At 30.7% G+C, this 57,671-nt stretch carries 57 protein-coding genes, 1 tRNA gene and 1 pseudogene (1 of these 59 running past the window's edge); 25 read left to right on the top strand and 34 right to left on the bottom strand.

Annotation, left to right across the window (positions count from 1 at the left end; all coding sequences use genetic code 11):
* From cobT to BM072_RS01810, 4 genes are all read left to right on the top strand, one after another.
* Positions 1–535: the 3' portion of a nicotinate-nucleotide--dimethylbenzimidazole phosphoribosyltransferase gene (gene cobT, locus BM072_RS01825; RefSeq protein ID WP_092905999.1), read on the top strand. The gene continues 482 nt to the left of window position 1, outside the view; only the last 535 of its 1,017 coding nucleotides appear in the window; the start codon falls outside the window, past its left edge; it ends in the stop codon at positions 533–535.
* A complete protein-coding gene (locus tag BM072_RS01820; RefSeq protein WP_092905997.1) occupies positions 529–1,305 on the top strand; it encodes an adenosylcobinamide-GDP ribazoletransferase in 777 nt (258 codons plus the stop codon). Before cobT ends, BM072_RS01820 begins: the two co-directional genes overlap by 7 nt.
* The gene (gene cobC, locus BM072_RS01815) at positions 1,290–1,850 is read left to right on the top strand and encodes an alpha-ribazole phosphatase (RefSeq protein WP_092905995.1); all 561 of its coding nucleotides are present in this window, start codon (positions 1,290–1,292) and stop codon (positions 1,848–1,850) included. Before BM072_RS01820 ends, cobC begins: the two co-directional genes overlap by 16 nt.
* Positions 1,851–2,017: 167 nt before the next feature.
* Positions 2,018–2,090: transfer RNA gene (locus tag BM072_RS01810), tRNA-Gly, on the top strand.
* A gap of 68 nt (positions 2,091–2,158) precedes the next feature.
* Here BM072_RS01810 and BM072_RS01805 read toward each other — a convergent pair.
* On the bottom strand, positions 2,159–2,470 hold the full coding sequence (locus tag BM072_RS01805) for a DUF3817 domain-containing protein (RefSeq protein WP_092905993.1): 312 nt from the start codon (positions 2,468–2,470) through the stop codon (positions 2,159–2,161).
* Positions 2,471–2,578: 108 nt separating this feature from the next.
* On the opposite strand from BM072_RS01805, the gene BM072_RS01800 reads away from it, so the two are divergent.
* Together BM072_RS01800 and BM072_RS01795 are read left to right on the top strand one after the other, a co-directional pair.
* Complete coding sequence (locus BM072_RS01800; RefSeq protein ID WP_092905991.1) at positions 2,579–4,207, top strand: BamA/TamA family outer membrane protein; 1,629 nt, start codon at positions 2,579–2,581, stop codon at positions 4,205–4,207.
* Positions 4,208–4,448: 241 nt separating this feature from the next.
* Positions 4,449–5,642, top strand: coding sequence for a C1 family peptidase (locus tag BM072_RS01795; protein WP_092905989.1), 1,194 nt, complete (start codon positions 4,449–4,451; stop codon positions 5,640–5,642).
* A 57-nt stretch (positions 5,643–5,699) separates the two neighbouring features.
* Here BM072_RS01795 and BM072_RS01790 read toward each other — a convergent pair whose 3' ends face one another.
* From BM072_RS01790 to BM072_RS01770, 5 genes are all read right to left on the bottom strand, one after another.
* The gene (locus BM072_RS01790) at positions 5,700–7,088 is read right to left on the bottom strand and encodes an AAA family ATPase (RefSeq protein ID WP_092905987.1); all 1,389 of its coding nucleotides are present in this window, start codon (positions 7,086–7,088) and stop codon (positions 5,700–5,702) included.
* 123 nt (positions 7,089–7,211) lie between these two features.
* The gene (locus tag BM072_RS01785) at positions 7,212–8,510 is read right to left on the bottom strand and encodes a cation:proton antiporter (protein WP_092905985.1); all 1,299 of its coding nucleotides are present in this window, start codon (positions 8,508–8,510) and stop codon (positions 7,212–7,214) included.
* Positions 8,511–8,597: 87 nt separating this feature from the next.
* The gene (locus tag BM072_RS01780) at positions 8,598–9,440 is read right to left on the bottom strand and encodes an OmpA/MotB family protein (protein WP_092905983.1); all 843 of its coding nucleotides are present in this window, start codon (positions 9,438–9,440) and stop codon (positions 8,598–8,600) included.
* A 146-nt stretch (positions 9,441–9,586) separates the two neighbouring features.
* Positions 9,587–10,042 carry a peptidoglycan-binding protein LysM gene (gene lysM / locus BM072_RS01775; RefSeq protein ID WP_092905981.1) on the bottom strand — a complete coding sequence of 152 codons (456 nt, stop codon included), beginning with the start codon at positions 10,040–10,042 and terminating at the stop codon, positions 9,587–9,589.
* 63 nt (positions 10,043–10,105) lie between these two features.
* Entirely contained in the window at positions 10,106–10,939 is an 834-nt protein-coding gene (locus BM072_RS01770) for a valine--tRNA ligase (RefSeq protein ID WP_092905979.1), read from the bottom strand.
* A 125-nt stretch (positions 10,940–11,064) separates the two neighbouring features.
* Between BM072_RS01770 and BM072_RS01765 the strand changes: the two genes are divergently transcribed.
* The gene (locus BM072_RS01765; protein WP_092905977.1) at positions 11,065–12,105 is read left to right on the top strand and encodes an asparaginase; all 1,041 of its coding nucleotides are present in this window, start codon (positions 11,065–11,067) and stop codon (positions 12,103–12,105) included.
* Positions 12,106–12,121: 16 nt separating this feature from the next.
* Here the strand turns inward: BM072_RS01765 and BM072_RS01760 are convergent, their stop codons facing one another.
* The 4 genes from BM072_RS01760 to BM072_RS01745 all read right to left on the bottom strand — a co-directional run bounded on the left by BM072_RS01760 (position 12,122) and on the right by BM072_RS01745 (position 17,005).
* A complete protein-coding gene (locus BM072_RS01760) occupies positions 12,122–13,174 on the bottom strand; it encodes a bifunctional transcriptional activator/DNA repair enzyme AdaA (protein ID WP_092905975.1) in 1,053 nt (350 codons plus the stop codon).
* Positions 13,171–13,947 carry an isocitrate lyase/PEP mutase family protein gene (locus BM072_RS01755; RefSeq protein ID WP_092905974.1) on the bottom strand — a complete coding sequence of 259 codons (777 nt, stop codon included), beginning with the start codon at positions 13,945–13,947 and terminating at the stop codon, positions 13,171–13,173. The genes BM072_RS01760 and BM072_RS01755 overlap by 4 nt, the downstream gene beginning before the upstream one ends.
* A 61-nt stretch (positions 13,948–14,008) precedes the next feature.
* On the bottom strand, positions 14,009–15,415 hold the full coding sequence (gene mdtD, locus BM072_RS01750; protein WP_092905972.1) for a multidrug transporter subunit MdtD: 1,407 nt from the start codon (positions 15,413–15,415) through the stop codon (positions 14,009–14,011).
* A gap of 138 nt (positions 15,416–15,553) precedes the next feature.
* Positions 15,554–17,005, bottom strand: coding sequence for a T9SS type A sorting domain-containing protein (locus BM072_RS01745; protein WP_092905970.1), 1,452 nt, complete (start codon positions 17,003–17,005; stop codon positions 15,554–15,556).
* 201 nt (positions 17,006–17,206) lie between these two features.
* Between BM072_RS01745 and BM072_RS01740 the strand changes: the two genes are divergently transcribed.
* From BM072_RS01740 to BM072_RS01730, 3 genes are read left to right on the top strand one after another with little or no spacing between them, the layout of a single operon-like run.
* Positions 17,207–17,863 carry a TatD family hydrolase gene (locus tag BM072_RS01740; protein ID WP_092905968.1) on the top strand — a complete coding sequence of 219 codons (657 nt, stop codon included), beginning with the start codon at positions 17,207–17,209 and terminating at the stop codon, positions 17,861–17,863.
* 11 nt (positions 17,864–17,874) lie between these two features.
* Positions 17,875–18,600, top strand: a complete 726-nt coding sequence (locus BM072_RS01735) for a tRNA threonylcarbamoyladenosine dehydratase (protein ID WP_092905966.1) — start codon at positions 17,875–17,877, stop codon at positions 18,598–18,600.
* 55 nt (positions 18,601–18,655) lie between these two features.
* Positions 18,656–19,366: a hypothetical protein gene (locus BM072_RS01730; protein ID WP_092905964.1), complete on the top strand. Its 711-nt coding sequence runs from the start codon at positions 18,656–18,658 to the stop codon at positions 19,364–19,366.
* A gap of 78 nt (positions 19,367–19,444) precedes the next feature.
* On the opposite strand, the gene BM072_RS01725 is transcribed toward BM072_RS01730, so the two are convergent.
* Positions 19,445–20,908, bottom strand: a complete 1,464-nt coding sequence (locus BM072_RS01725) for a T9SS type A sorting domain-containing protein (protein WP_092905962.1) — start codon at positions 20,906–20,908, stop codon at positions 19,445–19,447.
* 335 nt (positions 20,909–21,243) lie between these two features.
* Complete coding sequence (locus BM072_RS01720) at positions 21,244–22,179, bottom strand: T9SS type A sorting domain-containing protein (protein ID WP_092905960.1); 936 nt, start codon at positions 22,177–22,179, stop codon at positions 21,244–21,246.
* 89 nt (positions 22,180–22,268) lie between these two features.
* Here BM072_RS01720 and BM072_RS01715 point away from each other — a divergent pair, with 89 nt between their 5' ends.
* Together BM072_RS01715 and BM072_RS01710 are read left to right on the top strand one after the other, a co-directional pair.
* Complete coding sequence (locus BM072_RS01715; RefSeq protein WP_092905958.1) at positions 22,269–22,448, top strand: hypothetical protein; 180 nt, start codon at positions 22,269–22,271, stop codon at positions 22,446–22,448.
* Positions 22,449–22,522: 74 nt separating this feature from the next.
* Positions 22,523–22,792, top strand: a complete 270-nt coding sequence (locus tag BM072_RS01710) for a hypothetical protein (protein ID WP_092905956.1) — start codon at positions 22,523–22,525, stop codon at positions 22,790–22,792.
* A gap of 208 nt (positions 22,793–23,000) precedes the next feature.
* On the opposite strand, the gene carB is transcribed toward BM072_RS01710, so the two are convergent.
* The 7 genes from carB to BM072_RS01675 form a co-directional block, all read right to left on the bottom strand.
* The gene (carB, locus tag BM072_RS01705; RefSeq protein WP_092905953.1) at positions 23,001–26,228 is read right to left on the bottom strand and encodes a carbamoyl-phosphate synthase (glutamine-hydrolyzing) large subunit; all 3,228 of its coding nucleotides are present in this window, start codon (positions 26,226–26,228) and stop codon (positions 23,001–23,003) included.
* An 11-nt stretch (positions 26,229–26,239) separates the two neighbouring features.
* A complete protein-coding gene (gene carA, locus BM072_RS01700; protein WP_092905951.1) occupies positions 26,240–27,322 on the bottom strand; it encodes a glutamine-hydrolyzing carbamoyl-phosphate synthase small subunit in 1,083 nt (360 codons plus the stop codon).
* Positions 27,315–28,451, bottom strand: a complete 1,137-nt coding sequence (locus BM072_RS01695) for an aspartate aminotransferase family protein (protein WP_092905949.1) — start codon at positions 28,449–28,451, stop codon at positions 27,315–27,317. Before BM072_RS01695 ends, carA begins: the two co-directional genes overlap by 8 nt.
* 17 nt (positions 28,452–28,468) lie before the next feature.
* The gene (gene argC, locus BM072_RS01690; protein ID WP_092905947.1) at positions 28,469–29,479 is read right to left on the bottom strand and encodes an N-acetyl-gamma-glutamyl-phosphate reductase; all 1,011 of its coding nucleotides are present in this window, start codon (positions 29,477–29,479) and stop codon (positions 28,469–28,471) included.
* Between the two features lie 59 nt (positions 29,480–29,538).
* Entirely contained in the window at positions 29,539–30,726 is a 1,188-nt protein-coding gene (gene argG / locus BM072_RS01685) for an argininosuccinate synthase (RefSeq protein ID WP_092905945.1), read from the bottom strand.
* Positions 30,727–30,733: 7 nt separating this feature from the next.
* Positions 30,734–31,186, bottom strand: a complete 453-nt coding sequence (locus BM072_RS01680) for an arginine repressor (RefSeq protein ID WP_092905943.1) — start codon at positions 31,184–31,186, stop codon at positions 30,734–30,736.
* Positions 31,187–31,256: 70 nt separating this feature from the next.
* Positions 31,257–31,835, bottom strand: coding sequence for a GNAT family N-acetyltransferase (locus BM072_RS01675; protein ID WP_092905941.1), 579 nt, complete (start codon positions 31,833–31,835; stop codon positions 31,257–31,259).
* Between the two features lie 250 nt (positions 31,836–32,085).
* Between BM072_RS01675 and argB the strand changes: the two genes are divergently transcribed.
* Both argB and BM072_RS01665 read left to right on the top strand, forming a co-directional pair.
* Entirely contained in the window at positions 32,086–32,853 is a 768-nt protein-coding gene (gene argB, locus BM072_RS01670; RefSeq protein ID WP_092905939.1) for an acetylglutamate kinase, read from the top strand.
* Positions 32,847–33,914, top strand: coding sequence for a M20 family metallo-hydrolase (locus BM072_RS01665; RefSeq protein ID WP_092905937.1), 1,068 nt, complete (start codon positions 32,847–32,849; stop codon positions 33,912–33,914). Before argB ends, BM072_RS01665 begins: the two co-directional genes overlap by 7 nt.
* A gap of 103 nt (positions 33,915–34,017) precedes the next feature.
* Here the strand turns inward: BM072_RS01665 and BM072_RS01660 are convergent, their stop codons facing one another.
* The 4 genes from BM072_RS01660 to BM072_RS01645 form a co-directional block, all read right to left on the bottom strand.
* Complete coding sequence (locus tag BM072_RS01660; RefSeq protein ID WP_092905935.1) at positions 34,018–34,965, bottom strand: hypothetical protein; 948 nt, start codon at positions 34,963–34,965, stop codon at positions 34,018–34,020.
* A gap of 34 nt (positions 34,966–34,999) precedes the next feature.
* Positions 35,000–35,533 carry an ExbD/TolR family protein gene (locus tag BM072_RS01655; protein WP_092905933.1) on the bottom strand — a complete coding sequence of 178 codons (534 nt, stop codon included), beginning with the start codon at positions 35,531–35,533 and terminating at the stop codon, positions 35,000–35,002.
* A gap of 19 nt (positions 35,534–35,552) precedes the next feature.
* A complete protein-coding gene (locus BM072_RS01650) occupies positions 35,553–36,143 on the bottom strand; it encodes a biopolymer transporter ExbD (protein WP_092905930.1) in 591 nt (196 codons plus the stop codon).
* A gap of 89 nt (positions 36,144–36,232) precedes the next feature.
* Positions 36,233–37,045 (bottom strand): MotA/TolQ/ExbB proton channel family protein, encoded by an 813-nt coding sequence (locus BM072_RS01645; protein WP_092905928.1) that lies wholly within the window; start codon positions 37,043–37,045, stop codon positions 36,233–36,235.
* A 325-nt stretch (positions 37,046–37,370) separates the two neighbouring features.
* Between BM072_RS01645 and BM072_RS01640 the strand changes: the two genes are divergently transcribed.
* Positions 37,371–39,509, top strand: coding sequence for a type IA DNA topoisomerase (locus BM072_RS01640; protein ID WP_092905926.1), 2,139 nt, complete (start codon positions 37,371–37,373; stop codon positions 39,507–39,509).
* 81 nt (positions 39,510–39,590) lie between these two features.
* Here BM072_RS01640 and BM072_RS01635 read toward each other — a convergent pair whose 3' ends face one another.
* The 6 genes from BM072_RS01635 to BM072_RS01610 form a co-directional block, all read right to left on the bottom strand.
* Positions 39,591–40,505, bottom strand: coding sequence for a helix-turn-helix transcriptional regulator (locus BM072_RS01635; protein ID WP_092905924.1), 915 nt, complete (start codon positions 40,503–40,505; stop codon positions 39,591–39,593).
* A 124-nt stretch (positions 40,506–40,629) separates the two neighbouring features.
* A complete protein-coding gene (locus BM072_RS01630) occupies positions 40,630–41,382 on the bottom strand; it encodes a hypothetical protein (RefSeq protein ID WP_092905922.1) in 753 nt (250 codons plus the stop codon).
* Between the two features lie 189 nt (positions 41,383–41,571).
* Entirely contained in the window at positions 41,572–42,330 is a 759-nt protein-coding gene (gene tpiA / locus BM072_RS01625) for a triose-phosphate isomerase (RefSeq protein ID WP_092905921.1), read from the bottom strand.
* A gap of 74 nt (positions 42,331–42,404) precedes the next feature.
* Complete coding sequence (locus tag BM072_RS01620) at positions 42,405–43,487, bottom strand: ABC transporter permease (protein ID WP_092905919.1); 1,083 nt, start codon at positions 43,485–43,487, stop codon at positions 42,405–42,407.
* A gap of 1 nt (position 43,488) precedes the next feature.
* Positions 43,489–44,613 (bottom strand): BT_3928 family protein, encoded by a 1,125-nt coding sequence (locus tag BM072_RS01615; RefSeq protein ID WP_092905917.1) that lies wholly within the window; start codon positions 44,611–44,613, stop codon positions 43,489–43,491.
* Entirely contained in the window at positions 44,610–45,158 is a 549-nt protein-coding gene (locus tag BM072_RS01610; protein ID WP_092905916.1) for a DUF1599 domain-containing protein, read from the bottom strand. The genes BM072_RS01615 and BM072_RS01610 overlap by 4 nt, the downstream gene beginning before the upstream one ends.
* Before the next feature lie 53 nt (positions 45,159–45,211).
* Here BM072_RS01610 and folP point away from each other — a divergent pair, with 53 nt between their 5' ends.
* Entirely contained in the window at positions 45,212–46,042 is an 831-nt protein-coding gene (folP, locus tag BM072_RS01605; protein ID WP_092905913.1) for a dihydropteroate synthase, read from the top strand.
* 61 nt (positions 46,043–46,103) lie between these two features.
* Here folP and BM072_RS01600 read toward each other — a convergent pair whose 3' ends face one another.
* The 3 genes from BM072_RS01600 to BM072_RS01590 form a co-directional block, all read right to left on the bottom strand.
* Positions 46,104–46,532, bottom strand: a complete 429-nt coding sequence (locus BM072_RS01600) for a hypothetical protein (protein WP_092905911.1) — start codon at positions 46,530–46,532, stop codon at positions 46,104–46,106.
* Positions 46,533–46,585: 53 nt separating this feature from the next.
* Positions 46,586–47,608: a DUF4407 domain-containing protein gene (locus BM072_RS01595; RefSeq protein WP_092905910.1), complete on the bottom strand. Its 1,023-nt coding sequence runs from the start codon at positions 47,606–47,608 to the stop codon at positions 46,586–46,588.
* 103 nt (positions 47,609–47,711) lie between these two features.
* Positions 47,712–48,779, bottom strand: coding sequence for a branched-chain amino acid aminotransferase (locus BM072_RS01590; protein WP_092905908.1), 1,068 nt, complete (start codon positions 48,777–48,779; stop codon positions 47,712–47,714).
* A gap of 82 nt (positions 48,780–48,861) precedes the next feature.
* Between BM072_RS01590 and mnmC2 the strand changes: the two genes are divergently transcribed.
* The 3 genes and pseudogenes from mnmC2 to BM072_RS01575 all read left to right on the top strand — a co-directional run.
* Positions 48,862–49,572 (top strand): tRNA (5-methylaminomethyl-2-thiouridine)(34)-methyltransferase MnmC2, encoded by a 711-nt coding sequence (gene mnmC2 / locus BM072_RS01585; RefSeq protein WP_092905906.1) that lies wholly within the window; start codon positions 48,862–48,864, stop codon positions 49,570–49,572.
* 105 nt (positions 49,573–49,677) lie between these two features.
* Positions 49,678–50,505 (top strand): 50S ribosomal protein L11 methyltransferase, encoded by an 828-nt coding sequence (gene prmA, locus BM072_RS01580; protein WP_092905904.1) that lies wholly within the window; start codon positions 49,678–49,680, stop codon positions 50,503–50,505.
* Positions 50,506–50,563: 58 nt separating this feature from the next.
* Positions 50,564–50,809, top strand: a pseudogene (locus BM072_RS01575) (ATP-dependent Clp protease adaptor ClpS); the annotation flags it as partial.
* Here the strand turns inward: BM072_RS01575 and BM072_RS01570 are convergent.
* Both BM072_RS01570 and BM072_RS01565 read right to left on the bottom strand, forming a co-directional pair.
* Complete coding sequence (locus BM072_RS01570; protein ID WP_092905902.1) at positions 50,806–51,216, bottom strand: hypothetical protein; 411 nt, start codon at positions 51,214–51,216, stop codon at positions 50,806–50,808. The pseudogene BM072_RS01575 and the gene BM072_RS01570 overlap by 4 nt on opposite strands.
* 33 nt (positions 51,217–51,249) lie before the next feature.
* Positions 51,250–51,786 (bottom strand): RNA polymerase sigma factor, encoded by a 537-nt coding sequence (locus tag BM072_RS01565; RefSeq protein WP_092905900.1) that lies wholly within the window; start codon positions 51,784–51,786, stop codon positions 51,250–51,252.
* Between the two features lie 378 nt (positions 51,787–52,164).
* On the opposite strand from BM072_RS01565, the gene BM072_RS15450 reads away from it, so the two are divergent.
* The 6 genes from BM072_RS15450 to BM072_RS01540 all read left to right on the top strand — a co-directional run bounded on the left by BM072_RS15450 (position 52,165) and on the right by BM072_RS01540 (position 57,233).
* Positions 52,165–52,311 (top strand): hypothetical protein, encoded by a 147-nt coding sequence (locus tag BM072_RS15450; RefSeq protein ID WP_177190241.1) that lies wholly within the window; start codon positions 52,165–52,167, stop codon positions 52,309–52,311.
* An 80-nt stretch (positions 52,312–52,391) separates the two neighbouring features.
* Entirely contained in the window at positions 52,392–53,330 is a 939-nt protein-coding gene (locus BM072_RS01560; protein WP_092905898.1) for a hypothetical protein, read from the top strand.
* A 4-nt stretch (positions 53,331–53,334) separates the two neighbouring features.
* Entirely contained in the window at positions 53,335–54,279 is a 945-nt protein-coding gene (locus BM072_RS01555) for a hypothetical protein (RefSeq protein WP_092905897.1), read from the top strand.
* Positions 54,280–54,282: 3 nt separating this feature from the next.
* Positions 54,283–55,275 carry a hypothetical protein gene (locus BM072_RS01550; protein WP_092905895.1) on the top strand — a complete coding sequence of 331 codons (993 nt, stop codon included), beginning with the start codon at positions 54,283–54,285 and terminating at the stop codon, positions 55,273–55,275.
* 1 nt (position 55,276) lies between these two features.
* Positions 55,277–56,077, top strand: a complete 801-nt coding sequence (locus BM072_RS01545) for a hypothetical protein (RefSeq protein WP_092905893.1) — start codon at positions 55,277–55,279, stop codon at positions 56,075–56,077.
* Positions 56,070–57,233: a hypothetical protein gene (locus BM072_RS01540; RefSeq protein WP_092905891.1), complete on the top strand. Its 1,164-nt coding sequence runs from the start codon at positions 56,070–56,072 to the stop codon at positions 57,231–57,233. The genes BM072_RS01545 and BM072_RS01540 overlap by 8 nt, the downstream gene beginning before the upstream one ends.
* Positions 57,234–57,671 lie beyond the last annotated feature (438 nt).

Here is a 57,671-nt window from a genome sequence, read left to right as displayed (position 1 = left end):
AATCGGAAATACATCTTCTGCTTCGATGCTTGTTCATTATTTGACAGATTTGCCTTTGGAGCAATGTGTAGGGCGCGGAACGGGCTTGAATGATGAGCAATTAAAAACAAAGCTTGAAATTCTTTCACAAGCTAAAAATACACACGGAGAAATAAAAGATCCGAAACAAATATTAGCCACTTTTGGCGGTTTTGAAGTTGCGCAAATGACGGGCGCTATGTTAGCTGCTTTTGAACACAATATGCTTTTAATGATTGATGGTTACATTGCTTCGGCTGCATTATTAGTTGCTTCAAAATTAAAACCAGAAATTTTAAACAACGCAATTTTCTGTCATCAAAGTGATGAATTTGGACACCAATATTTATTAAATTATTTTAACGAAGAACCAATTCTTAAAATCAATTTGCGTGTTGGCGAAGGCACTGGTTGCGCATTGGCTTATCCGATTATAGTAAGTGCTGTCAATTTTTTTAATGATATGGCGAGTTTTGAATCGGCTGGTGTTAGCAATAAAGACGAGGAAATATGTTAAGAAAAGAAATCACTTATTTTTTAACAGCTTTGATGTTTTTCACGCGAATTCCAATTCCGTTAAAAATTCCGTATAGTAACGAAATCATGAATCAATCGCAAAAATATTATGCCGCAATTGGTTTATTGGTTGGTTTATTTAATGCCGTAATTTATACCATTTGTCAATTTATTTTACCCGTAGACATTAGTATTATTATAACCATGATTGCAAGTGTTTTGCTAACTGGTGCTTTTCACGAAGACGGTTTTACCGATGTTTGCGATAGTTTTGGCGGTGGTTATGGCAAAGAAAAAATAATGACGATTATGAAAGATAGTCGCATTGGTGCATACGGCGTTATAGGCGCTATTTTATTACTTTTGCTAAAATATACTTCTTTAAAACACATTGCGGAAGATAATTATTGGTTGATGATTTTTACTCTGATTGCAGCTCATTCTGTAAGTCGTTTTTTTTCTGGAATGATGATTTACACACACAAATATGTTACGGATATTGACAAAAGTAAATCAAAACCGATGGCAAATAAAGCCTTACCAATTCAGAATTTAGTGATTAGTTTTATCTTCAGTTTACTTCCTTTTATCGTTTTTGGAGAATGGAAATTCTTACTTATTTTACCACTTTGTTATTTAGGAAAAGTATATTTGGGTTGGTATTTTAAGAAATATATCGGTGGTTATACGGGCGATTGTCTTGGTACAGTGCAACAAGTAACCGAAGTTTTGTTTTATCTTGGCGTTTTAATTATATGCAAGTTTCTGTAATTCGACATACAAAAGTTAACCTGCCGTCATCTGTTTGTTACGGGCAAACAGATGTTGATTTGGCGGGTAGTTTTGAGGACGAAGTAAAAATTATTCAAGATAAAATTGATGATAATTTTGATGCAGTTTTTTCAAGTCCATTAAATCGTTGTTTGCAATTGGCGCAAACTTTTTCGACTGAAATATTGATTGATGAACGTTTAAAAGAATTTAATTTCGGTGATTGGGAAATGCAAAATTGGATTGATATTAATCCCGAAGAAATTAATCCGTGGTACAATGATTTTGTGAATACGAAAACTCCAAATGGAGAATCGATGAATGAAATGTTTTTTCGATTAAATTCTTTTATGAATGATTTGCGTCAACAAGATTTTGAAAATATATTAATTGTAACACATGGCGGAATTATTCGATTAATTTGGTGTTATTTGTTGCAAATTCCTCTAAAAAACACGTTTAAAATTCCTGTTGATTACCACGAAGTTTTAAAATTTAATCTTGGTAAAACAGAAAATGAAGACTTTATTTTACAGAAAAAATAAATAATAAAAGCAAAAGTATTTTTTCGATAATTTTCATATCTCAAATCTCTCGAAAAAAATCTACAATACAAATAATTCAGAATTAATTTATTACAAAAAAGTTGATAAATTTCTTTTAATAAAGTTTGCAAAATTGCATTTCATCAACTTATATTTGTACCAGTAATGCGGGAATAGCTCAATTGGTAGAGCGTCAGCCTTCCAAGCTGAATGTTGCGAGTTCGAGTCTCGTTTCCCGCTCAAAAACAAAAAGCCGAAGATTAATCTTCGGCTTTTTTATTTAAAATATTTTATGTTTCGATAAAGTTTTATGCTTCTTTTTCGGCTAACATTTGTTTATATTTTTTACCTTCAATTAATCTTTTTTCTGCCCAAATTGTTCCACCAGGAATAATGGCTGCAACAAAAAAGATAGCAAAAATTTTCCAAGACCAATTGTATTTATCTTTTAAAATATACACCAAAACGATGTAAGCGACAAATAAACCTCCATGTATACGGCCAACGTGCGTAACCCAAGTTGGGTCTTCCCAAATATATTTCATTGGCATGGCGATAAAAAATAAAACAATTGCAGAAATTGCTTCTAAGTAACCCGTAATTTTAAATAATTTCAACATTCCTTTTAAATTTGAGGTCAAAAATAATTTTAAAAATTAACATTAATACTAATACTTATCAGTAAAACAAATACTTAACATCAATTTTAAACGTTATTACAAGCATACATGCGATTTTTATTCTACATAATTGTCTTTTTTCTTCAGTCGATTTGTCTTTTCGGACAAGAAAAATCGTTTCATTTTTTTCGGTATAATAATGAAACAAAATCATATACAAAAGATTTTGAGCACAAAAATCTGCAATCAACCTTAGATTCTTTACAAAAAATTGGGTATTACACTTTAACTATCGATTCTATAAAAAACGAAAATATTTACCTAAACAAAGGAAAATTATATCAAACAATTTGGGTAAAAAATAACGAAACATTTCAAACCAAAAACGATTATTTTCCGACCAATAATTTAGATTCTATTTTAACTAAAATCTCTACCGAAAATACAAATCAAGGTTATCCTTTTGCTCAAATAAAAATTATTCCGAAAGGTTTTGAAAACAATGAACAAAAAATTGAATTGGTTTTAGACAAAGGAAATTTACGTACAATAGACGGCGTAAAGCTGGTTGGTTACGAAAAATTAGACAAAGGTTACATCAAACATGGGTTGAATATAAAACGTGGTGAAATTTACAACGAAGAAAAATTGGCGAATATTTCGAATTTAATGAATCAAACAAATTTTATTTCGGAAGTACAAAAACCGCAAACTTTATTCAGAAAAGATTCGACAATTTTATATTTATATCCAGAAAAAGTTCGTTCCAATTATTTTGATGGCGTTTTAGGTTTTGGAACGGATGATAACGGCGATTTTAGGTTAAATGGAAATGTAAAACTTTCATTAAATAATGTGTTTAATGGAATGGAAGAAATTCGATTAAATTGGATTGGAACCGCTAATAAAAATACTTCGTTAGATATTGGCGTTAAAATTCCGTATCTATTTAAATCTGCAATTGGTAGCGAAACAACATTCAAACTTTTTAAACAAGATTCTGTTTTTGTCAATATTAATTTTAGCGAACGTTTATTTTATCAACTCAATCTCAGCTCAAATATTGGTGTAAGTGGAATTGTGAAATCTTCTAATTTTTTATTGGATGATGATTCTTTTCTGAAAACGAGTTACGATGATTATTCGAAAATTGGAGTCGGATTAAGTTATAATTATTTTGTAAAACATCCTTTTCGTTTGATGGAAGGAAAATCATATTTGAATGTTTTAGTGAACTCGATTCGTAAAAAAGAAAAGAATTTTTCTTGGACAGAAGACATCGAAAATAAAACGGTTAATCAATATGAAATTGGTTTAAAAACATATCGATTATTTGAACTTCATCCTAAACATTTTATAAAAGGAACAGTAGAATTTGCTGGTTTATTGACCAAAGACGATGATTTTTCTGAAAATGAATTGTACCGAATTGGTGGTTTTGGAAGCATAAGAGGTTTTAATGAAGAAAGTATTACCGCAAATATGTACGGAATTGCGAGTATGGATTATCGTTTTGTGCCAAACGAAGCATTTTACATTGGTTTATTTGCCGATTATGCTTTTATTGATAACAAACGCGCGAATATCAACACATCATTGTTAAGTTTTGGAACTGGAATTTCTTTTTTAACTAAAATGGGAATCTTCAATTTAAGTTATGCAGTTGGTAAAACTGAAGAAACTTCGTTTGATTTTAAGGAATCTAAAATCCATTTCGGAATATTAAGTCAGTTTTAACTTAATGTTTAATGTTTGTCATTTCGACGAAGGAGAAATCTAAAAATAAAACACTCAAAAAAATTAGTATTAAAGAGATTCTTCATTCCACCTCGCTACATTCTGAATGACAGAAATTAACTATAATAAATAGACGTTAAAAATCAAAAACATTAAAAAATAATCAAATTTTTATAGGTTTATTGTTAACTTTTTTGAGAAATTAGCTACTTATATAAAATACTCACACAAAGAAAATATTATGCGTAAAATTTTTTATCCAATTTTTGCTGCCACTTTATTGTTTGGTAGCGCACAATTGGCGACTGCACAAGACAACTTAGTAAACTCATTAAGTAAAAATGTAAGCGAAAATAGTAAAGATGCTTTCAAGTTTACAGAAGTTATCAATTTAGCAAAAACACCAGTAGAAAACCAAGGTTCATCGGGAACTTGTTGGTCATATTCAGGAAATTCTTTCTTCGAATCTGAAATGTTGAGAATGGGAAAACAACCAATTCAATTATCTGCTATTTTTAATGCTAGAAATACATACGTAGAAAAAGGAAAACAGTATGTGCGCATGCATGGTGCAACAACATTAGGAGACGGAGGTTCTTTTTATGATGTTTTAAACACAATCAAAAAATACGGAGCAGTTCCTGCAGAAACATATTCGGGATTGAATTATGGTACAAAAACCAATCAATTTGGAGAAATGGCTGCAATACAAGAAGGTGTTTTAAAAGCTGTAGTTTCTAATCCGAACGGAAAGTTAACGCCAAACTGGGAAAAAGCTTATACGGCTGTTATCGATAGTTATTTAGGGCAATATCCAACAGATTTTACGTATAATGGTAAAAAATATACGCCTCGTACATTTGCAGATCAAGTTGTAGGCATCAATCCAAACAATTATTTAGCAATTACATCTTTCAAAGAACAACCATATTACACGTCTTATGTTTTGGCAATTCCAGATAACTGGGCTTACGAATCGTTCTACAATATTCCGATGACAGAAATGACTGATAACATTGATTATGCATTGAAAAATGGTTATACTGTAGCTTGGGCAACAGATGTTTCGGAAAAAGGATTTAGCTGGAAAAATGGTGTTGCTTATGTACCAGAAGTTGATTTTGCAGACATGACGGCACAACAAAAAGCTGATATGTTTAAAGGTCCAAAACCAGAAAAAGTAATTACCGAAGATTTACGTCAAGCTGCTTTTGATGATTATCAAACAACTGATGATCATGGAATGCATATTGTTGGAACGGCAAAAGATCAGAACGGAAAAGAGTATTATATCGTTAAAAATTCTTGGGGATTAACAAACGATTACGAAGGATATTTATACGTAACAAAAGCTTTTGTACAGTATAAAACAACTAATATTTTGATTCACAAAAACGGTGTTCAAAAACAAACTTTAAAAAAATTAGGAAAATAATTTCTAATCAAATATTACAAAAAAAGCGATCAATTAATTGATCGCTTTTTTTATATCTTAAGATTCTACCGTTGTAATTTTAGTTTCGTCATCTTTATCTTCACTTTTTTCTTCGGTTTGTTTAAAGCCAATTTTTGTAATCGGAACTTCTTTTGATTTATAATAAAAATCTAAATCCATTTCCATCTCCAAAATTCGATGCGGAAAATCTTGTCCCACATTTTGCTTTGCTTCGCTCACAAAAACCGCACAATGTTTAAAATAATCTACGGTTAACTTAGCTTTTGCTTCGGTAAAAGCGGCAAATAATATTTTCTGACTCAGTTCTATATTCTGTTTTTCATCTTTGCGATATAACGCGTACAAACGTTTTTTAAGCGACTGTGTAAAATCAATCAACATTGTATTCGAAAATAACCTCATTTGAGCAGCAATCGGCGTCCAAAACTCTTTGTTTAATGCATTCTGATTTTTTAGAATTGCCAATAAAGGCGAATTTGAAGCAAGATTATTTGTCAGATGATGCAAAATTAATTGTTTGCGCTCATCAAAACTTGGCGGAAAAATAGGAATGTGTAAATCAAATCTTCCTGGCGTCACAATATCGTCTGTTAAACCACCTAAAACCTCAGCAGAACCAACGATTAGTAATTCTTGTTGATCATCTTTGTGAATGTGACGAAGAACCGAATAAATCAACTCTAATGTTTCGGGGAAAAAATTGTTATCATGATTGGAGCTGCTTAATAATTCGTCAAAAGAATCAATAAAAAGCAACGTTTTGGGCTCACTCATTTTTTTAGATAGAAAATTAGAAAACGAATTCTTCGAGTTTTTAAAATTTCCTAATAAATAATCATTGTAAACATGCACAAATTCGTACCCAATCATATCGGCAATTTTCTTGGCCCAATATATTTTTCCACTTCCCGGAGGTCCATATAAAATAACGCCAACAGGTTTCGAAATTCCCCAACTTTCTAATTGATTTTTACTGATAAAAGGATCTAACATATCAGTCAAATAAAAATATAAATCAGTATAACCAACTAAACTTTTAGTAGAAAAATCTTCGCATTGTGGAAAAGCTTTTTCAATAAACGGATAATTTCCGCTGATATAAGTATGAATTAAATAACTAGAAATATTGGTTTTGATTTGCTTTGCAACGTCAGCAGGAATACCATTTGATGTAAAAAAATGTAGAACATCTTCTTCTTTTGCATCAATTGTTTTCGCTATATCTTCGATCGTTTTCTCTTTCGAATAATCTTCTGCATATTTTTTCAGAAAGTCTTTATTTTCTTCAGAAAATTCTTTGAATTGATTGGTTACATTAAAATTTTCGTCGATACAAAAGCTTAAATCAATATTAAAATCATTGATAAAACTTTGCAAACTTCCGAGTGATATTTCGAGTTCAGTAGATAAGTCTTTTAATTGCATTTTTATGGTTTTAAACAACCTTCAATTTATAAAAATATTAAAGATTCCACAACTTTGCTGATTTAAAATTTTACTAAAAAAGCGACTATAAAGTCGCTTTTAAATAATTGTAATTGATAAATTTTATAACTTACTCGAATTGATATAATCTTCTGCTTCCTCCTCTTTAGCTTCTTCTACTTCGTCTTTCAGTACACGTTTTGCAACGCTACCAACTGTTAAACCTTGTACAACAATTGAGAATAAAACGACAATGTAAGTTATCTCTAACAATAATTCTTTCCATTCAGAATTTGGCATAGAAAGTACTAATGCAATCGAAACACCACCTCTAATTCCGCCCCAAACCAAGACGATCAACGATCCTTTTGAGAATGTATTTTTACGAAGAAGTGTACGCGCTGGTATTACAATTGACAATGCGCGAGAAAATAAAACCATAAATATTGCGGCAACGCCTAATAATATTTGATCCATTAAATCGTCAATTAATAACAATTCAAATCCGATGAATAAGAACAAAATGGCGTTCATCACTTCATCTATTAATTCCCAAAATTTTGTAAGATAATCGCGTGTAGAACTGCTCATGGCTACTTTTTTACCATAATTACCAATTATTAATCCGGCAATTACCATGGCTAATGGACTAGAAACATGTAATTCTTTGGCAACTAAAAATCCGCCCATTACAATAGAAAGTGTAATTAAGGCAGAAACTTTATAATCGTCAATTTTTTTCATGGCAGACGATGCTGTAAAACCTAGTAATAATCCTAACACAACTCCACCACCAGCTTCTTCTAAAAATAATAATGAAACGTTTTCGAAGGTTGCGTCAAAGTTTACATTGGTTGCAATTTGTAAAACCACAGCAAACATAACAACGGCTACACCGTCATTAAACAAAGATTCTCCCGTAATTTTAGTCTCGATAGTTTTAGGAACTTTGGCTTGTTTTAAAATTCCTAACACAACAATTGGGTCTGTTGGCGAAATTAATGTTCCGAAAAGTAAACAATAAATATATGGAATTTGAATACCGAAATACGGCGCTATATAATATAAAATTCCTGAAATTATAAAAGCAGATAAGACTACAGATATGGTTGCATAGGTTGCAATTGTCCAGCGTAGATTTTTTAAATCCGAAAAATTAACGTGCATTGCTCCTGCAAAAAGCAGAAAATTAAGCATTGCTCCCATCAAGATTTCATTAAAATCTAGACTATTAAAAAGTTGAAAAAATTCTTTGGTCGCATCCGGAAAATAATTATCGCCTAATAGGCGGATTGCGACAGAGACTAACATGGCGATAAGCATAATTCCAATTGTTCCTGGTAATTTTAGAAAACGAATATTTGCGTAAGAAAATAACGCTGCAAGAACAATTAGAACTGAAAAAGAATAATAAAGTTCCATTGGTATTGATTAAAATTTTGAAAAAGATACAAAAAAAGAGCCACTTTTCAGTGGCTCATTATAATCTAATTCTATTTTTTTATCAAATTAGTTTTTTGGAGCTTGCCCAATTAAATCCATAAATTGGTCTAATTTAGGTAAGATAATAATTTGAGTACGTCTGTTTTTAGACTTTCCGTCAGGCGTAGCATTTGTAGTTAATGGATTAAATTCTCCACGTCCACCAGCAGTCATACGCTTAGGATCTACACCATATTGGTTTTGTAATGCTTGTACAACAGAAGATGCTCTTAAAGCAGATAAATCCCAGTTGTTACGGATATTTGGCTTAGAAATTGGCACATTATCTGTGTTACCTTCAATTAAAACATCGTAATCTCTATAATCGTTGATGATTTTAGCAATTTTACTTAATGTTTCTCCTGCAGCAGGCGAAATTTCGTAGCTACCAGATTTGTATAACATATTATCTGCTAACGAGATATAAACTACACCTTTTAAAACTTTAACATCAACATCTTTCGTTTCTTCGCTTGATAAAGAACGTGTTAAGTTGTTTGTTAAAACCATATTCAAACTATCAGATTTGCTTTTTGCATTTACTAAATGTTTGATGTATTTGTTTGATTCGTTGATTTCTTTAACTAATTCAGATACATTTTTAGATCCACCATCGATACATTTTTTTAATGCTGCTTGTAAATCTTTAACTTGATTTCTTTCGCTCTGAACTGTGTTCTCAAATTGACCTTGGTTGCTTTCGAAATTAGCTAATTTAGCTTTTGCAACAGCCAACTCTGTTTGACATCCTTGATTTTCTGAATAAGCTGAATTGAATTTGTTTTGTAATTCATCATACTTCTTCTGACTCACACAACTAAATAAAGTTGAAGCAGCGATAACCGCTACTGGCAAAATTGTAAATTTCATAATTATTTTATATTTCAGTTATACGAATATATGTTATTATTTTTTTATTGAACTCATTTATCCTCAAAAACCATGCTTAAAAAGAAAAAACTCCTAATTAGTGAACTAAGTAGGAGTTTTAACGTATTTAAATTTCTTATATTGTATTAAGCCTGAGGGATATATAATACTTGTCCCGGATAAATTTTATCTTCGTGTTTCAACATTGGTTTGTTTGCTTCAAAGATTTTTGGATATTGCATTGGATCTCCGTAAACTTCTTTGGCAATTTTAGATAAAGAATCTCCACTTTTTACAGTATACATTGTTTTAGAAATGTCTGGAATTTCAATAACTAAAGGTGTTTTTAAAGTTAATTCATCTTCTACAACCTCAACACCTTCAACATTACCAGCCGTAGCTAATATTTTTTGTTTTTCGTCAATGTTTAAAGCTTGTCCAGATACTACAATTTTTTCGCCGTCTGCAGAAAATGTTACACCTGATAAGTCGAAACCTTGTTTAGCAACGTGATCTTTTACTTTTGCTGCTTTTTCTTCTGGTGTGTCTGCTCCTCCGAATAATTTTTCTCCGGCATTTTTAATAAATGAAAATAATCCCATAGTGAGTTGATTTAATAATTTTTATAAGTTGTTATATAAGTAAATATAATATTTATGAATCAATTATCGTGCAATTGATGAATATTTCTTTTTTAAATTTTCTGAAATTGATCTTTGTTGCTGAATTTGAGCTGTTAACTGATTAATTTTTGCATCCAAACCTTTATCGTTATCTTCTGCTGTTTGTATCTTTGCACTTAACGAAACAACTTGATCTTCGATAGATCGTAACGAATTTTCGGCTTTCAATTTCTTCTTCATCAAACCATCAATTTCTTTATCATCCGAAGCTCTTTCCAGTTGATTTACGACTAAATCTAACTTATCGCCCAACAATTGCTTTTTATTTTCGAGTTTAAGAAGTGTATTATTATTTTTTAAATATGATTTGATTGATGTTCCTTTTTTTAATTGTGCATCTGCATTTTCTTTGGTCAGCTTTATCATATTTTCATTTGCTAACTTCAAATCATTTCTTACACAGGCTTGTTTCGTTTGATAACCCAAATCTTGTAAACGATTGTGTATTTCATCAAACTCCGCAGAAGAACTTGTAAATTGCATTCCGTTTTGGTCAGTTAAACTATTAATTACCGTTGTTTTTCCACCTTCTTCTTCAACCAAACTTATGATTGCTTTATAAACATCTGCCGAATTCTTAAACTTTACATTACTCGCTTCATGTTTCTTTAAAAATCCTGATGAACCTTCTTTGTTAGATACCCAGTTTTCCCATGATTTATAAATAATAGACGACGAACAATTAGCAGTTGTAAAAGCAAATGATTTTAATTGTTGACCATTCATTTCATATTCTACCTCAAATAATCCATCATCATTTTGTGCATTTGCAAAACCGGCAGTTAATAATGTTAGGGCTAAAAGTATATTTTTCATTGCATTTTAGTTTTAAAATTATCGCTTTCTATTCTCTTATCAATTTAGCAAAAATACTAGATTTAAAAAGTAGTTGTACAGCTTTTTTTTAATTTCTAATTTTAGCAAGAATTTAATCGAAACGTATGCAAACAAAAATTTTATTGATTTATACAGGAGGAACAATTGGTATGGCCAAAGATTATGGCGATCAATCTCTAAAACCTTTCAATTTTGACAACCTTTTAAAACAAATCCCAGAATTAGCTTTATTAGATTGTTCGTTTGATTATTATAGTTTCGATATTCCAATTGATTCTTCGGATATGAAGCCAGAATATTGGATAAATATTGCAGAAACAATCGAAAGTAATTATCAGAATTATGACGGTTTTGTGGTTTTACATGGTACAGATACAATGGCTTATACGGCTTCTGCGTTAAGTTTTATGTTAGATAATTTAGAAAAACCAGTAATTTTTACAGGTTCACAATTACCAATTGGTGATTTACGAACTGATGCTAAAGAAAATTTAATTACATCAATTCAATTGGCATCACTTCAAAAAGCAGGAAAACCAATTGTGCAAGAAGTATGTATTTACTTTGAATATAAATTATTTAGAGCCAATCGCGCAACAAAAATTAATGCAGAAAACTTTGATGCTTTTGAGTCACCAAATTATCCAATTATGGGTGTTTCTGGCGTTCATTTAGAAGTTAAAGAAAATCTTTTGTGGCAAAAAAAGATTACTGGAAATTTAACAATCAACAAAAATCTAAATGCAGATGTTGGTCTTTTAAAGATTTTTCCGGGAATGAATCGTTCTTTTATCGAAAGTGTTTTGAATGCGCCAAACATGAAAGCATTTATTATTGAAGCTTTTGGTACAGGAAATATTTTTACCGATCAATGGTTTATTGATTTGTTAGAAGAAAAAGTAAATAACGGAATTCATTTAATTATCAACACTCAATGTGCGGGTGGAATGGTCGAAATTGGACGTTATGCAACAAGTGATGCTTTGTTAAAAATGGGTGCAATTTCTAGTTTTGATTTGACGATGGAAGCGGCTATTACAAAAGCAATTTATTTATTGGGTCAAAATCTTTCGAAAGAAGATTTCCGTCAACAATACGAATCAAATTTGAAAGGCGAATTGCGTCATCATTTTTACAATAATTAAATAATTATAAAAATCTCTACTTCTGGTAGAGATTTTTTTTATGTTCTAAGTTCAATAAATACTCTTTTCTCCAAATTTCGCCACCGTAACTTGTCAACTTTCCGTCAACATCACTAATACGATGACAAGGTATAATTATCGCAATTCTATTCTTTCTATTTGCATTTGCAACAGCTCGCATACTTTTGGATAGGTTTAACAACAAGGCTTGTTCTTTACAGGAACGCATTTCACCATAAGGAATCGTTTGTAATGTTTTCCATACTTTTTGTTGAAAATCTGTTCCAATTATATCCAATTCTATTGTAAATTGAGTTCTTTGCCCTTCAAAATATTCATTCAATTGTTTTTCTATTTCATCAAACAAAGGATTTTGTCCTTGAATTATAGTTGCGTTATATTGTTTCGCTATTAATTCTAATTCAGTTTCTAACATTTTATTATCAGCAAACTCTAATAAACACAAACCATTTTTTGTTACACAAGTTACCATGGTTCCCAAAGTAGTTTCTATTTTTTTATAATCTATAATTGTTTGCTTTATTCCATTTTTTGGTGAAACGCCAAAAATATTTTTGAACGAATCATTAAATCCACTTAAAGATTCATATCCCGAATCAAAAGCTGAGTTTGTAATTGTTTCTCCTTGTTGAATTTTTTTGAAGGCCGAATTAATTCGATACATTCGTTGAAAAGCATGAAACGTCATTCCATGATTTTTAATAAACCATCTTCTCAAAAAACTTGGTTCTAATCCAAAATGCTCTACATCCAAATCTTTTATTTTATTTTGAGGATTAGATTGAATTTCGTCTAAAATTTTTTGAATTTCTGGTGGAGTATAATTTAAAGTTTCTAACGGATAACATACCTTACATGGACGAAAACCTTTTGCAATACATTCTTTTGTAGAAGTATAAAACTCTACATTTTCTATTTTTGGTTTTCTTGCTGTACATGATGGTCTACAAAAAATACCTGTGGTTTTAACAGCTGTAAAAAATACACCTTCAAAAGTTGTATCTTTTCTAACAATTGCATCGTACATCAATTCTTTGGATAATTTCATAAATCAAATAAACGTTTATATGAATGATTTTTTAGTAATTCTTTGGAAATATTTTGAAAGGATTTATACGCATAATCATTTAAAAAATTACCAAAACTAATTCGTTTCACACCCAGTTTTTGTAAAGAATTATAATCAATCAGATTTGGTACAGTCATTACATTAAGTGGTAATTTAGTTTGATTTAGAATTTCTTTTATTTCATATTCATTCGTTATACAAGGAAGAAAAATTCCATCTGAACCTGCAATTTCATATTGACTAATTCTTTTTTTTGCTTCATCTAAAGAGTTTTTATTTTCTACCAAAAATGCATCACAACGTACATTGATAAACAATTTTATTTGTTGATTATTTAATTCCTTCTTAATTTCTTTAATCAACTCACTAAAATCTTTAGAATTCTTCAAGCTTCTACAACCTTTTTCTACTATTGAATCTTCGATATTAATTCCTACAACTCCAAGTTTAGCTAATTGAATAATATTATCGATAATTTGATTAGAATTCTCTCCATATCCAGCTTCTATATCAATAGAAAGTGGAATATTGATTTGACTAATAATTCGCTCTACAATATACTTTAGTTCATCAAAAGATATTTCTTCACCATCTTGATATCCCAAAGAATGAGCTATGGCAGCACTTGAAGTTCCTAAAGCCTTATAATTCTGATTTTCTAAAATTTTTGCACTTTGGACATTCCATACATTGCCTATGTAAAATGGTTCGAGCTGTTGATGTAAATCATAAAATTTTTGATACTGTGTCATAATTTATTTTTCATCAAAATTAATCAGACATGAATCTTTAAAACAACCGAAAAATTAACAACTATTTTCTACCTGCCATTGCTTGCCCATCCGATTCTCTTAATTGGAAAAAGATATAGGTTGATAAAATTGTTAAAAATCCTAAAGCTAAAAACGAATATCGAAATGCTTGTACTTCTACACCTCTAGTTAAAGCTGTTGCTTCTCTAAAAATTCCTAAAATTAAAGCTGCCATAGAAATTCCAAATGTTAACGATAATTGTTGCGTAACCGCTAATAAACTATTTCCTTCGCTTGATGTTTTATCATCCAAATCTGCCAACGAAAGCGTGTTCATCGCAGTAAATTGTATCGAACTAAAAAAACCATGCACAACCAATAAAGGCAAAATATAATAAATTGGCGCTTCTGATTTCAGAAAATAAAATAAACAAATTAATACACCCAAAATAAGTGTATTACCAATCAATGTGTCGCGATAACCAAATTTGTTAACAATAGGAACGGCAAATGATTTTGCGAAAATATTACTCGCAGCAGACGGAATCATTATCAATCCTGCTACTGTAGCCGAATAACCATAACCAACTTGCAATAAAAGTGGAATAAGAAAAGGCATTCCTCCGATTCCTAAACGAGTAATTAAATTTCCTATAATCCCGATTTTTAAAGTTCTGATTTTAAATAAATTTAAATCGATTAAAGGATGTTGTTTTCGTTTTGCATGATAGATATACAAAAATATCAAAAACACAGAAACAATTAATAATAGTATAATTGTAGTGGAATTGATTACACGCGAAGAGCTTAATTCCATCACCAAAGTTAATACCGTAATTCCTCCACTAAAAAGAATTAATCCTTTTATATCAAATTTAAAAACGGGATGTTTATAATCTGGTATTGCAAAAGTTGTCATCCAAAGTGCAATTATTCCGAACGGAATATTTACTAAGAAAATCCAATGCCAAGATAATGTTTCAACTAAAACTCCGCCTAAACTTGGTCCAAGCAAAGGTCCTATTAATCCTGGAATGGTGATAAAATTAATTACTTTTAAAAGTTCTTTTTTAGGATAAGCATATAAAATTGCTAACCGAACAACCGGAACCATCATAGATCCACCAACTGCTTGCACAATTCTAGAAATTACCAAAACAGGCAAAGTTGTTGCAAATGCACAAAAAACTGATCCTAATGTAAAAATTAAAATCGCGGCTTGAAATATTTTTTTTGTTCCGTATTTGTCCGAAAGCCAACCACTCAACGGAATTAACAATGCAACCGTTAACGTATAAGCCACAATTATGGATTGCATTTCTAATGGTGATTTGCCTAATTCTAAGGCTATTGTAGGTAAAGATGTATTTAAAATTGTACCGTCTAAAGCTTGCATAAAAATTGCCATCGCACCAAGCCATGGCAAATATTTCAACATTCTTTCGTCTATATTATTCGTCGAATTCATTGCCTTCTTTAAGCAAATTTTGTTCCTCTTTTAACATTTTATCAAGTAGATTTTATTATTTGATAAATTCGAAAAAAATTGTGATTGATTATCGGTTATAAAAAAATGACTCGACAATGTCGAGCCATTTTATAAATATTATTTTTTGATAAATTTTAAAGTTTTAAATCCTTTATTTGTAGAAATCGTAATCAAATATATTCCTTTAGAAAGTGTAGATACATCAATTTCTTGTTGATTTTTTTGTAATTTTTCATTGCGAACTATTCGACCATTTAAATCATGAATCTTATAATTTAGCACTTCATTATTTGATTTTATCTTTAATAATCTATCTGTTATTGTCGGATAAATCTCTAAATTTATATTTTGTACAACATAATCTTGTGTACCTAAAGTTTGAAATTTAAGAACAGGATAATCATTATTTAAACCATTTACAATTGACCAAGGTTTATCAGAATTTGATGCATTTAAGGTATTTATAAATGTTGCGCTTTTCATTGTAGATGTAGTATTTCCCGTAATTCCTGTACCTTCTTCAAATTCATAAAGTCCAACTGCATCAATATCCGAAACAGTGTTATCATAATGAGAATTTATGAATTGCGAATTTCCAACCATTCCAGCAAAAGTACCAGGAGTAGCAGGTGATTTTACCTTGCTCACTGTATATACATTTTCTGTAATTAATGCATATTGCGCATATCCAACAAATCCTCCTGCTCTTTCTGAATACGCTTCTACATCAGAAATTGAATAAGAATCTTTTATAATATTTGTTCTATTTGCACCAAACGCCATTGTTGTAAAACCAACAAAACCACCAATAATATAATTTCCTACAACAGTTCCTTTTGCAAATGAATTTGTAATAGTCGATTTATCCCATAAATTTCCTGTGAAACCACCAATTTGATTAACGCCTTCCACATGTCCAGAAAAAGAAGAATTCGTAACAAAAGAATCTGTTAATACGCTTCCTGCGAAACCACCAACATTGTATGATGTTGTTATGATTTCTGCATTGGTTACATGGCAATTTTCTACACGGCTATTTGTAGAAAGATTTCCTACAAAACATCCAGCTGTATCTTTTGCTCGTATAATCACATTATCTAATTTTAAATCTTTAAACGTTGCTTTAAAAGCTTGTCCAAAAAATCCTACAAAGTCTCCTGTTGGCCTATTGATATAAACATTTTTTACAGTATGATTATTTCCTAAAACATTTCCAGAAAATGGTTTTTGATAACCATAGCCAATTGGTGTCCATAAATGTTTACCTACATCTAAATCATTCGTAATTTCAATCGTTTTTCCCGAAAAATCATTTCCATCGTAAACTAACTTTGCTAAACCAGCAAGCTGTTCTGCTGTTTTTAAAGTAAAAGAAGTTGCCGTAGCGTTGTACCAACTTACATCAGCATTATCTAACCAACTTGTTGTCGGAAAATTTTCTGTTCCTTTTGTTGTTAATTCTGTTTGAACAATTGATTCATCAAAATTTGGTGCTTTTCCTGTTTGTCCAAATAATGGAATATTCGACATAAATGCCGCAAATAAAATTGTAAATAATGTTTTCTTCATGTTTTGTTAATTAATTTCTAATATATTATAATACAATTACTTACACAACAATAAATCTAAATAGATATATTAATAATAAATACTTATGGTCGAATAAATAATCTAAGTATTTATCAAAAAAAACGTAGAAATTATATTATTTAAACAAAATCAAATTAACAAGTGGAATATCATTAATTTTGTCATTTATAGAAGTACATTATGATGTTTCTCAACACACATACACATCATTTATCGCATCAATCTGATGTTTTAGAGTTGTATAATCAGTTTCCGAATGAATTAAATTTAAATGCTAAAATTTATTCAATCGGAATTCATCCTGCTTATATCAATTCTACGACGATTGATGAAGAAACCCATTTAATCAATCATCATATTTTAGACAAAAATTGTTTGGCAATTGGCGAAATTGGATTGGATAAATTATGTGAAACAGATTTTAATTTACAAATTGAAGTTTTTGAGAAACAAATAAAAATTGCAGAAGAAAATCAACTTCCAATAATTATACATTCGGTAAGAGCTTATCAAGAAATTTTACACATCCGAAAAAAAATGAATCTCACTGTTCCGTTTATTTTTCATGGATTTAATAAAAACGAACAATTGCTACAACAAATTATTGCGCAAAATTGTTTTGCATCTTTTGGCAAAAATCTTCTTTATAACAAAAACTTACAAATTATATTTGCAAATCTTTCGGCAAAATACTTTTTTCTTGAAAATGATTCTAGTGAAATTCCAATTCAAGAAATTTATGCATTTGCAGCCGAATTAAGAAAAATATCAATAGAAGAATTACAACAACAAATGGCTGAAAACTGGAAAAATGTTTTCGGATTTGAAATCTCATAAAATATAATTAAATGGCAGTTTGGCAAGAAAGAGCTGAATTAATATTCAAAAAAGAAGGTTTAGAAACCCTTAAAAATTCGCATGTCTTAATCGTAGGTTTAGGCGGTGTTGGTTCGTTTGCAGCAGAATTTATTACACGCGCAGGCGTTGGTAAAATAACCATTGTAGACGGCGATACTGTGGATATTACAAATATAAATCGTCAATTACCAGCGTTACATTCTACCGTTGGTCAACACAAAATAGATGTTGTTGGTGATCGTTTAATGGACATTAATCCTGAACTAGAATTAATTCGTATTAACGAGTTTTTGAGTCCAGAACGCACCTTAGAAATTGTTTCGAAAGAATATGATTACATCATGGATTGTATCGATTCTGTAACGCCAAAAATTAATTTGATTATTGCAGCGAAACGTAAAAAAGTAAAGATTGTGAGTTGTATGGGCGCAGGTGGAAAAATGTTAGTTTCGAAAGTTGTGGTAAAAGACATTTCGAAAACAATTGTTTGTCCGTTAGCAAAACAAATTAGAAAACGTCTTAAAAAAGAAAAAATTTCGAAAGGTATAAAAGCGGTTTTTTCGACGGAAGAAGCTGATGAAACATCATTAAAATTAACTGATGGTAAAAATTATAAGAAATCTTTTTTTGGAACAAATAGCTATATGCCCGCTTTGTTTGGGCTGTATGCAGCAGAAACGGTTATTCATTATTTATTAAAAAAGGAAAATAATTAAGCACTTTCTTAAAGATTTAATTAATTTAGTTGAAAATTAACGCACATTTAGAAAAATGAAAATCAATTACGATTATATCACGTACGAAGATGTTTTGAGATCTCGTCAATTTATGTACGAGCAAGCTTTAGAACAAAATGCGACTAACTCTTTGTTAAATACTGCAAGGGATTTATTTGGTCAAGAGAGTTTTGATATGTGTATTAAAATTTGTGAAGGTTTGTTGGATGCAAAAGATCCGAAACAATTATATGATGCAAAAAAATTAATCGCATTAGCTTATTATAGTTTAAAAGATTTTGAAAATGCAGATAAATCTTTTTACGAATTAGCCGAAAACTCTAATAATTCGGATGATTGGTTTAATGTTGTTATTTCTTCAACTTTAAACAAAAATATCGAACGTAGTAAAAAAGCTTTCGGAATTGCGCTGGATAAATATACACAATATGGTCATCAACGCAATATGCCATCTGTGCAATTGATGTTGCATTACATGATTACTTTAGAAACTGTAAAAGAATATGCATTGGCTTTAGAGCAATTTAAAATGTTGGCTCAGGTTTATGCAAAATTGAAAAAAACGGACGAAAAATTCTTAAGTTCTCGCGGTTTAGAACAAATTGAAGTGTTTTTAGAGACAAGTCATGCCATTCTTAAAAAAGCAAAAAAGAAAGAATTAACTGAAATTAAAACTGAATTATTAGCTGCTTTAGATGCAAATGGTGTAGAAAAAGTAGAAGAATTTTTCGCAAATTTTAAATAAAATTTACTTCTAATAAAATAAAAAAATCCACTCAGTTGAGTGGATTTTTCATTAAAATTATACTTAAAAAAATAACTTTTACTTTACAATTATTTTCTTTGTTACTAATTCATTATTTGTAACAATAGAAATTAAATAAGTTCCTTTTTGTTGAAAATCTATAGAATAATTATTTTTTTCAGGAAAATATTGATTTATTAATTGACCTGTAAAATTATAAATTTCAATTTTATCTATTTTATAATTTGAATTGATATTAATATTTTTATTCGTTGGATTTGGATATACTTCTGTTAAATTTGATACTTTAATATCCTTTACATTTAAAAATTTAGATTTTATTCTATTTAAGCTATATACAAAAGGTTCACTTTTACCACTAAAATAAATATCTCCATTATATTCTATAAAATCATTATTTGGATTTAGCCCACTTTCTTTTCCTATATATAAATCATAAACTTTAGGGTTAGTGTTAGAAAAAGGAGTATTATAATCATACATAGATAATTCATAACCATGAACACCATCATCAGCTATAAAGAATAATTTATTTGAATATACTTTTAAATTAGTTGGTAAAGAAGATTCTTTATTTGGATTAATATCAATAGCCAAAGTTGGTATTGAAGTCCCAGAATATTTCCACAATTCAATTCCATGTGTTTGATCAGTTCCAGAAAAATATAAATCATCATTATATACTGTTTTATATTGAGGTCTTCCACCATAAGCTGAGGGATTAATATCATAAACTTTTTTAGGATCATTCATCTCATTATACTCAAATAGCTCTTCTCCTGTACCATCGTCAGCAGTAAAAAACAATCTATCTTTAAAAATAACAAAATCAGTTGGCGTAGATGGTTTCTCTTTAGGATTTATTTCATTAATTTTTTTTGGGTTAGTATTCGTTATTGGATATTTCGAATCATAGACATATAATTCATAATTTCGATCATTTAAATTACTACCACAATAATATAGTTTATCATTGTAAACAATATTTTTAAATCTAAAATCTAATGATGTTGTATTTATTTTTGGATCATTTATTAATTTTTTCGGATTTGATGAACTTACTTCTTGATTATCATCATATACCCACATCCAAGAATTTGGATACTCAGAAGCCTCCTCATAATAAAGTTTATCATTATACACTATAAATCCATTCCCGCTGTTACCTAAAACTTTAGGGTTATCATTAGAAGTAGGTGAATTAGAGTCATAAGAATATAATTTATCATTAGCATTAAAAAATAATTTATCATTATAATTTATAAATCCGTTAGGAGAAGAATTAGTACGATTCAAGTTTACTAAAATTTTAGGGTTTATTGAACTTATTGGTTCTGTTGAATCAAATACCCATATCTGAGAATATTCTTCATCAGATGACCTTGCAGAAAAATATAATTTATCTTTATGTACAATAAAACTGCTTATATCTGAGTATAAATCACCTTTTATTAAATCAAATTGTCCAAAAGAAATAAATGGATATAATAAAAGGAATAAAAAATAAATTTTTAATTTCATATAAATAATTTTAATAGTTTTTTATTTAGAATAGCTAAATATAAAGGCTTTTAATTAATTATTAAGTTCTTTTTATTAACAAAAAATATTATACAACAATCTACACACCTATATCAAAAATGTTTGACGGATGCGGAAGTTATTATTTTAGGAAGTTTATTGTTGATAAGTTTAATTTTCAATTTTATTAGAAGAAAAAAAAATCTTGATACGATTCTGAAACAAGTTCAGAATCGTATCAAGATTTATAAAATAGTCAAGCTGAATTTAGTTTAGCTTCTCATTATTTAAAACAAATAAAACCTCGCAATTACGAGGCTTTTTTTTTGTTTTTATTATTTTTTAAGAAAACTTACTACTTCTTGTTTCGAATTAGATATGATAACTAAATAATATTTACCAATAGGTAAATTAGCCACATTTATCTGGTTAAAATTAGTTGATTGCTGCAAGACAATTTGTCCATTTACATCAATCAACTTTATTTCTTTAATATCTTTTACACTATTAATTTCTATCGATTTAGAAACAGGATTTTGTTTTAATTTATATTTTTTTGAAGAGTTTAAATCATTTACTTTTAATAAACCATTATCTTTTTGATAAAAACTTGATCCATTATCAGTTGAAAAACCTAATAAATTACAAAAAACACCATCAATATTATTTGAAGTTTGATAAATAAAATTACTTCTAATATCTCCAATTCCTTCATATATATTTTGAACAGAATTTAAAGCAGGCGTTTTATAAACAAATTCTTTTGTATTTACATTAAAATATTGCGCATTGTTAATCGCATATAAACTCGCTACATAATAATTAGGATCAATATAAACTTGTTTCGAGAAATCATAAATTTCTTTTTCTACATTTTGTAAATCTCTTAAATATACTTTTTTAGTTTGCACATCGTCACGTAAATAACCAACTAAAACTTTTTGATTGTAATTAGATTCGTTCAAATAACCTAAAAATTTACTATTTTCTGCATTATTATCACAATTTTTTGCATTCTGAAAACTCGCTAACGAATTAAATTCATGCTTTCTAAATACTTCTTTGTACGTTATATTATCTATTGTTTTGGTTTCACCTAAATCAATCGTATAATTAACTACTTTCTGTGGTAATTGGCCACCACAACCTTGTCCTATAGCTAAACCAAAATCCATTTTCAATTTCCAAGAATTATTTTCTTTTGCCATTGGTAAATAATCTTGTGCAAATAAAACTGGTGAACAAAATAAAATAAGTACAAATTTTTTCATATATTAAGATTTTGAATGACACGAAGTTACAAAACAAATACAATACTTAAGCGTAAAATTTATTATTTTTAATTTACCTAAAAAAACCAATGAAATATATAAGTTATCTTTTATTATTAATTTCTACACTAACTTTTGGTTGTAGTTGTGACACATCATCTGTTAAAAAAGCTATTGAACAAGCTGATGCTATTTTTATCGGAAAAGTAATTTCGGTTGATTCTACAAAATATGATTTCTCTTCAAATCCAGTTTTGCGTTTACGTTAGAAATTGAAAAAGATTATAAAAGAGAACTTTCTAATAAAGATAGTAGAAAATATTATACAACAATTTACACGCCTATGTCAAAAATGTTTGGTGGATGTGGAAGTTATTTTGAGCTAAACAAAACATATTTAGTTTATGGTTATAAATCTGAAATAGGAACTATAACAAATTTTTGTACAAGAACTTCTGAATTAAATGAAGTTGATATTATTAATAATGAGTTTAATAATTATAAAAACAAAGCCGAACAAAGTCAAAAATACTACATCGTTACAATGATTATTTTAGGAAGTTTATTGTTGATAAGTTTAATTTTCAATTTTATTAGAAGAAAAAAACCTTGATACAATTCTGAAACAAGTTCAGAACGACTCGCAGTATTTATTAAAAAAATCAAGCTGGATTTAGTTCAGCTTCTCATCATATAATTTTTTAGATTCCTCGGTACTCGGAATGACATCCATTATTTGTCATTTTGAATAAGAATAATACATCACAAAAAAAGCCTCGCAATTGCGAGGCTTTAAACTTATATTTAATACTAAGAACTGATTACTTATTACGGTATTCGTTCCAAGTTTTGATACCTAAATCATCAATTGATAATTTTGTAAATGCATTGATAAAAGCCGAAGCTAAACGTGCATTTGTAATCAACGGAATATTAAAATCTACCGCTGTACGACGTATTTGATAATCGTTATCTAATTCCGCTTTTGTTAAGTTTTTCGGAATATTAATTACCATATCAAATTTATGTTCGTGCAAATATGTTTTTACATTTGGCTCTTTATTATCACTTGGCCAATAAACTAAAGTAGAATATACATCATTTTCTGTGAAAAATTTGTGTGTTCCTTCAGTCGCATAAATTTTATATCCTTTTGCAATCAATTGTTTTGCTGGCTCTAATAATGCAACTTTAGAAGCAATTGGTCCACCAGAAATTAAAACTGTTTTTTCTGGAATTTTATATCCAACAGATAACATCGATTTTAATAAAGCTTCTTCTGCCGTATCTCCAATACAACCAACTTCTCCTGTAGACGACATGTCGACAGATAAAACTGGATCTGCGCCTTGTAAACGTGTAAACGAGAATTGTGATGCTTTTACACCTACATAATCTAAATCGTAAACGATTTCTGAATTACCTTTTTCAACTTCAATTCCTAATAAAATTTTCGTTGCTTTTTCGATTAAATTATTTCCAGAAACTTTTGATACAAATGGGAACGAACGTGATGCACGAATATTTGTTTCGATAACACGAACTGTATTATTTTTAGACAAGAACTGAATGTTCATTGGTCCAGAAATCTCGAATTTTTTCGCAATTTTCGCAGCTACTTTACGCATTTGACGAATTGTCTCGATGTATACTTTTTGTGGTGGATAATACATTGTTGCATCACCTGAATGTACACCTGCAAATTCTACGTGTTCTGAAACTGCATAATCTACAATTTCTCCGTTTTGACAAACCGCATCTAATTCAATTTCTTTTGCACCTTGCACAAATTCTGAAACCACAACTGGATAATCTGGCGAAACTTCTTTGGCTAATTTTAAGAAAGCATCTAACTCATGCGTATTCGAAACCACGTTCATCGCAGCACCTGACAATACATAAGAAGGACGAATAAGAACTGGGAAACCTACCTCATCCACAAATCTATGAATTGCTTCTAACGAAGATAATTCTTTCCAACGTGGTTGATCGATTCCTAATTCATCTAAAATTTCAGAGAATTTATGACGATTTTCTGCATCATCAATTCTTAAAGGAGAAGTTCCTAAAATATTGATTTGCTGATCGTATAATTTCATTGCTAAATTATTCGGAATTTGTCCTCCAGTCGAAATAATTGTTCCGTAAGGATTCTCAAATTCTAAAATATCCATCACACGTTCAAACGATAATTCTTCAAAATATAATCTGTCCGAAGTATCATAATCTGTCGAAACTGTTTCTGGATTATAGTTGATGATAATTGTTTTGTATCCGTTTGCAGAAGCTGTTTGTGCAGCATTTACTCCACACCAATCAAATTCTACTGACGAACCAATACGGTAAACACCCGAACCTAAAATACAAACCGATTTTTCTGTTTCTGGTGTTAAATCATTTTCTGTTCCGTGGTATGTTGTGTATAAATAATTAGTTTGTGCAGGAAATTCTGCTGCTAACGTATCAATTTGTTTTACAACTGGTTTTATACCAAAGTTTTTACGTAATTCACGAACTGTTAATTCGTTTCTATGAATTCCGTTTTCTCCTTTTACTAAAACTGCAATTTGTTGATCCGAAAAACCTGCTTTTTTAGCAACTTTTAATAATTCAGCATCAATTTGTTCAAATCTTTCGTATGCTTCAAATTCCTTAGAAACAGTAAATATTCTTTCTAAACGTTGTAAAAACCATAAATCGATTTTTGTTAAATCGTGGATTTTTTCAATAGAATATCCTGCTTTAAATGCTTCTGTAATCGCATATAAACGTTCGTCATTTGGTTCTGATAACCATGTGTCTAAAGATTCTCCTTCTGGAATCTTAAATCCATTTGCTACAAATCCTCTGTGACCAATGTCTAACATACGAATTCCTTTCTGAATTGCTTCTTCAAAAGAACGTCCTACAGCCATTACTTCTCCTACAGATTTCATTGCCGAACCAATGTTACGACGAACTCCGTAGAATTTGTTTAAGTCCCAACGTGGTAATTTAACAACACAATAATCCAACGCTGGCTCAAACATAGCCGATGTTGTTTTTGTAACACTATTTTTTAATTCGTCTAATGTATAACCTAACGCTAATTTAGCTGCAACAAAGGCTAATGGATAACCTGTTGCTTTTGATGCTAAAGCTGATGAACGAGATAAACGTGCGTTAACCTCAATAACACGATATTCTTCTGAAACTGTATCAAAAGCGTATTGTATGTTACATTCTCCAATTACACCTAAATGGCGTATTGTGCGAATTGCAACCTCGCGTAATTTGTGGTATTCTGAGTTAGTTAATGTTTGAGAAGGTGCTACAACGATAGATTCGCCCGTGTGAACACCAATCGGATCGAAGTTTTCCATATTACAAACCGTAATACAGTTGTCTTCTGCATCGCGCACAACTTCGTACTCAATTTCTTTCCATCCTTTTAATGATTCCTCAACTAAAACTTGGTTAGAATATGTGAATGCTTTTTCTACTAATTCGTATAATTCTTCGTCATTATGAGCAAAACCAGAACCTAAACCTCCTAATGCATAAGCGGCACGAATGATTAATGGAAAACCAATTCTTTTTCCTGCAGCCATTGCATCTTCAATCGTTTCTACTGCTTCTGAACGAGCAGTTAAAACTCCGATTTGATCTAATTTTTCGATAAAAATATCACGATCTTCAGTCGATTCAATTACAGAAATTGGTGTTCCTAAAACACGAACATTATATTTATCGAAGATTTTATTCTTGTTTAATTCTACTGCACAGTTTAAAGCAGTTTGTCCACCAAATGCAACTAAAATTCCGTCTGGTTTTTCTTTTGCAATTACTTTTTCTACAAAATAAGGTGTTACAGGTAAAAAGTAAATTTCATCTGCAATTCCTTCAGAAGTTTGTACTGTTGCAATATTTGGATTGATAAGAATCGTTTGGATTCCTTCTTCTTTTAATGCTTTTAACGCTTGCGAACCAGAATAATCGAACTCTCCGGCTTCACCGATTTTTAAAGCTCCTGATCCTAATACTAATACTTTTTTAATATCTTTTATCATTACTATTCTGATTATGCGTTTTTATATTTTTTTACTTCGCTGATGAATTCATCAAATAAATATTCTGTATCAACTGGTCCTCCTGTTGCTTCTGGGTGAAATTGAACCGTAAAAATTGGTTTCGATTCGTGACGAATTCCTTCACAAGTTCCATCATTTAAATTTGAGAAAAATGTTTTGAAACCTGCTGGTAATTTAGAATCATCTACAGCAAAACCATGATTTTGAGAAGTGATGAAACATTTTTTTGTTCCAGCTAATTGCACAGGTTGATTGTGTGAACGGTGACCATATTTTAATTTAAAAGTTGATGCACCTGCAGCTAAACTAACCAATTGATTTCCTAAACAAATTCCGAAAATTGGTTTATCTTCTTGTAAAGATTGTTTTAGATGATTGATTGTTGCCACACACATTTCTGGATCACCAGGTCCGTTTGAAATAAACAATCCATCAAATTCTAACGTAGAATAATCGTAATCCCAAGGAATTCTAATTACTTCTACTCCTCTATTTACAAAACAACGAATGATATTGTTTTTTACACCACAATCTATTAATGCAATTTTAATATCTGCACCTTCGTTGTAACGTTTTACTTCTTTTATCGAAACTTGATCGACTAAATTATCAGTATTTGGATCATAGAATTCAATATCTTCATCCGCTACAATTTTAGCTAATGTAGAACCTTCTTCGCGTAATTTTTTTGTAATTGCACGTGTATCTACCCCGTAAACTCCAGGAATATTGTTTGCTTTTAACCAATCTCCTAATTTCTGAATAGCATTCCAATGCGAGTAATCATCAGAATAATACGATACAACCAATCCAGTTACCTGAATTTTGTTAGATTCTACCCAAGCTTCGATTTCATTAATCATTGCTTTTTCATCTGGTACACCGTAATTTCCTACAATCGGAAATGTCATAACCATAATCTGCCCTTTGTAAGAAGGGTCCGTCAAACTCTCGTTGTAGCCAACCATAGCTGTATTGAAAACTATTTCTCCAGCAGCAGATGTGTAGGCACCAAAAGATTTTCCTTCAATTTCTAATCCGTCTTGGAAGATGATTTTTACGTTCTTATCCATTGATGATGTTGTTTATTTCTGTTTGTAATGCGTCGATAAATTTATCTACGTAAGCTTTTGTAACGGTTAATGGTGGTAATAAACGAATAACGTTTGTCCCAGCATATCCTACAAAAATATTGTGTTTTGTTAATAAGTTATTTTTTAATTCGTTGATAGGAAAATCAAATTCAATTCCGATCATTGATCCGCGTCCGCGAACTTCTTTTATCATCGGAAATCTATTTAATTCGATCCCAACATATTCGCCTATTTCTTTTGCATTATCAATCAAGTTTTCTTTCTCGATAACATCTAAAACTGCGACTGCTGCTGCACAAGCTAAGTGATTTCCTCCGAAAGTTGTTCCTAATAAACCATAAGAAGCTTCAAATTCTGGAGAGATTAAAACTCCACCAATCGGAAAACCATTTCCCATTCCTTTTGCCATTGTAATCAAATCTGCTTTGATGTCAGAATGTTGATGAGCAAAGAATTTCCCAGAGCGTCCGTATCCGCATTGTATTTCGTCTGCAATTAAAACTACACCGTTTTCTGTACAAACTTTTCTTAATTCTTGCACAAATTCATCTGATGGTAAAATGATTCCACCAACACCTTGAATTGGTTCGTAAATTAATGCTGCAACATCTCCGCCCGCAATTACTTCTTTTACTTCATCTATATTAAAATCGACAAAAGAAACTTTATGATGTGCATTGAAAGGTGCTACAATTTTTGGATTATCTGTTAATGCAACCGTACCAGAAGTACGTCCGTGGAATGCACCTTTGAAAGCGATTACACGATCTTTCCCTGTATGAAAAGAAGCTAATTTTACTGCATTTTCATTGGCTTCTGCACCAGAATTTACCAAGAATAATGTATATTCATCGTAACCTGATAAGCGTCCTAATTTTTCTGCCAATTCTTGCTGAATTGGTATGTTTACAGAGTTTGAGTAAAAACCAATGTTATTTACTTGTTCTGTTAATTTTTCTACATAATATGGATGCGAGTGACCAATAGAAATCACCGCATGACCTCCGTAAAGGTCTAAATATTCTTTTCCGTTTTCGTCCCAAAGGATACAATCTTTGGCTTTTACCGGAGTTACATTCATTAATGGATATACGTCGAATAGTTTCATTTTTGTTTGTTTTTGATTTAGAAGGCAACAGTTTTCAAATTCAATCCTAGTTTTTCGTCCCAACCGAACATCAAGTTCATGTTCTCTACTGCTTGTCCAGAAGCACCTTTTGTTAGATTATCTATGATTGATGTGATTAACAAAACATCATCTTGTTTCTGAACATGTACAAAACATTTGTTGGTATTTACAACTTGTTTTAGCGCAATTGGCTCATCAGATACAAAAGTAAAAGGCTCATTTTTATAATATTCTTTAAAAATATTTTTTGCTTCTTCTTCTGTTAAATCAGATTTTAAATAAAGACCTGCTAAAATTCCGCGTGCAAAATCTCCTCGCATTGGTAAGAAATAAACTTTATTGTTAAAATCTTTTTCTAATTGATTGATGGTTTGGTAGATTTCGCCTTCGTGTTGATGCGAAAATTCTTTGTAAAAAGACACGTTATTATTTCTCCAACTAAAATGTGTTGAAGCAGATAAACTTTGTCCCGCGCCAGTAGAACCCGTTACTGCATTGATGTGAATATCATTTTTGATTTCATCTTTTGCTGCAAGTGGTAATAAAGCCAACTGAATAGCGGTTGCAAAACACCCTGGATTTGCAATATTTTTTGCTGATTTTATTTGCTCTCTATTCAATTCTGGTAAACCGTACACAAAATCTCTGTCTTCGAAAATGTGATCTGCATCTAATCTAAAATCATTGCTTAAATCAATAATTTTTGTGTTTGCAGAATAGCTGCTGTTTTTTAAAAACTCGGCAGATTTTCCGTGACCAAGGCATAAAAAAACGACATCAGCATTTTCGTCTATTTTGTCCGAAAATACGATGTCAGTTTCACCAAACAAATCGTCGTGTACTTTGGTAATGGGATTGCCCGCATTGGATGTGCTATAGACAGACGAAATATTAACCATCGGATGATGAATCAATATTCGCAGCAGTTCTCCTGCTGTATAGCCAGCTCCACCAACAATGCTAACATTTATTTTGTGTGGAGTATTAAGCGCTAAGTTTTGAGTCATTTTCTTATTTTTTAATTTTTAAAAAAGTTGTGAGTAAAAAACTCACAACTCAATACTTATTACTTCTGCTCAAAAGAGTTTACTATTTTTAATTGATTTCCGAAGATTTTAATAAATCCTCTTGCATCTCTACTATCCCAAGCATCGTTTTCTTCACCATAAACGGCAACTTTAGATTGCATCATATCATAAGGAGATTCGATCCCAATCATAGAAAAGTGGTAAGGGTTTAATTGCACTTTTACTTTTCCTGTTACGCTTTTTTGAGAAGATTCTAAAAATGCTTCGATATCACGCATCACAGGATCTAAATATTGTGCTTCGTGTAATAAAGTTCCGTACCAGTTTGATAAAGAATCTTTGTGTAATAATTGCCATCTTGTCAAAGTATGTTTCTCTAACAAATGGTGTGCTTTTATTAATAAGTAAGCTGCAGGTGCTTCGAAACCTACGCGTCCTTTTATTCCTAAAATTGTATCTCCTACGTGTATATCACGTCCGATTGCATATTCGCCACCAATTTCATTTAATTTTTGAATTAAAGCAACTGGCTCCATTTTTTCTCCGTCTAATCCGACAGGAATACCTTTTTCAAATTCGATTTCAATTACAGATGGTTCAGTTCTTGATAATTGAGTTGGATAAGCATCTTCTGGTAAAGCTTGGTTAGATGTTAATGTTTCTACACCACCAACAGATGTTCCCCAAATACCTCTATTGATAGAGTATTTTGCTTTTTCCCAACTATAATTTACACCATTTGCTTGTAAATATTCTACTTCTTGTTGACGAGATAATTTTTCGTCTCGAATTGGTGTAATAATTTTTGATTGTGGTGAGATAACTGCAAAAGCAACATCAAAACGAATTTGGTCGTTTCCTGCTCCTGTAGATCCATGTACAATATACTCTGCATCTACATCTTTTGCGTACTGAGCAATAGCAATAGATTGAAACATACGTTCTGCACTTACAGATAATGGATAAGTGTTATTTTTAAGTACATTTCCGTAGATTAAGTAACGTACACAATCATTGTAATATTTATCTGTAATATCAATTGTTACGTGTTTAGAAGATCCTAACTCGTATGCACGTGCTTCGATATCTTTTAATTCTTCTTCAGAAAATCCACCTGTATTTACAATTACAGTGTGTACTTCCATTGCTTGATCTTTTGTTAAGTTAACTAAACAGTACGATGTATCTAAACCTCCACTGTAAGCTAAAACTGCTTTGTTGCTCATTGTTTGTTTATTTGTTTATATTGGGAATAATTCTTCTTAACTCATTAATAACCTCTTCGCGGCTACTCTCTTCTTTCATAATAATTAATACCGTATCGTCTCCAGCAATTGTACCTAAAATGGTTGTGAAATATGTATTATCTATTTCAAATGCTATTCTGTTTGCATAACCTGGTTTTGTTTTGATAACTCCCATATTCTGAGAAAAAACTAAACTCATATTTTCGTTATGTGTTACAGTGGCTGTTGGTACTGTATTCTCTGTAAGGCGATAAATGTATTGTCCCGAACTATTAGGTACTTTTGAAACTTTCAATTCGCGTAAATCTCGTGATAAAGTAGCTTGAGTAATTGTTATATCTAAATCAATTAACTTTTTTAATAATTCGTCTTGACTACTAATCTCTTGATTTATTATTAAATCTTTAATGACCTGGAATCTGTATTTTTTATTACTCATTTTGAATATTTATTCGTAAATTTATGCAAATATACTCATTTTAGGCAAAAAAAAACCTCTGTCCGTATATTTATTCATTTTCTTTTTTTCCGTCGTTTTGTTTGGCTTGTTGTGCAAACTCATCATCAAGATTATCGTACACCAAACCTGTGCAAATACATCTTTCGCGATCGTTATCCATCAAAATATGATAATTTTTACAACTCTTACATCCATTCCAAAACTCATCTGATTGTGTTAACTCAGAAAAAGTAACTGGTTTATATCCCAATTTTGTATTCATACGCATTACAGCCAAACTTGTTGTAATACTAAAAATTTTTGATTTTGGGAATTTAGTTCGAGACAGTTGAAAAACTGCTTTTTTAATTTCTTTTCCTATTCCAGAGCTCCTTAAATCTAAGCGAACTATAAGACCAGAATTTACTACGAATTTTTCTTCTTCGTAAGTTTCTATATAGCTAAAACCTGCTATTTGATCATCATCATCAAAAGCAATCACCGCATTTCCGTTACGCATTTTGCGCTCCAAATAAACAGGATTTCGTTTAGCAATACCCGTTTTTCTCATACGAGCTGATTCTTCGTACCATTCACACAACACTTCTGCGTACTTGGCATCTTCTGCATTTGCTATTCTAACATACATAATTTAGGGGAAAGTCGATTAATAAAGGGGAACCAGTAAAAGATGGAGAATCTCCATCACACTTTAAAAGATTATGAGAAAGGATTATTCTGCTTTCGATTCGAAAGTTACTCTCATAATTGAGAAGAACAATTTCAGTAATTTCTTCCATTAATCAACAAGATATTCAGTTATTATACTGAGATGCAAAGTTAAATACTTTATTTTTGTCAAACCAAAAAAAACAAACAAAATTTACATATTTATTAACATGTTGAAAATTATTAAAATAGGAGGCGGAATTATTGATAACGAACAAGAATTAGAACAATTCTTACAAACGTTTTCAACAATTGATGGACCAAAAGTCTTAATTCACGGTGGTGGAAAAGGCGCATCAAAAATGTTAAATCAATTAGGTATCGAACCTAAAATGGTAGAAGGACGACGCATAACCGATCAACCAACTTTAGATGTTGTGACGGGATTATATGCCGGAAATATCAATAAAACAATCGCTGCCAAATTACAAAAATTAGGGTGTAACGCTTTGGGATTATCGGGTGCAGATGCAAATGCAATCAAAGGAAGTAAACGTCCTATAAAAACAATTGATTATGGTTTTGTAGGCGATTTAACTGATGAAAGCGTTAACCGTGATTTTTTTCAATTGTTAATCGATAACAACATTACACCTGTTGTTTGCGCGATAACACATGACGGAAATGGACAATTATTAAACACCAATGCCGATACAATAGCGTCTACAATTGCTGTGGCGATGTCGCAAAATAATGAAGTCGAATTAAATTTCTGTTTTGATAAAATTGGTGTACTTCGCGATGTAAATGATGACGCAACATTAATTCCAAAAATTAACGAAACTTTATATTTGCAATTGAAAGAAGAAGGTGTAATTTTCGAGGGAATGATTCCTAAGTTAGATAATTCATTCAAAGTAATCAATGCAGGTGTCAAAAATGTTTGTTTGGTGCATGCACGTAACATTAACTCAGATATCAAAACAATTTTATGTTAGAATTAGCTGTTCTTAAAAAGAAAGCGGTCGATTTATTATGTCAATTAATCGAAACACAATCTTTTTCGAGAGAAGAAGATAAAACGGCCGATATCATTTTTAATTTCTTAACAGAACATGGCGCAACAGCGCATCGTCAAAACAATAATGTATGGAGTATTCATCCAAATTTTGACGAAAACAAAAAAACAATTCTGTTAAACTCTCATCACGATACCGTGAAATTTGGTTCTTCTTGGACGTATGATCCTCTAAAAGCAACCATCGAAGGTGATAAATTAATTGGATTAGGAAGTAATGATGCTGGTGCTTCTGCTGTAAGTTTATTGGCAACATATATCAATTTTCTGAAAGAAGATTTACCTTTTAATCTTATTGTAGCCATTACTGCCGAAGAAGAAAGCTCGGGCGAATTAAATGTTGGTAGTATTTTACCTGTTTTACCTAAAATAGATTTAGGAATTGTAGGTGAGCCAACGCAAATGGATATGGCAATTGCAGAACGTGGTTTGGTTGTAATGGACGTTTCCATAAAAGGGAAAACGGGACATGCAGCGCGTAACGAAGGTGTAAATGCAATATACGAAGCCATTGATGCGATGAATTGGTTTAGAACGTACAATTTTGAACGCGTTTCGGATATGTTAGGTCCAGTAAAAATGACAGTTACACAAATTGAAGCTGGTAACCAACACAATGTTGTACCTGACGAATGTAATTTAGTGGTAGATTGTCGCGTAAACGAATTATATGCAAACCAAGAAGTGGTTGATATAATTGCTAGTTGTTTACCGAAAGCGATTGTAAAAGCACGATCATTGCGTTTAAATTCATCACGTATTTCAGAAAATCATCCGATTGTACAAAAAGGAATCGAATTGGGTTGTATGACGTATGGTTCGCCAACAATGTCTGACCAAGCAATGATGAATTTTGAAACAGTAAAAATGGGTCCTGGAGATTCTGCTAGATCACATACGCCAGATGAATATATTTATTTATCAGAAATAGAACACGGAATAGAACGTTATGTAAATCTTTTGAAAGGCTTTACATTCTAAACTAAATAATAAAAGGAGCTAAATGCTCCTTTTTTATTACTGTATAAAACAAAAAAAGAGGCTAAATAATTTTAGCCTCTTTTTATATAAAGAATAATTAATATTACTCAATTTGCATTTTAACTGGGATACTAAAATTCAAACGAGCTGGACGACCGTCATCAGACTTCGCTGGAATAATAGTTTTTCCTCTTTTTTGTTGTCTTTGCGTAATACGCTCTAAAGCCTTTTTAGCTTCAGGACCTAATTTCGCATCTCCTTGTGGAGAAATACTAATGATACGACCTTCTGTATCAATTTGGAAACTTAATTTTGATACAATAACTCCTGAAGAACCTTGTCCAGCAGCGTCATTCGCAAAATCTTGTAACTCATCACTAATATCAGCACCTAACTTTTTAGATAAACAGTCTGTAGCAGCTTGTTTACCTTTAGCAGCATCTTTTTCACAACCTGGGTATACAGCCATAATAGCGGCAGTACGTGCAGTTACCGTTTCTGGTGCAGCAGGCTTATCACCTTTGTCATCATTTTTCGGTGCTTGTGTTGTGTTTTTTGGTGCTTCTTTATTCAAGTTAACTGGTCCACCACCATCTTGACCTTTAGATTCAGTACCTTCACGTTTTTCAAAAGATAAATCTTTCCCTTTCAACTCCTCTTTCGGAGGAATAGTTTCCTCTTTCTTAGGTTGTTCTTTAGGTTCTGGCATAATGAATTTCTCTTGTGCCGTTTCCTCTTGGTAATGATTTTCTTGTTGTTCCGGTTCTGGTTCTGGTTCTACTACCTCTTCCTCTTTTGGAGGTTCTGGTAAACTTAAATCTTCTAGTTTTACATCAACTACAACATTTTCTGTTGTTTTATTTTCAAATAATCCTGTTCCAGATGCATATATAGCAAATGCTAAAATCGCAATTACAATAAAACCACGGATAAATGCTTTCATAAGAGTGCTCTTTTCAGTCATTCTCATGTCATAAGCACCGTATGCTTTATTTCTACCTTCAAATACTATCTCGTCTAAGGATTTTAGTTGTTTGTTATTATCTGACATTTTAAATTCTTTTTAATTTAACAAATAAACTAAATTATTTACCTACTTTTTCGTCATACACCTTTTGTTCTTCGGGTGTGACTTTAACGATACCATATCGAGTAGACTTCGTAATTTCCATCTCATCTAACACATTTACTAAATTATCATAACTTGCGTCATCCATTGGTTTGATAATCACAGTAAATTTTTCTTTATCTATAGCTCCAGCAGCTGCTTTCGTAATTATCTTACGAATACCTTCTGCAGAGTAGTCAGTCTCATTTAAATTCTCAGTATTTAATTTACCCGCCTCTTCTTGATACCAAAATAACTTATTGTCTTTTGCGATTAAAACTGTAATCGAATTTTGTATCTTAACTTCTGTTGGAGGAGCAACATCAGTTGGAATTTTTGGGGGCATATTCAAGTTCATTACGTTTGGTTTGATCGACGTCGCCGCAAACATAAAGAATGTAATTAATAAGAAACCTAAATCTACTAACGGAGCCATATCGACCGCAGTCGAATTCTTTTTGGAACGGACTTTTTTTCCGCCTCCACCATCTTGAGTTTGTATTTGCGCCATTTGGTTAAATTTCTTTTAATTATTCTTGAGATGTAATTAACTGGAACTTATTCATGTTCTTTTCTTGCAATTGTTGGATCAAAGTTTTGAATTCTTTGTATTCAGACTTTTGATCACCTTTAATTGCTAAGAAAATATCTGGGTTCACTTCTTTCGCTTCAAATACCCAATCAATTAATTCTTGATTTTTAGTAGGTATTGTATCTAATGGAATACCTGGATGATATGATTGTTGTTTATCAGAATTTTGATTCAAATAATTTCTCATTTCATTCATTGGTACGCCAAATTCAACTATGCTTTTGAATGCATTCTTTTCAGCATCTGTAAAATTTACACCGTATTTCTCACCCATTCTTTCTAAAGTTGGAATACGATCCTTCTCTTCTAAACCGAATAAGAATTTTCCTTTTCCATCAATCTTAATGATCATCATGTTTTCTGACGCCATTTTTTCGTTAGAAACAGATGTTGGTGTTACTACTGGAACTACCTCAGGTTCTCTGAAGTTAGATGTTAAAATAAAGAAAGTTAACAAAAGCCAAGCCATGTCAGACATAGCTGTTAAGTCCATCGAAGGACCTCTTCTTTTTGGTTTTACTCTTGCCATTTTCTCTGTATTATATTAATATTCTAAATTTATTATTGTTTGGATAATTTCCTTATACTTTTATTCTAAGGATTTTATACAAAGGAATATTAATTATGAGCAGAGAAAGATTGTTGAATACTCATTCCTACTTCGTCAATTTTGAAAGTTAAATCATCAATTTTAGAAGTTAAAAAAGCATACATAATGATAGCGAATGCAGAAGCACCAATACCCATACCTGTATTAATTAAGGCTTCCGCGATACCTACTGATAATTGTGCAGCATCTGGAGATCCTCCTCCTTCTCCTAATGCGAAAAAGGCTTTAATCATCCCGATTACAGTTCCCATTAAGGCAATTAACGTACCTACTGAGGCAATCGTAGAGATGATTGTCATATTTTTCTCTAATGTAGGCATTTCTAAAGTCGTTGCTTCTTCTAAAGTTTTACCTAATTGAGCTAATTTTTGTTCTTTGTTTAAAGTTGTATCGTTTTCTAACGCTTTAAAAGTTGTTAAACCTTCTTTTACTACGTTACCGATAGCTCCTTTTTGTTTGTCACATAATTCGATTGCTTTGTTAATTTCGTTTTTGTTTAATAAAGCACGAATGTCGTTTACAAATTTTTCTGCAGATCCTGTTCCTTTCGCTTTGTTTAAAGCAATAACACGGTCAATTGAGAAAACTAAAACCATAAAGAAGAAAGACATTAAGAATGGGATAATTACCCCTCCTTTATAAATAATACCTAAGAAGTTTAAAGGATTTCCTCTCTCTTTATCACCTCCTTCAAAATTGGATGCCATTCCAAATACACCATAAAAAATAGCTATTGCTACTAAAATTAAAATGATCATAGTAATCACCGGGTTAAGTCCTCCCATTTTAGTTTTAGCTGGTACTGTTACATTCTTTTCCATTTACTAATTCTTTTAAATATTATGATTTTTATTAATGTGGGTGTAAATTAAGTGAAAATTTTTTAATTCTTCTAAATTTTTTACGTTGTTATGACGTTAAATTTATAATTTGCTTAAAATCAATATTAATTTTTATCGATATGATAATTTAAAATTAATCCGAGCAATAAACTTAAAATTAAACTTCTTTTAGATTTATCCAAATTAGCCTTCTCACAAAAGTTAACCTATTGCAAATTTATTCAATATTTATACATATCATAATTTTTTATTAAATTTTAAATTATTATTTTGACTTTTGCACATCTATTTAATCTAAACGTATATGAAAGTTTGTATCGCCGAAAAGCCAAGTGTAGCCAAAGATATCGCCAAAGTAATTGGTGCTAATCAGCGCAATGATGGTTATTATGAAGGAAATGGATATCAAGTAACTTGGACTTTTGGGCATTTATGTACACTAAAAGAGCCACAAGATTATACACCCGAATGGAAAAGTTGGGATTTAAATTATCTTCCAATGATCCCAAAAAACTTCGGAATAAAAGTAATTCACGACAAAGGCGTTGCGAAACAATTTAAAATTATTCAAAAACTTGTAACCGATAATCAAGTGGAAGAAATTATTAATTGTGGTGATGCGGGACAAGAAGGAGAATTGATACAACGCTGGGTTTTACTTAAAGCAAAAGCCAAAGCACCGATGAAACGTTTATGGATTTCATCTTTAACAGAAGAAGCTATAAAAGAAGGTTTTAATAACTTAAAAGATGGCGAAAAATACTTCAATTTATTTTCGGCAGGGCAAGCGCGCGCAATTGGCGATTGGCTTTTGGGTATGAATGCAACACGATTATTTACCAAAAAATTTGCTCCACCAAAAACAGTATTGTCTATTGGACGCGTACAAACACCTACTTTGGCGATGATTGTACAACGTCAAAAAGAAATTAATGCTTTTGTGGTTGATGAATACTGGGAATTGAAAACTATTTTTAAAGAAGTAGAATTTAACGCCACAATTCCACGTCTTAAATCAGAAGAAAAAGCAAAACAAGGTTTAGATTTTATAAAAGATCGTGAATTTGAGATTATCGATTTTGAAATAAAAGAAGGACGCGAAAAAAATCCACGCTTATTCGATTTAACTTCTTTACAAGTAGAAGCCAATAAAAAGTATGCTTTTTCGGCAGAAAATACGCTAAAATATATTCAAAGTTTATACGAGAAAAAATTTGTAACCTATCCTCGTGTCGATACAACTTATCTTTCCGAAGATATTTACCCAAAAGTAACGGGTATTTTAACAAAGCTTTCGGCGTATCAAAATTTGGTTGCTCCGTTAATGGCACAACCTATTCCGATGTCGAAAACTGTTTTTGACAACACAAAAGTAACCGATCACCATGCAATTATTCCGACAGAAATCTTTCCACAGGGTTTATCAAATGAAGAAAAACGTATTTATGATTTGGTTGCGCGCCGTTTTATCGCTGTGTTTTATCCAGAATGTAAAGTAGCCAACACAACTGTTGAAGGTAAAGTTGAAAATTTAGGAAAAGATGGAAATTTATCTGCCATTAATTTTAAAGCAACGGGAAAACAAATTTTAGAATTAGGTTGGCGAGAAGTTTATGTAAAAGATAAAAAAGAGGACGACAAAGACGAAGAAAAAATAATGCCGATTTTCGAGATTGGCGAAAAAGGACCGCACGAACCTTTTATTCACAAAGGAAAAACAACTCCTCCAAAAAATTATACCGAAGCAACTTTGTTACGCGGAATGGAAACTGCTGGTCGACAAGTTGATGATGATGAAATGCGCGAATTGATGAAAGAAAACGGAATTGGTCGTCCGTCTACGCGCGCAAATATTATCGAAACATTGTTCCGTAGAAAATACATCGAAAAGAAAAAACGTAATATTATTGCGACTCAAACTGGTATGGATTTGATTGATACAATTCAAGATGAATTGCTAAAATCACCTGAATTAACAGGTGTTTGGGAACGTAAACTTCGTTTGATTGAAAAAGGCGAATATGAGTTGGAGCAATTTAAACAAGAGTTAATTGAAATGGTAACGAAGTTAACACACGAGGTTAAAAATAGTTATTTCAGACCAATTGCTTCGCATCAAGTTTCGGTACAAACACAAGAAAAACCGAAAAAAGAACGCAAACCAAAAGAAGAAATAAATATAGAGGACGCAACTTGTCCGAAATGTAAAAATCATCAACTTATAAAAGGACGAACTGCTTATGGTTGCTCTAATTATAAGGAATGTAATTTTAAAGTTCCGTTTGAGTTTATGGGAAAAAAATTAACGGATAAACAAGTTTTGGATTTAGTTACAAAGCAAAAAACTGGAAAAATGACTGGTTTAATTAGTCCTGAAACTGGAGAAAAAATTGCAGGAAAAGTAATTCTTGGAATGGATTTTAATTTAGAGTTTGAAGCTTAATTTTAATCAATTATAATGCGATGTTGAAACAAGTTCAACATGACTTGCGTTTTGTCAAGCTGAATTGATTTCAGCTTATCATTAATTATATTTAAGTAAAATTTCTTTTAATATTTCAGAAATTCTATCTTTTAGTTTTTTAGGTTCTATAACAGTAACCGAACGGCTCATCGATAGAATTTCGCTGATAAAATCTTCGGTCAAAAATAATTCTAATCCAATCAAAACCTCATCATTGTTTGTTCCTAAAACTTCTTGCGATTCGTGCAATGGCAAAGATTCTAAATAAGCTGCTTGTTTTTTGGTTACGCTTAAAACTATTTTTTCTGGTTTTTCGGTAGATGGTACAATAATTCCGAACGAATATTTGTATTTATCATCGTAATTAAACACAATATTTTCATCAATTTTATCTTTTAAAATCGAAACTTTATTCATTCGTTCTAAACCAAAATTCTTCACAATTCCTCTATCATCCGCAATTAAATACCAACGATTATTAAATTCTCTAATTGCAACTGGCGATACTTTTCGGATTGTTTCATCCACTTCGCCAAATTTCTGATAATGAAATTCTATCTTCTTTTTTTGCTGAATTGCTTGTACAATATCTGGTAAAAACTCGGCACGTTTTGGCTTTCGTTTTTCTAAATAAACAATAGACTCTAATGAATTGGTTAATTTTAGTGCAGAAAAACTATTTATTTCTTCTAAAGTCTTCAGAAATAAATCAGAACTATAATCGTCCTGAATAATATAATAACCGCGTTGACTTCGGCTATACATAATGTCAATTCCTAAAATATTACGAATTTCTCGAATATCACGTTGTAAAGTTCTTTTCGAAAAATTAAATTCTAATGTATCATCTTGAATTTGTAACATTTCAAATTCTCTTTCCAAAAAATTTTCTAATTCTTCGTAAGAACAATATTTTTTTTGAGAAAGTTTACGAACAATATTAAAATAACGCGCAATATATCCTTGTTTTGACATTGTAGTGTAAGTGTTTGAGCAAACTTAGGCGTTCTGGATTTAAAAACAAAAAAAAGTAACATTTCCTTACAAAATGTTACTTTTCTTCATTAATTAAAATCATATATTCGAAAAAACGATTTTTCTATTTCGATTTTTTCACTTTTTGTTGTGCGTCTTTCGTTGCTTGTTTTGCATCTTTCACCGCTTCTTGTGCCGCTACTGTTGCAGAATCTGCCGCCGCTGTTGCTGTATCTACAGCTGCATCTATTGTTGCAATTGTTTCTACAGTTGTTGGTGTTTCAAAATTTACAGACTCAATAAAATTAGAAATTTTATTTACGATTTCTTGATTAGATGTTGGTTCGTTTTTCGCTTTTACACTTAAGAAAATTGCTGGTGCAGCATTATCTTGAATGTATTTAGAATCTGTTTGATAAACTCCTTCGTTTTTAACTGAAGTTGAATTTAAATTATCTGCAAATTCTCGTGCAATTTTAAATGTTTCTTCGAAAGCTACATTTTGTTTAGAAACTACTGCCGCAATTTTATTTGTATTGTCATCCGAATTCTCAAAACTAACTGTCATAATAAGCTCTGGTTTCAAACTATCAATGATTGCTTGTTTTTCCTCATCCTTCATTCCATCAGTAATCTCTTTCCAAAGCAACACTTTTACATTGTCTTTATTAAGTGTTTCTAACTTCGATTTAAAATCTTGTGTAATGTTAGTTGCATCCTTAGACGTTACATTATCTACAATATCTAGAATTACCACTTTTGGCGCTTCATCTACAATAGAAATTGTTGTTGCTACTGGAGCTTCATTTTTAGTTGTAAAAGAGAAAGATACTAACCCTATTGCTACAACTCCTAATACCTGCGTCAATTTTTTCATAATCACTGTGTTTTGTTTTTTAAAAAATGGTACTTTATATATAGTTAGTACATTTTAAACTTTGCAGACACCGTTCCGAAAAATCTTAATAAATCCTAACAATTGTTATAATTTTCTTAAAATCGAGAAAATATACAGTAAAATGTATAAAAATACAAAAGCTCAATCAGTAGATTGAGCTTTTTGATATTATTTACAAGCAGAAATTATCTGCGTAAAATCTTCATATTTGAGTGAAGCGCCTCCTACAAGACCTCCATCAATATCTGGTTGTGCAAATATTTGATTGGCATTTTGTGCATTTACACTTCCGCCGTACAAAATACTTGTATTATTTGCTACATCTGTTCCAAATTCATCATTTAAAACTTTACGAATAAATGCATGTATTTCTTGCGCTTGTTCTGGCGAAGCAGTTTTTCCTGTTCCAATTGCCCAAACTGGTTCGTAAGCGATTATTAAACGAGATAAATCTTCTGCTTTTTGAGATTTTAAAGCATTTACAATTTGAGATTTTACAACTTCAAAATGTTTTTCGCTTTCGCGTTCTTCTAATTTTTCGCCCACGCAAAAAATTGGACTTATTTGATATTTAAAAGCTTGCTTTAATTTAGCAGCAATAATTTCGTCTGTTTCAAATTGATATTCTCTACGCTCAGAATGCCCGATGATTGCAAAATCTAAACCGATACTATCTAATTGTTCTGCGGAAACATCTCCTGTATATGCGCCTTTTTCGTGTGCAGCAATATCTTGAGATGCAATTTTAACGTATTGTTCGTCTACTCCTTCTAATAAAGTTTGTAAATAAATAGAAGACGGCGCAATAATAACTTGAGCAATTGGATGATTATCCGCAACCCAAGCATTAATATTAGTTGCTAATTGAATGGCATCTTCAAAGTTTAAGTTCATTTTCCAGTTTCCTGCAACGATTTTATCTCGCATAAAAGTGTATTTTGTTTTGATTTGGTTTTAACTATACTGCAAGATAATTAAATCTTACGAATTTAAAAGCTGATTTATTTTATACGAACACGAGGATCTAAAATTCCGTAGAGTATATCAATTAAAATATTAATAACAATAAACATCACGGCTATAACTAGGACAGCGCCCATAACAATTGGTAAATCTAAAGTATTAAGTGCATTGACGATTTCTTTTCCTAAACCATTCCACCCAAATACAAATTCGACAAAAACAGAACCTGCCAACATTGATGCAAACCAACCCGAAATTGCTGTAATTACTGGGTTAAGTGCATTTCGCAACGCATGTTTTGTAATTACTGTTTTGCGACTTAAACCTTTTGCAAAAGCTGTTCTGATATAATCTTGGTTCAAAACTTCTAACAAAGAATTTCTTGTTAATTGCGTAAAAACCGCTAATGGACGAGAACCTAATGTAATTGCTGGAAGAATTAGATTTTTTAACATCAAATGTTTTCCTTCGCCTAAATCATCTACTTCGTACAAACTTCCAATCATATTCAAACCTGTGATATTGTGCATTAAAAACGCAAAAATATACGCAATAATAATCGCTGAAAAGAACGATGGAATACTCATTCCGAAACTTGTAACAACCAATAATAATCGATCAATCCACGTATCTTTCATCAATGCAGAAACAATTCCTAGAAATACACCAATTACGGAAGCTATAATAATTGCGGCAACCGCCAAAACAATTGTATTTGGTAAAGTTTCGCCAATTATAGTACTCACACTTTTTCCTTGTTTCTGAAAAGATTCTCTTAAATATGGCGTTTTCAAAACCATTTCATTCGATCCAAAATCAATCAATTTTGTGTAATTGTATTTATCCGAACTTAGCGAAGTGTAGGTTGTATTTTGCTCATCAATATTATGAAAAGAAACGGGCGAAAGATCATTAATATAGTAAACATATTGTTTCCAAATTGGTTGATCTAAACCTAACTTTTTTCGAATTTGAGCCAATTGTTCTGGATCTTCTTTTTGATCGAGCATCATACGCGCAGGATCGCCAGGAAGAACAGAAAATAGAATAAAAACTACGGTAACAACGCCAAAAAGCGTCAAGAAACCATAGAAAATTTTATTAAGAATGTAATTAATCACGTTAATTAAATAAGTTTTGTAATTGGTTAACAGAAGGCATATCGTTGTAATGATATTTTGCTTTTACAGTTCCTTTTTCAAGTATCATAAATCCTGGATTAGATCTAATAATTGTTTTCATGGTTGTTTGATCCATAAAACAATTTTCAACTGTTAATTTCGGAATTGGATTATTTGAAACAACTATAACTTGAAAACCTTGTTGTTTCGTATCTTTTCCTAACACATTAATTTGTTCAACTTGTTTCTCTGTCAATTTCTCAACAAAAGGAATAACGATAATTAATGCTTTTGGAGCGGCTAAAATTTCTGAAGTTTTATCAACACCATTGCAATCAAAATTAAAATCATGTATTGGTGGCTCATATCCTTTTTTCTCAATTACAGTTTTTGTTTTATCTTCTTCTATTTGCCAAGGCGTCCCGTGTTTGTACCATTTGTCGTCGCTTATATATTGTGCATCGTCAATTTCTACAACTTTTCCGTCCACCTTATTTTTCATCGTATAAATTGTTTTATACGTTGTTGGTTTCAAACCTAATTCTTGAGGAGATTTCATTCCTTCAACTAAATTTTTACCGATTGCATACGGACGAAAATCAATTAAAGGCAAATGATTAATTCCGATATACGCAATAATCGCCGACGCAATAATTGTAATCGCATTAATCGCATAATTAGCTTTTGTCACAAACAAAGGTTGAATGTATTTTTGACCAATTACTGAAATGATAATCAAAATTAATAAGACAATATCTTTATAAAATGATGTCCAAGGTTCTAGTTTTAATGCATCACCAAAACATCCACAATCTGTTACTTTGTTGAAATATGCTGAATAAAAAGTTAGGAATGTAAAAAATACAATTGTTAATAAAAGTGCAATCGTCGTAAATTTTCGCCAAACACCCAATAATAAAAGTACACCCAAAACAATTTCGAATATCGAAAAGAATGTTGCCAATGGTAAACTTAATGTTTCTAAAAATGGAATATTAAGAACGGTTGGAGAAAAATATTCTTCTAATTTAAAACTCAATCCAATTGGATCTACGTTTTTTACAAATCCCGAAATAATAAAAATTACACCAACTATAATTCGTGCAAATTGTACTAAATATTTCATGCTGTTTTCTTTTCGTTAATTAAAATCATGGCAAAAATCGAATAATTAATCATATCCAAATAATTGGCATCTAATCCTTCTGACACTATTGTTTTTCCTTTATTGTCTTCAATACTTTTTGTACGTAAAACTTTCTGATAAATCAAATCTGTGATAGAACTTACGCGCATATCTCGCCAAGCTTCGCCATAATCATGATTTTTTTTCATCATCAAATCATGCGCAATCGTTGCATATTTATCATAATAAGCAATCGCTTGTTCGTCTGTTAAATCTGGTTGATCTGCAAAACCCAATTCAAGTTGTACCAAAGCCATTATCGAATAATTAATAATCGCAATAAACTCACCTTCTTCATCCTCATCAACCAAGCGCACAGTTGCTTCTTGCAACGTACGAATACGGTTTACTTTGATAAAAATTTGATCCGTTAAAGACGGCAAACGCAAAACGCGCCAAGCTGGTCCGTAATCCTGTAATTTTTTTGTATATAAATCTCGACAAATTGAGATGATTTCTTTAAATTGAATTGACGTATTTTTCATAATTTCGTTTCGATTTCAAAAATAATTGAAATTGCTTAAAGAACTTCTAAGATATGACAATTAATTGTAATGGTCGTTTGATTGATTTGAACGAGCCAAAAATTATGGGAATTTTGAATACTACACCAAATTCATTTTATGATGGTGGCAGTAGTCAATCTATGGATTTGATTTTAGATAAAGTAGAAAAATATTTGTCCGAAGGCGCTGATATTTTAGATATTGGTGGATATTCTACAAAACCTGCCGCAGAAGAAGTTTCGGAACAAGAAGAAATTGACAGAACTGCTCCAGTTATTGAAGCAATTAGTACAAAATATCCTGATACAATTATTTCTGTTGATACTTTTAGAGGAAATGTTGCGCGCGAGGCTGTAAATGCTGGTGCAAGTATTATAAACGATGTTTCGGGTTGGGAATTAGATGAAAATATGTTTCCTGCAATTACGGATTTAAATGTTCCTTATATTTTAATGCACATGAAAGGAACGCCGCAAACCATGCAAAATGAGCCTGAATATAATGATGTAACTTTAGAAGTGAACGAATATTTTGCTAAAAAAATAGCACAATTAAAAGCTGCGAAAGTAAAAGACATTATTTTGGATCCTGGTTTTGGATTTGCTAAAACTCTTGAACATAATTATGAGTTATTTAGTAAAATGGAAGCTTTAGGTTTTGGCGAATTTCCGTTATTAGTTGGGATTTCTAGAAAATCGATGATTTATAAATTAGTAGATTCTACACCGCAAGAAGCTTTAAACGGAACTTCTGTTCTTAATATGGTTGCCTTACAAAAAGGTGCTAAAATTTTGCGCGTGCATGATATAAAAGCTGCAAAAGAAACTTTACAAATTTATAACGCATTACAAGGAAAATATTAAAAATAAATAAAGCCGCAAATAGCGGCTTTTATTTTATAGTTGTTGATTAATTCAATAAAAATTAATCAATAATCTTACTATTCGGAAAGAAAACTTTAAATGTATCAACAACGTTTAAATCTGTCGTCAAAATTTGCCAATGCGAATCTTTTACAAACTCAAAAACAACTTCGTTGTCATATAAATTTTCATCTTCAATGTTTGTGTGTAAATTTTTCTCGTTTCTATCAGCAATAATCAAAGCTTCAGAAATATTTTCCATTTTAAAACACAAACTTTCTAATTGATCAAAATCCACAACAATTCCATCTTGTTGATCAATCACTTCTTGCAACTCAAAAACAGAATATTCGTCTGTTTCGCTTTCACCATCAATCCACAATAATTTCCAAGAATAACCAACCAATTCTTTTATTGGCGTTATAACTTCTTCCATTCTCTGAATTAGATTTTCGTCTTCTCCGTAAATTTCTATTTTATAAGTTTCCATAATCTTTGCAAAAATAAAAAAGTAACTTCAAATTAGAGTTACTTTTTTATGATTTATACTTTTTCTATTTCGTGACGAATTCTTTTTTCAGATTTTATATCCATTATTTCGATTGATTCTTTGCTAAATATTTTAAACGAATGTTCATGTTTCTCTAACAAGAAATCGTACGGACCTTTTGGCGCAATTAGTTTTACTAAAACTGGCGCGGTTTCTAACGATATAAAAACAAGTGCTATAAAAATTGCCGCAGTTCCTAAAATTGGATTATTTGCTGACAATTCGTCCAAAGCTTGCATTCGTGCAGCAAAACCATTGTAATTTTCTTCGGTAGGTTTAGCAGTTTCAATTTCTTTCTCTTTTTGAGCAGTCAATCTATCCAAATCTTTATTCAATTCCGCTAATCTTGGTGTAGATTGCTGAATGTACAAATCGATTTCTGCTAATTTTTGCTTTTTCAAATCTGCTTTACGTTTTGCATTTGGCCCATAACCTTCTCTACCAGTTGTTGTTTCTGTTTGTGTACCAACAACTTCTTTTTCTAATTCTGCCGACGCATTATTATATTCTGCTCTCAATTTATCTATCTGAGCATAAATCTGTTTACGTTCAGTAGAAAAAGGCGTTCCTAAATCGGCATAACGCGCATCAATGCCTTTTTGTAATTCGGCTTTATTACGGTTAACAATAACATTTAATTGTTTATTAATCTCTTTTTCGAAAATTTTTAGTTCCAATGGTTTCGATATGACAATACCTAACAAAACTGCCACGATAAGACGAGGCAAAGCTGTCATGAATTGTCTAAAAAATCCACCTGATTTTTTCATAGATGTTACAATATAACGGTCTAAATTAAAAATCATTAATCCCCATAAAATTCCAAAACCTGTTGCTGCATAAATATTATCAAAAACAGTATTTAGCGCATAGCCTGCTGATAATGCGGCTAAGATACCGGTAAACAAAATTACTCCGCCAATACCGACATGCTTATTAATATCGGTTGGAGTTTTTTTCAAGAGTTCAAAACTACTGCCTGAACAAATGATAAGAAATTTTTGTAAAAAATTCATTTTATAACTTTAGTACTTTGTAATACACATTAGTAAATATCGTGCCAAAAAAAAGCTGACAGTTATAATGTCAGCTTTCTATATACTTTTTAAAAGCTATAAATTAAGCATTTACAGTTTCTTCGATTTTTACTCTCCATCCATAAGGATCTTCTGCGATACCATATTGAATGTCTTTCAATTTCTTTTTTAATTGAGTTGCAAAAGATTCTTCATCAGATAAAGGAGCTAATTCTGCTCTTTCATCTCCAAAACCAATTGCATTGTAAGTAGAAACAACAACTGCAGTTCCACATCCAAAAACTTCTTTTAGTTCTCCAGATTTGTATGCTTCGTACATTTCTTCTACAGATATTGGACGAATTTCAACATCAATACCGCTATCTTTTGCTAAAGCTAAAACAGAATCACGTGTAACTCCATTTAAAATGCGCTCAGAAGTTGGCGCAGTTAATAATTTGTTTCCGATACGTACCATTACGTTCATTGTTCCGGCTTCTTCGATAAATTTGTGTTCGATAGAATCTGTCCAAATCACTTGATCGTAACCATCTTTTTGTGCTTCCGAAGTTGGGAAAAAAGATGCTGCATAATTACCACCACATTTTGCCGAACCAACACCACCTTGCGCTGCACGACTATAAAAATCTGCAATTTTTACTGATAATGGTTTTTCGTAATATGAAGGTGCAAATGCTAATAAAATACAAAAAATGTATTCGTTAGATGAACGTGCAGAAACTGCTTCTTCTGTAGCAAACATTACTGGACGTAAGTACAAAGATGTTCCGTAATCTTTAGGAACCCATTGACGATCTAAATCTACGATTGCTTTAACTCCGTCTAAAAATATTTCAGCAGGAACTTCTGGCATGTTCAAACGAACAGCAGATTTATTAAAACGTTCAAAGTTTTTTTCTGGGCGAAAAATAAAAACTTCTTCATCTTCATTTTTGTAGGCTTTCATTCCTTCAAAAATAGTTTGACCATAATGAAAAGACATTGCTGCTGGAGTAACAGAAATAGGTCCGTAAGGCATAATTTTTGGCTCGTCCCATTTACCATCTTTATAATGAGCGATCAACATGTGATCAGAAAAGTTTTTACCAAAAACTTTTGAATCGAAAACTGAATCGTTAAAGTTAGATTCAGCAATTTTTTCTATAATCATGTTAAGATATATTTTGTTTGTTGCGATACCAAAGATACATTTTATTTGTATTTTTTCATAATAAAAATCATAACTTTCGGGTATGAAAAGAATTATTCAGCAAACGGAAGATGGGTCAAATACCATCTATATCGAGGATTGGGATGAATCTTACCATTCTAAACATGGCGCTGTACAAGAAGCAATGCACGTTTTTATTAAGAATGGTTTTTCTCATTTTATTGCAGCTAAAAAACCACTTAAAATTCTTGAAATTGGATTCGGAACTGGATTAAATGCTTTTATAACTTTATTAGAAGCAGAGAAAAATCAGCAACATGTAAGTTATGTTGGAATAGAAAAATTTCCTGTTTCGGAAGAAGAATTTGATGCTATTAATTTTTTTGATGATGTTTTTAAATTCTATCCAGAATTAGTAAATCGCGAAGAAGAATTGAGAATTGTTTACCGTTATTTATTTTTATCTAATTGGGAAGAATGGCAAATTTTATCACCTCATTTTAGAATAAAAAAAGTGCAAGATGATTTTTTTAACCTAAAAAATTGCAATGAAACTGAATTTGATTTAGTTTATTTTGATGCATTTGGTTCGCAAGTTCAACCAGAAATGTGGGAAAAAAAATTATTCGAAATCGTAGATAGTACAACAAAATCATCGTGTATTTTCACAACTTACGCTTCTAAAGGTGCTGTAAAAAGAGGTTTAAAAGAACTTGGTTATATTGTAGAAAAACGACCTGGACCTCCAGGTAAAAGAGAAATGATGGTTGGTTTAAAAAATTTCTCTTTATAATAGTTGTAAAAAATCAACTAAAGACTTGTTTCTCTATATTTTTACGATAATTTTAAAAATCGTAAATTTGCAATCGAAAACTTAAAAAGAGTTTTCAGATTATTTATGACAAATTACATCGAATATAAATTTAAAGTTACTGAAACTGATCCTTTCAATGAAATTATTATTGCTATGATTTCTGAATTACCATTTGAAAGTTTTGTAGAAAACGAAGAAGGTTTTGATGCTTATATTCCGAAAACGGACGAAAATATTGACGAAATAAAAGAAGTAATTGATGAAATAGAAAACATCGATTTCACCTATTCTCGAAAAGAAATTGAACAACAAAATTGGAATGCCACTTGGGAAGAAAATTTTACGCCAATTTTAGTCAATGATCAATGTTTAATTCGTGCTGAATTTCATGAAACAGTAGAAAACATACCGTACGAAATTATCATTCAACCAAAAATGTCTTTCGGAACTGGTCATCATTCGACAACACACTTAATGGTAGAGTATATTTTGGATACAGAATTTACTGGAAAAGATATTTTGGACATGGGTTGTGGAACTTCTATTCTTGCAATTTTAGCATTGAAAAGAGGTGCAAATTATGCCGAATGTATTGATATTGATGAATGGGCAGTTGAAAATTCTATCGAAAATGGAAAAAGAAACGGTGTTAGTTTAGATGCAAAAATGGGTGATAATTCACTTTTAGGAAGCAAGCATTTTGATGTCATCTTAGCTAATATCAATAAAAATATTTTGATAAGCCAAATTCCTTCTTACATTACTGTTTTGAATGAAAATGGTGATTTATTTTTAAGCGGATTAATGGAGCAAGATTATGATGATATCTATACTTTTTGTACAGATCGTGGCTTAAAATTTGTATCTAAAAAACAACGAAATGAGTGGATTGCACTTCATTTCAAAAAATAATACACCTATGATAAAATACGCAACACAGCCAATGTGAGAAACAGAAAAAGATTCTGCTGTTGATGTATTAGAGCAAGAATCGCACAAATATCAAATTATTGTATATAATGATGATGTAAATACCTTTGATTGGGTGATAGAGTCGTTGATGGATGTTTGCGATCATACGCCTGAACAAGCAGAACAATGCTCAATTTTAATTCATTACAAAGGAAAATGTGAAGTTTTGACGGGTGAATTAGAAGATTTAAAACCTCGATGCACAGAATTATTGAACCGAGGTTTAAGCGCCGAAATTATTTAATAATTATACAATACAAAATCTGAATCGTCTAATGTTACATTGGACGATTTTTTATTTTGATCGGTTACAATATAAGTATCATAAATTTTTTCGTAAACTTCATTCTTCACTTCTGTATCTACAACTTGATTGGTTTGTTTTTCTTGATTATTCAAAATCAACGGAACAGAAATTATAGCCAATAAAATAACACAAGCCGCAACCAACCAATAATTCAATTGAAATACTTTTGATTGTTTAGACTGTATTGTTTGTTCTAAAATAGATTGTTCTAAGGTTTCAAAATAATTTGTAGGAACTTTAAAACTCTCTTGGTCTTTTATTTTTTTGAGATAAATTTCGTCTTTCAAATTCGAGAAATAATCTTCTGGAACTTTAAAAGCGTTTTTAAATTCATTTTCTTTCATATCATTAATAAGACAATTAAAATTGAAAAAGGTTTAATCTTCAACTTCTAAAAATTCTTTAATCTTTGTAACCGCATGATGATAAGATGCTTTTAAACCACCAACCGAAGTTCCTAAAATCTCCGAAATCTGTTCGTATTTTAATTTATCATAATATTTCATCATAAAAACGATACGCTGTTTTTCGGGTAAATTTGCAATTGCTTTTTGTAATTTCAAATCAATTTCGTTACCATCATAATATTCGTCCGAACTTAATTCGTTTGCAACAGAATTTGTGTAATCTTCAAAAGACACATTTTTTTCTTTTGCATTTTTATTGATAAAATTAATGGTTTCGTTATATGTAATTCTAAAAATCCAAGTCGAAAGTTTGGCTTCATTTTTAAACGTATCTAAATTTTTATAAATCTTGATAAATACATTTTGCGTTACATCATCTGCGTCTTCATGTATCAAAACCATGCGACGTATTTGCCAATAAATTTTTTGGTGATAATGCGAAACGATTAATTTAAAAGCTTCTTCGTTATTGTGTGAATTAATATATTTTAAAATCTCTAAATCCAAAGGAGAATATTATAAAACGAATGTATAAAAATTTGATTGCATAAAGGTAGCTTTTTCATTTTTAAGAAAAAACAAATAAAAATTAAGTATTTAATACCATTTGTATCATATTACACATTGATATACAGGTGTTTAAAAAAATAATAATTTAACATTTCGGATTAAAAAAAATTCTATATTTGAAAAACCAAAACTAAACAACTACTACCTATGAAATTACACACACTACATAAAGCATAAATGCTCAATTATATAATTGTCAGCAATTTGTAAATCCAATTTACTATTTTTTTTTTAGAAATTTTATAGAAGTTTAAACATTTTGTTTATACTTCACAATTTAATATATTTTTATTTAACCCTTAAAACTATTTAGTTATGAAAAAGTCAATCAATGCTTTTCAAGTTGAGAAATTAGAGAACAGAAAAGAATTTATTTTCTATTGCCTTTTATGTTGTATTCTTCATTGTCATAATGGAGGAGGAACACCTACAGATCCAGGAAATCCAGGAGGAGGAGCATAATACAACACCTAGCTATGCTTAATTGCATAGTTAGGTGTTTTTAATACCTAGTAAATTTAAATATATTAAAAAAACCTTCTATGAAAAAAAAATACCTTTTAGCTTTATTAATTCAACCATTTTTATTTGCTCAAATAGGAATTAATAAAACAAACATTAATGCAAATTCTGTTTTTGAAACAGGGGCAACTAATCAAGGAATTTTATTTCCGAGAATAAAAACTGTTCAATCATTAACGGATGTATCTTTCTTAAAAACACCAACAGTACCGAGTGGTTTAACAATCTATAACGAAGGTACACCTACAGGAACAAATTCTGATATTGGTTCTGGTTTTTATTATTGGGAAAATGCAAAATGGAATTATATTATTGATTTTAAAAATATAACATCACGTTTAACAGTTAATCAATTATTTTCTGTCACATCTTCTGGTAATTCTCCATTAAACGTATCATCTTTTACAACTGAAGCTGCTCAACTTCCAGCTATTAGCTATCAAGAAACACCTACAGATGGTAAAACTTGGAGTCTAATTCCGGAGACAACTATGGATTTTACTGTTACTGAAAATACAAATTATGTACAAATGTTTGGTAGCGGTAATGCACAATCAGCTAGTAATAATACTATAACTACTGGATCTCAAAAATCAAGAACCTTGACTTTTAATATAGGAATATTTATTAAAAAATCAACAGAAACTAATTATCATTTATATTCTGTAGGGACATTTGGTACAGGAGAAGTAAGTACCTGTAGTATAATACCATACATAACAAGTAGTACATTAATCAATTTATCTCCAGGAACTTACTCAGTAGCATTATTTGCTTATGGTAGAAAAAATTATTATACAGTAGGTACAACAAATACAGAGTATGGAGCAAATTCAAATTTAACTTTTGGAGGACATAACGCAGCTGGAGTATCATCAAACAATGGGGCTTGTAATAATACTGATAAAGTAAATATGAGATCAAATCTAAACATCGTTGTAACTAATATAAAAAACTAAACCTATGAAAAACCTAACTTTTATATTTATATTATTATTAATTAATGTTAATGCTCAAATTTCTACAGGAATACCTGCTGATACAAATAATAATATTATAGCTAATTTTTCTAGTAATAATAGGGCAGAAATCAAAGGTTTTTCTATTCCTAATTATAATCTTACAACAGCTACAAATTTTCTTGGTGATACTGATGCTACTAATATGCGCAATTCATTATTAATTTTTAACTCTGGGACAAATAAAGGATTATACTTTTGGGATAAAACACAATGGACCATACTAGCTGATAAAGCTTATTTATCAAAATTAACAAATTTATCTGCTGTAAAAGTAATGACAAGCCAAATTGTTAACCCTATAAGTTATACAATGGGAAATGATGTTGGAGCAGCTACAAATCATGGACAACACACAATAGGTGAAAACTATACTGTGAATTCTGCAAATTGGACTGATTTATTATTCCAAGATAATACTACAAGTAAATTAATTACAATAAAAAACACAAATAATGTAAATAAATTAACTCTTACTGGAGCTTTACAAATGAAATTACCATCTGCTCCTACTACAACTCAACGTGGGTTATATGGTTTAGCATTATTTATTCAATACCCAAACTCAACAGATTTTTTATTAGTAGATTACAAAATTATATCTACTTATATAACAAATAATGTGTGTGCGAAAATACAATTTGATTTAGTTAATTTTTTAAGAAATCTACCAATTGGTGATAATACAGTAAGAATTGCTATAGAAAAAAGAGAGGTATGGAATACTGATATTTCTTCGGATAATGGAAAAGCATTTACTGTAAATATAGGTCAAAAAGATGCAACTTGTACAAGTTCTACAGCTGCAACTCAAAGACAACAATACTTACCTAGTTCTGCTGCTACAACAAAATTGATTATTGAAACTTACGAAAATCCAAGCTTTTAACTTATGAAACACTTCTTATTTTTTTTAACATTAGCATCTTCTTTGATACAAGCACAAGTCATTATATCAGAAGATTCAAACTATAATACAAGTGCAAACGTTACACCTAAAGCTATTTTAGATATTCAAGCAGTTAATTCAGGAGTAATGATGCCTAAAGTAGATTTACTTATATTATCTCCAACAGATATAACACAATATCCACCAGAAGGTTCTCTTGTTTATAATATACAACTGGGAACAAATGTGAATCCAAAAGGGATCTATATATTTAAAGATGGAACTTGGGGAATGCTATTAAACTCAGATGTTGTAACGGATGCAATTGCCTACACAAGAACATATAGTTCTTCCACATTTACTGGAGATTTAAATACAGATAGAAATGTATCAATGAATTACTCTCAATCTCCACTTGCAGGTTTTTTTCCAACACAAGCTCAAGCAAATGCAAATACTGATGGACAATTTGCAGCAGGGTTTTCTGGTTTAGGAAGTTGGACTAGAGTAACTAATTTCCAGACACCTGCATTTGATATAAGTACCAAATACAACTTAAAAAATAAGGTCTACGTAAATGGAAATGGATTAGTTCGTTTCAATAATTATGCATCGACTAATAATATTGTATATGCTGTCGCATTATTCAGACAAAAAACGGGAGATACAAATCCAATATTAGTAGGTACAAAAATATTTAATGCTATCATTAGTGGTAACTGTAATTTTGATACGTATTCAACAGATTTTTATGAAGAAAATATTCCTTCTGGAAATTATACTTATTTTCTAGCTTACAAATATCTATATACAGACAATGTAACTGGTGATAATAATACTACTCAAGCATCAAATGGTAAAACTATGGCTATTGGAAATTATCCTTTAATATTCTACTTTGGTGCTGGTAATAATCCTCCTACTTTCTCATGTAATAATTCTTCAACATTTATTGCACAAAATACAATAACCTTATCCGTTAACTATACACCATAATATGAACCAAATTAACCAACTATTTTTTCAAGATGTTGTAGATTTCTTAACAGAAAATGTAAATATTGATTCTGAGAAAAAATCACAATTAGATCTTATTGCCAAAACATATTATACATACATTATTTATCTTGATAAATTAATTGATAATGAGATTCCTATAGATAAACAACTTTTAGATGATAATCCGTTAGTTAATCTAACAGAACATCATGAAAAATGTATAAAAACCCTTATCAATTTATTTGGTGAGGGTTCATCTATCTTTGAAAGTAAATCTAAATACAGTAAAATTTATTTTGATGCTTTAATCAAAGAAAAATTGTGGGATTTTGATAGTTATGTATTATCTAAAGACGAATTTCAGGAAATAGCTGTAGACAAGCACATTCCTGTATTTTTTGTTGTAGATGGCATACAATTGTTACAAGAAAATTATCCGACAGAGGAAATTAAAATGATGTTAACGCATATTTTTCGTGCAATACAAATGTATGATGACATTACTGATATTGGCGACGATTTGCAAAACAAACAGTTTACACACATCATTTCTAACACAATTCAGTTACTAAAAGCTGATGACGATTATTATCCAGATAATCAAACCTATACACACAAAGCATTTTTTGCATTAGAAGAATTGTGTAATCCTCAGTTTGATTATATGATAGAGCAGTTTTCTTTAGCCAAAGAAATTGCTTCTAAATATCAATTAAATAAAATCGTAAATTGGGTAGATATTATTAATGAGCAAATTAGAGATTGGAAATTACAAATAGAAGAAATTAGAAATGCTTAATACACTTACATATAAAGAATTTTCTTTTACAAAGAAAAATGAAAACAATTGGATTTTAGAACATTCCGAAAAATACTTTATTGTAAGTAACGAAATCAAATTATTACTAGAAATCCTAAAGCGAAATAACAATTCGACTTTAGCGTACCAAGATTTTATCAAAGAATTTGATTATGTTTCCGAAACAGATTTTAATTCAATTGTTAGCCAAAATCTAAAAACATTAGAGCTAGACGAAGAAAGAGAAGAAGATCAGAAAAAAGAAAAATCATTTATCCTTTTCGAAACTAAAATTCTTTCGCCAGAAAAAGCAGGAAAATGGTCTAAATTAATTCAACCATTGTTTCAACCAACTTTCTTTTGGATAAGTTTTACACTACTTTTCGTGTTGGCTATTTACAATATTTCAACGTTACATCATTTTCATTTGGATACAAATTATATGGTGTACTTGTTTATCATTTATATTGTAAGTGCATTTATTCACGAGTTTGGACACATTGCAGCGTGTAATCGTTTTACAAAAAAGAATGGTGAAATTGGTGTCGGAATTTATTTTCTGTTTCCAGTTTTCTATTCAAATATTACTCCAATTTGGACAGCCAAAAAAGAAGAACGTATCATCACAAATTTGGCAGGTGTATATGTACAGCTTTACATTATTGTAGCACTTTTTATAATTTATCTTATAACAGGAATTCACGAAATACAGGATATAATAGCATTAAGCACACTTGTTATTTTATACCAATTAATACCATTTATACGCACAGACGGTTATTGGATATTATCGGATTTAACCGATTCACCAAATCTATTATCAAATAGTAATAAAAGAGTAATTGATTTTATAAAAAACCCGTTCAAATTTAAAATCAATAACAAGAATGAAGTTTTAGAATTAATTTATGGATTATTTAACCAAATCTTCATGATTTTTATAGTAGTCCGAATAATTCTCACATACAAAACCAAATTGTTTACAGGACCAATAGATTTAGTAAAAACAATCTTTACACATCCATCCAAAACGTTTAATTTTCTTAATGAGAATGTCGAATTACTTTTAATTTCAATCGTATTCTATCTGATTGTCTTTAATCTCATAAAACGAATACTTCCTTCTCAAAAAAATATACAAGAAGCTCAACATTAGTTGGGCTTTTTTTATGGCGTTCCCTCGCTCATAAATTCCAATAAAAAAAATAATAACATTGTATCTCTCGCTCGGTCGGGCTATCCGTTTCAATCTTTGCTATACAGCAAAGGATTTCCACTACTATCCCTAACGCAACTCTTAGTTGTCAGTTATAAGTTATAAGACTTAAGATATAAGTTTATAAGCAAAACACCACCTTGTCATTCAGAGCGCAGCGAAGAATCTTAATCTTTTCTCCCTCACGTCATCCTGAACTTGTTTCAGGAACACAAGTAGTTTTGAGTTGTAAGTATTAAGTTCTAAATCTTAAGTCTTAGTTCTCTTTTCCTTGACTTTACTCCATAAAAAAAGTCTCAAGAAATAAATCTTGAGACTCTTTATAAAAACTGGCGACGACCTACTCTCCCGCAATAGCAGTACCATCGGCGCAGGCAG

Origin of the sequence: Algoriella xinjiangensis (assembly GCF_900115015.1) — a bacterium.
Lineage (GTDB): Bacteria > Bacteroidota > Bacteroidia > Flavobacteriales > Weeksellaceae > Empedobacter > Empedobacter xinjiangensis.
Note: the sequence above shows the minus strand (reverse complement) of the source record. Positions and strands in the feature narration are given on the sequence as shown.

Bases quoted from the DNA above. Each gene is read 5' to 3' on its own strand.
- BM072_RS01820 (WP_092905997.1), top strand. From the start codon at position 529: ATGTTAAGAAAAGAAATCACTTATTTTTTAACAGCTTTGATGTTTTTC.
- cobC (WP_092905995.1), top strand. From the start codon at position 1,290: ATGCAAGTTTCTGTAATTCGACATACAAAAGTTAACCTGCCGTCATCT.
- BM072_RS01805 (WP_092905993.1), bottom strand. From the start codon at position 2,470: ATGTTGAAATTATTTAAAATTACGGGTTACTTAGAAGCAATTTCTGCA.
- BM072_RS01800 (WP_092905991.1), top strand. From the start codon at position 2,579: ATGCGATTTTTATTCTACATAATTGTCTTTTTTCTTCAGTCGATTTGT.
- BM072_RS01795 (WP_092905989.1), top strand. From the start codon at position 4,449: ATGCGTAAAATTTTTTATCCAATTTTTGCTGCCACTTTATTGTTTGGT.
- BM072_RS01790 (WP_092905987.1), bottom strand. From the start codon at position 7,088: ATGCAATTAAAAGACTTATCTACTGAACTCGAAATATCACTCGGAAGT.
- BM072_RS01785 (WP_092905985.1), bottom strand. From the start codon at position 8,510: ATGGAACTTTATTATTCTTTTTCAGTTCTAATTGTTCTTGCAGCGTTA.
- BM072_RS01780 (WP_092905983.1), bottom strand. From the start codon at position 9,440: ATGAAATTTACAATTTTGCCAGTAGCGGTTATCGCTGCTTCAACTTTA.
- lysM (WP_092905981.1), bottom strand. From the start codon at position 10,042: ATGGGATTATTTTCATTTATTAAAAATGCCGGAGAAAAATTATTCGGA.
- BM072_RS01770 (WP_092905979.1), bottom strand. From the start codon at position 10,939: ATGAAAAATATACTTTTAGCCCTAACATTATTAACTGCCGGTTTTGCA.
- BM072_RS01765 (WP_092905977.1), top strand. From the start codon at position 11,065: ATGCAAACAAAAATTTTATTGATTTATACAGGAGGAACAATTGGTATG.
- BM072_RS01760 (WP_092905975.1), bottom strand. From the start codon at position 13,174: ATGAAATTATCCAAAGAATTGATGTACGATGCAATTGTTAGAAAAGAT.
- BM072_RS01755 (WP_092905974.1), bottom strand. From the start codon at position 13,947: ATGACACAGTATCAAAAATTTTATGATTTACATCAACAGCTCGAACCA.
- mdtD (WP_092905972.1), bottom strand. From the start codon at position 15,415: ATGAATTCGACGAATAATATAGACGAAAGAATGTTGAAATATTTGCCA.
- BM072_RS01745 (WP_092905970.1), bottom strand. From the start codon at position 17,005: ATGAAGAAAACATTATTTACAATTTTATTTGCGGCATTTATGTCGAAT.
- BM072_RS01740 (WP_092905968.1), top strand. From the start codon at position 17,207: ATGATGTTTCTCAACACACATACACATCATTTATCGCATCAATCTGAT.
- BM072_RS01735 (WP_092905966.1), top strand. From the start codon at position 17,875: ATGGCAGTTTGGCAAGAAAGAGCTGAATTAATATTCAAAAAAGAAGGT.
- BM072_RS01730 (WP_092905964.1), top strand. From the start codon at position 18,656: ATGAAAATCAATTACGATTATATCACGTACGAAGATGTTTTGAGATCT.
- BM072_RS01725 (WP_092905962.1), bottom strand. From the start codon at position 20,908: ATGAAATTAAAAATTTATTTTTTATTCCTTTTATTATATCCATTTATT.
- BM072_RS01720 (WP_092905960.1), bottom strand. From the start codon at position 22,179: ATGAAAAAATTTGTACTTATTTTATTTTGTTCACCAGTTTTATTTGCA.
- BM072_RS01715 (WP_092905958.1), top strand. From the start codon at position 22,269: ATGAAATATATAAGTTATCTTTTATTATTAATTTCTACACTAACTTTT.
- BM072_RS01710 (WP_092905956.1), top strand. From the start codon at position 22,523: ATGTCAAAAATGTTTGGTGGATGTGGAAGTTATTTTGAGCTAAACAAA.
- carB (WP_092905953.1), bottom strand. From the start codon at position 26,228: ATGATAAAAGATATTAAAAAAGTATTAGTATTAGGATCAGGAGCTTTA.
- carA (WP_092905951.1), bottom strand. From the start codon at position 27,322: ATGGATAAGAACGTAAAAATCATCTTCCAAGACGGATTAGAAATTGAA.
- BM072_RS01695 (WP_092905949.1), bottom strand. From the start codon at position 28,451: ATGAAACTATTCGACGTATATCCATTAATGAATGTAACTCCGGTAAAA.
- argC (WP_092905947.1), bottom strand. From the start codon at position 29,479: ATGACTCAAAACTTAGCGCTTAATACTCCACACAAAATAAATGTTAGC.
- argG (WP_092905945.1), bottom strand. From the start codon at position 30,726: ATGAGCAACAAAGCAGTTTTAGCTTACAGTGGAGGTTTAGATACATCG.
- BM072_RS01680 (WP_092905943.1), bottom strand. From the start codon at position 31,186: ATGAGTAATAAAAAATACAGATTCCAGGTCATTAAAGATTTAATAATA.
- BM072_RS01675 (WP_092905941.1), bottom strand. From the start codon at position 31,835: ATGTATGTTAGAATAGCAAATGCAGAAGATGCCAAGTACGCAGAAGTG.
- argB (WP_092905939.1), top strand. From the start codon at position 32,086: ATGTTGAAAATTATTAAAATAGGAGGCGGAATTATTGATAACGAACAA.
- BM072_RS01665 (WP_092905937.1), top strand. From the start codon at position 32,847: ATGTTAGAATTAGCTGTTCTTAAAAAGAAAGCGGTCGATTTATTATGT.
- BM072_RS01660 (WP_092905935.1), bottom strand. From the start codon at position 34,965: ATGTCAGATAATAACAAACAACTAAAATCCTTAGACGAGATAGTATTT.
- BM072_RS01655 (WP_092905933.1), bottom strand. From the start codon at position 35,533: ATGGCGCAAATACAAACTCAAGATGGTGGAGGCGGAAAAAAAGTCCGT.
- BM072_RS01650 (WP_092905930.1), bottom strand. From the start codon at position 36,143: ATGGCAAGAGTAAAACCAAAAAGAAGAGGTCCTTCGATGGACTTAACA.
- BM072_RS01645 (WP_092905928.1), bottom strand. From the start codon at position 37,045: ATGGAAAAGAATGTAACAGTACCAGCTAAAACTAAAATGGGAGGACTT.
- BM072_RS01640 (WP_092905926.1), top strand. From the start codon at position 37,371: ATGAAAGTTTGTATCGCCGAAAAGCCAAGTGTAGCCAAAGATATCGCC.
- BM072_RS01635 (WP_092905924.1), bottom strand. From the start codon at position 40,505: ATGTCAAAACAAGGATATATTGCGCGTTATTTTAATATTGTTCGTAAA.
- BM072_RS01630 (WP_092905922.1), bottom strand. From the start codon at position 41,382: ATGAAAAAATTGACGCAGGTATTAGGAGTTGTAGCAATAGGGTTAGTA.
- tpiA (WP_092905921.1), bottom strand. From the start codon at position 42,330: ATGCGAGATAAAATCGTTGCAGGAAACTGGAAAATGAACTTAAACTTT.
- BM072_RS01615 (WP_092905917.1), bottom strand. From the start codon at position 44,613: ATGAAATATTTAGTACAATTTGCACGAATTATAGTTGGTGTAATTTTT.
- BM072_RS01610 (WP_092905916.1), bottom strand. From the start codon at position 45,158: ATGAAAAATACGTCAATTCAATTTAAAGAAATCATCTCAATTTGTCGA.
- folP (WP_092905913.1), top strand. From the start codon at position 45,212: ATGACAATTAATTGTAATGGTCGTTTGATTGATTTGAACGAGCCAAAA.
- BM072_RS01600 (WP_092905911.1), bottom strand. From the start codon at position 46,532: ATGGAAACTTATAAAATAGAAATTTACGGAGAAGACGAAAATCTAATT.
- BM072_RS01595 (WP_092905910.1), bottom strand. From the start codon at position 47,608: ATGAATTTTTTACAAAAATTTCTTATCATTTGTTCAGGCAGTAGTTTT.
- BM072_RS01590 (WP_092905908.1), bottom strand. From the start codon at position 48,779: ATGATTATAGAAAAAATTGCTGAATCTAACTTTAACGATTCAGTTTTC.
- mnmC2 (WP_092905906.1), top strand. From the start codon at position 48,862: ATGAAAAGAATTATTCAGCAAACGGAAGATGGGTCAAATACCATCTAT.
- prmA (WP_092905904.1), top strand. From the start codon at position 49,678: ATGACAAATTACATCGAATATAAATTTAAAGTTACTGAAACTGATCCT.
- BM072_RS01570 (WP_092905902.1), bottom strand. From the start codon at position 51,216: ATGAAAGAAAATGAATTTAAAAACGCTTTTAAAGTTCCAGAAGATTAT.
- BM072_RS15450 (WP_177190241.1), top strand. From the start codon at position 52,165: ATGAAAAAGTCAATCAATGCTTTTCAAGTTGAGAAATTAGAGAACAGA.
- BM072_RS01560 (WP_092905898.1), top strand. From the start codon at position 52,392: ATGAAAAAAAAATACCTTTTAGCTTTATTAATTCAACCATTTTTATTT.
- BM072_RS01555 (WP_092905897.1), top strand. From the start codon at position 53,335: ATGAAAAACCTAACTTTTATATTTATATTATTATTAATTAATGTTAAT.
- BM072_RS01550 (WP_092905895.1), top strand. From the start codon at position 54,283: ATGAAACACTTCTTATTTTTTTTAACATTAGCATCTTCTTTGATACAA.
- BM072_RS01545 (WP_092905893.1), top strand. From the start codon at position 55,277: ATGAACCAAATTAACCAACTATTTTTTCAAGATGTTGTAGATTTCTTA.
- BM072_RS01540 (WP_092905891.1), top strand. From the start codon at position 56,070: ATGCTTAATACACTTACATATAAAGAATTTTCTTTTACAAAGAAAAAT.